Annotated in this window: 51 protein-coding genes, 5 pseudogenes and 1 riboswitch (2 of these 57 cut by a window edge); of the genes and pseudogenes, 19 read left to right on the top strand and 37 right to left on the bottom strand. The window is 71.4% G+C overall.

Features of this window, described 5'->3' with window-relative positions; translation table 11 throughout:
• Positions 1-739, bottom strand: partial view of a hypothetical protein gene (locus F9278_RS02725; protein WP_152173651.1) — the 5' portion only. 122 nt of this gene lie to the left of the window's left edge; 739 of the gene's 861 nt are visible here — the first part of the coding sequence; its start codon is at positions 737-739; the stop codon falls past the left edge of the window.
• Positions 740-1605: 866 nt separating this feature from the next.
• On the opposite strand from F9278_RS02725, the gene F9278_RS46790 reads away from it, so the two are divergent.
• Positions 1606-2253 (top strand): glycoside hydrolase family 3 protein, encoded by a 648-nt coding sequence (locus F9278_RS46790; RefSeq protein ID WP_226966605.1) that lies wholly within the window; start codon positions 1606-1608, stop codon positions 2251-2253.
• Positions 2254-2306: 53 nt separating this feature from the next.
• The gene (locus F9278_RS46785) at positions 2307-2660 is read left to right on the top strand and encodes a fibronectin type III-like domain-contianing protein (RefSeq protein ID WP_226966604.1); all 354 of its coding nucleotides are present in this window, start codon (positions 2307-2309) and stop codon (positions 2658-2660) included.
• Positions 2661-2747: 87 nt separating this feature from the next.
• On the opposite strand, the gene F9278_RS02715 is transcribed toward F9278_RS46785, so the two are convergent.
• The 5 genes from F9278_RS02715 to F9278_RS02695 form a co-directional block, all read right to left on the bottom strand.
• Positions 2748-4934: an RICIN domain-containing protein gene (locus F9278_RS02715; protein WP_264300158.1), complete on the bottom strand. Its 2187-nt coding sequence runs from the start codon at positions 4932-4934 to the stop codon at positions 2748-2750.
• Between the two features lie 138 nt (positions 4935-5072).
• Entirely contained in the window at positions 5073-6113 is a 1041-nt protein-coding gene (locus F9278_RS02710; RefSeq protein WP_152166818.1) for a LacI family DNA-binding transcriptional regulator, read from the bottom strand.
• A gap of 296 nt (positions 6114-6409) precedes the next feature.
• Positions 6410-8143: an alpha/beta fold hydrolase gene (locus F9278_RS02705; RefSeq protein WP_152166817.1), complete on the bottom strand. Its 1734-nt coding sequence runs from the start codon at positions 8141-8143 to the stop codon at positions 6410-6412.
• Between the two features lie 5 nt (positions 8144-8148).
• Positions 8149-8577, bottom strand: coding sequence for a hypothetical protein (locus F9278_RS02700; RefSeq protein WP_152166816.1), 429 nt, complete (start codon positions 8575-8577; stop codon positions 8149-8151).
• Positions 8578-8811: 234 nt separating this feature from the next.
• Positions 8812-11658 (bottom strand): Tat pathway signal protein, encoded by a 2847-nt coding sequence (locus tag F9278_RS02695; protein WP_152166815.1) that lies wholly within the window; start codon positions 11656-11658, stop codon positions 8812-8814.
• A 738-nt stretch (positions 11659-12396) separates the two neighbouring features.
• On the opposite strand from F9278_RS02695, the gene F9278_RS02690 reads away from it, so the two are divergent.
• Positions 12397-13548, top strand: a complete 1152-nt coding sequence (locus F9278_RS02690) for an alginate lyase family protein (RefSeq protein WP_152166814.1) — start codon at positions 12397-12399, stop codon at positions 13546-13548.
• Positions 13549-13584: 36 nt separating this feature from the next.
• Here F9278_RS02690 and F9278_RS02685 read toward each other — a convergent pair whose 3' ends face one another.
• The 6 genes from F9278_RS02685 to F9278_RS02660 form a co-directional block, all read right to left on the bottom strand.
• The gene (locus tag F9278_RS02685) at positions 13585-14805 is read right to left on the bottom strand and encodes a metallophosphoesterase (protein ID WP_152166813.1); all 1221 of its coding nucleotides are present in this window, start codon (positions 14803-14805) and stop codon (positions 13585-13587) included.
• 160 nt (positions 14806-14965) lie between these two features.
• Complete coding sequence (locus F9278_RS02680) at positions 14966-15286, bottom strand: DUF6191 domain-containing protein (RefSeq protein WP_152166812.1); 321 nt, start codon at positions 15284-15286, stop codon at positions 14966-14968.
• A 34-nt stretch (positions 15287-15320) separates the two neighbouring features.
• Positions 15321-15935, bottom strand: coding sequence for a GTP-binding protein (locus F9278_RS02675; RefSeq protein WP_152166811.1), 615 nt, complete (start codon positions 15933-15935; stop codon positions 15321-15323).
• Positions 15883-16335 carry a DUF742 domain-containing protein gene (locus tag F9278_RS02670; RefSeq protein ID WP_152166810.1) on the bottom strand — a complete coding sequence of 151 codons (453 nt, stop codon included), beginning with the start codon at positions 16333-16335 and terminating at the stop codon, positions 15883-15885. The genes F9278_RS02675 and F9278_RS02670 overlap by 53 nt, the downstream gene beginning before the upstream one ends.
• Positions 16336-16362: 27 nt before the next feature.
• On the bottom strand, positions 16363-16839 hold the full coding sequence (locus F9278_RS02665; RefSeq protein WP_152166809.1) for a roadblock/LC7 domain-containing protein: 477 nt from the start codon (positions 16837-16839) through the stop codon (positions 16363-16365).
• Positions 16820-19285 carry a sensor histidine kinase gene (locus F9278_RS02660; protein ID WP_404818848.1) on the bottom strand — a complete coding sequence of 822 codons (2466 nt, stop codon included), beginning with the start codon at positions 19283-19285 and terminating at the stop codon, positions 16820-16822. The genes F9278_RS02665 and F9278_RS02660 overlap by 20 nt, the downstream gene beginning before the upstream one ends.
• Before the next feature lie 300 nt (positions 19286-19585).
• Between F9278_RS02660 and F9278_RS02655 the strand changes: the two genes are divergently transcribed.
• Positions 19586-20728 (top strand): substrate-binding domain-containing protein, encoded by a 1143-nt coding sequence (locus tag F9278_RS02655; protein ID WP_152166807.1) that lies wholly within the window; start codon positions 19586-19588, stop codon positions 20726-20728.
• A 44-nt stretch (positions 20729-20772) separates the two neighbouring features.
• On the opposite strand, the pseudogene F9278_RS02650 reads toward F9278_RS02655, so the two are convergent.
• Positions 20773-20937: pseudogene (locus tag F9278_RS02650) on the bottom strand (epimerase); the annotation flags it as partial.
• A gap of 59 nt (positions 20938-20996) precedes the next feature.
• On the opposite strand from F9278_RS02650, the gene F9278_RS02645 reads away from it, so the two are divergent.
• The gene (locus tag F9278_RS02645) at positions 20997-21392 is read left to right on the top strand and encodes a GNAT family N-acetyltransferase (RefSeq protein ID WP_152166806.1); all 396 of its coding nucleotides are present in this window, start codon (positions 20997-20999) and stop codon (positions 21390-21392) included.
• Positions 21393-21467: 75 nt separating this feature from the next.
• Here F9278_RS02645 and F9278_RS02640 read toward each other — a convergent pair whose 3' ends face one another.
• From F9278_RS02640 to F9278_RS02600, 10 genes are all read right to left on the bottom strand, one after another.
• Entirely contained in the window at positions 21468-22313 is an 846-nt protein-coding gene (locus tag F9278_RS02640; protein ID WP_152166805.1) for a class I SAM-dependent methyltransferase, read from the bottom strand.
• Positions 22310-22501: a hypothetical protein gene (locus F9278_RS02635; RefSeq protein ID WP_152166804.1), complete on the bottom strand. Its 192-nt coding sequence runs from the start codon at positions 22499-22501 to the stop codon at positions 22310-22312. Before F9278_RS02635 ends, F9278_RS02640 begins: the two co-directional genes overlap by 4 nt.
• Before the next feature lie 33 nt (positions 22502-22534).
• Positions 22535-24370 carry an ABC transporter ATP-binding protein gene (locus F9278_RS02630; protein WP_152166803.1) on the bottom strand — a complete coding sequence of 612 codons (1836 nt, stop codon included), beginning with the start codon at positions 24368-24370 and terminating at the stop codon, positions 22535-22537.
• Positions 24367-24492, bottom strand: coding sequence for a hypothetical protein (locus F9278_RS48075; RefSeq protein ID WP_264300157.1), 126 nt, complete (start codon positions 24490-24492; stop codon positions 24367-24369). Before F9278_RS48075 ends, F9278_RS02630 begins: the two co-directional genes overlap by 4 nt.
• Positions 24493-24494: 2 nt before the next feature.
• Positions 24495-25160, bottom strand: a complete 666-nt coding sequence (locus F9278_RS02625) for a hypothetical protein (RefSeq protein WP_226966603.1) — start codon at positions 25158-25160, stop codon at positions 24495-24497.
• Positions 25157-27067 (bottom strand): alpha/beta fold hydrolase, encoded by a 1911-nt coding sequence (locus tag F9278_RS02620; RefSeq protein WP_226966602.1) that lies wholly within the window; start codon positions 27065-27067, stop codon positions 25157-25159. The genes F9278_RS02625 and F9278_RS02620 overlap by 4 nt, the downstream gene beginning before the upstream one ends.
• Positions 27068-27268: 201 nt before the next feature.
• Positions 27269-27556: a hypothetical protein gene (locus F9278_RS02615; RefSeq protein ID WP_226966601.1), complete on the bottom strand. Its 288-nt coding sequence runs from the start codon at positions 27554-27556 to the stop codon at positions 27269-27271.
• A gap of 187 nt (positions 27557-27743) precedes the next feature.
• Complete coding sequence (locus tag F9278_RS02610) at positions 27744-29159, bottom strand: phytoene desaturase family protein (RefSeq protein WP_152166801.1); 1416 nt, start codon at positions 29157-29159, stop codon at positions 27744-27746.
• 220 nt (positions 29160-29379) lie between these two features.
• The gene (locus F9278_RS02605; protein ID WP_226966600.1) at positions 29380-30726 is read right to left on the bottom strand and encodes a sensor histidine kinase; all 1347 of its coding nucleotides are present in this window, start codon (positions 30724-30726) and stop codon (positions 29380-29382) included.
• 151 nt (positions 30727-30877) lie between these two features.
• Positions 30878-31567 carry a response regulator gene (locus tag F9278_RS02600; RefSeq protein ID WP_152166800.1) on the bottom strand — a complete coding sequence of 230 codons (690 nt, stop codon included), beginning with the start codon at positions 31565-31567 and terminating at the stop codon, positions 30878-30880.
• A gap of 252 nt (positions 31568-31819) precedes the next feature.
• Between F9278_RS02600 and F9278_RS02595 the strand changes: the two genes are divergently transcribed.
• Positions 31820-32119: a response regulator transcription factor gene (locus F9278_RS02595; protein WP_152166799.1), complete on the top strand. Its 300-nt coding sequence runs from the start codon at positions 31820-31822 to the stop codon at positions 32117-32119.
• Between the two features lie 97 nt (positions 32120-32216).
• On the opposite strand, the gene F9278_RS02590 is transcribed toward F9278_RS02595, so the two are convergent.
• Entirely contained in the window at positions 32217-33578 is a 1362-nt protein-coding gene (locus F9278_RS02590) for an outer membrane protein assembly factor BamB family protein (protein WP_152166798.1), read from the bottom strand.
• Positions 33575-34135: a SigE family RNA polymerase sigma factor gene (locus F9278_RS02585; RefSeq protein ID WP_152166797.1), complete on the bottom strand. Its 561-nt coding sequence runs from the start codon at positions 34133-34135 to the stop codon at positions 33575-33577. The genes F9278_RS02590 and F9278_RS02585 overlap by 4 nt, the downstream gene beginning before the upstream one ends.
• Positions 34136-34279: 144 nt before the next feature.
• Here F9278_RS02585 and F9278_RS02580 point away from each other — a divergent pair.
• The 3 pseudogenes from F9278_RS02580 to F9278_RS02570 all read left to right on the top strand — a co-directional run.
• A pseudogene (locus F9278_RS02580) lies at positions 34280-34834 on the top strand (winged helix-turn-helix transcriptional regulator); the annotation flags it as partial.
• Positions 34819-35565, top strand: a pseudogene (locus tag F9278_RS02575) (RNA-guided endonuclease InsQ/TnpB family protein); the annotation flags it as partial. The pseudogenes F9278_RS02580 and F9278_RS02575, both read left to right, overlap by 16 nt.
• A 31-nt stretch (positions 35566-35596) precedes the next feature.
• A pseudogene (locus F9278_RS02570) lies at positions 35597-36346 on the top strand (SGNH/GDSL hydrolase family protein); the annotation flags it as partial.
• Between the two features lie 26 nt (positions 36347-36372).
• Here F9278_RS02570 and F9278_RS02565 read toward each other — a convergent pair.
• The 3 genes from F9278_RS02565 to F9278_RS02555 are packed head-to-tail and all read right to left on the bottom strand — an operon-like array spanning position 36373 to position 38414.
• Positions 36373-36552: a zinc-binding dehydrogenase gene (locus tag F9278_RS02565; RefSeq protein ID WP_152173648.1), complete on the bottom strand. Its 180-nt coding sequence runs from the start codon at positions 36550-36552 to the stop codon at positions 36373-36375.
• A 12-nt stretch (positions 36553-36564) separates the two neighbouring features.
• Positions 36565-37686, bottom strand: coding sequence for a sensor histidine kinase (locus F9278_RS02560; RefSeq protein ID WP_152166795.1), 1122 nt, complete (start codon positions 37684-37686; stop codon positions 36565-36567).
• Positions 37683-38414: a response regulator gene (locus F9278_RS02555; RefSeq protein WP_226966599.1), complete on the bottom strand. Its 732-nt coding sequence runs from the start codon at positions 38412-38414 to the stop codon at positions 37683-37685. The genes F9278_RS02560 and F9278_RS02555 overlap by 4 nt, the downstream gene beginning before the upstream one ends.
• Before the next feature lie 192 nt (positions 38415-38606).
• Here F9278_RS02555 and F9278_RS02550 point away from each other — a divergent pair, with 192 nt between their 5' ends.
• Both F9278_RS02550 and F9278_RS02545 read left to right on the top strand, forming a co-directional pair.
• Complete coding sequence (locus F9278_RS02550) at positions 38607-39914, top strand: DUF418 domain-containing protein (protein WP_152166794.1); 1308 nt, start codon at positions 38607-38609, stop codon at positions 39912-39914.
• A 135-nt stretch (positions 39915-40049) separates the two neighbouring features.
• On the top strand, positions 40050-41366 hold the full coding sequence (locus F9278_RS02545; RefSeq protein ID WP_152166793.1) for a phytase: 1317 nt from the start codon (positions 40050-40052) through the stop codon (positions 41364-41366).
• 39 nt (positions 41367-41405) lie between these two features.
• On the opposite strand, the gene F9278_RS02540 is transcribed toward F9278_RS02545, so the two are convergent.
• The 4 genes from F9278_RS02540 to F9278_RS02525 all read right to left on the bottom strand — a co-directional run bounded on the left by F9278_RS02540 (position 41406) and on the right by F9278_RS02525 (position 46065).
• Positions 41406-42110 carry a FadR/GntR family transcriptional regulator gene (locus F9278_RS02540; RefSeq protein ID WP_152166792.1) on the bottom strand — a complete coding sequence of 235 codons (705 nt, stop codon included), beginning with the start codon at positions 42108-42110 and terminating at the stop codon, positions 41406-41408.
• 52 nt (positions 42111-42162) lie between these two features.
• Positions 42163-43203: an ABC transporter permease gene (locus F9278_RS02535; RefSeq protein ID WP_152166791.1), complete on the bottom strand. Its 1041-nt coding sequence runs from the start codon at positions 43201-43203 to the stop codon at positions 42163-42165.
• A gap of 2 nt (positions 43204-43205) precedes the next feature.
• Positions 43206-44858: a sugar ABC transporter ATP-binding protein gene (locus F9278_RS02530; protein ID WP_226966598.1), complete on the bottom strand. Its 1653-nt coding sequence runs from the start codon at positions 44856-44858 to the stop codon at positions 43206-43208.
• A gap of 157 nt (positions 44859-45015) precedes the next feature.
• On the bottom strand, positions 45016-46065 hold the full coding sequence (locus tag F9278_RS02525; protein ID WP_152166790.1) for a sugar ABC transporter substrate-binding protein: 1050 nt from the start codon (positions 46063-46065) through the stop codon (positions 45016-45018).
• A gap of 379 nt (positions 46066-46444) precedes the next feature.
• On the opposite strand from F9278_RS02525, the gene F9278_RS02520 reads away from it, so the two are divergent.
• The 6 genes from F9278_RS02520 to F9278_RS02495 are packed head-to-tail and all read left to right on the top strand — an operon-like array spanning position 46445 to position 51653.
• Entirely contained in the window at positions 46445-47314 is an 870-nt protein-coding gene (locus tag F9278_RS02520) for a fumarylacetoacetate hydrolase family protein (protein WP_152166789.1), read from the top strand.
• Between the two features lie 23 nt (positions 47315-47337).
• Entirely contained in the window at positions 47338-48675 is a 1338-nt protein-coding gene (locus tag F9278_RS02515) for an L-fuconate dehydratase (protein ID WP_152166788.1), read from the top strand.
• Positions 48672-49463, top strand: coding sequence for an SDR family NAD(P)-dependent oxidoreductase (locus F9278_RS02510; RefSeq protein WP_404818847.1), 792 nt, complete (start codon positions 48672-48674; stop codon positions 49461-49463). Before F9278_RS02515 ends, F9278_RS02510 begins: the two co-directional genes overlap by 4 nt.
• Positions 49460-50479 carry an aldo/keto reductase gene (locus F9278_RS02505; RefSeq protein WP_152166787.1) on the top strand — a complete coding sequence of 340 codons (1020 nt, stop codon included), beginning with the start codon at positions 49460-49462 and terminating at the stop codon, positions 50477-50479. Before F9278_RS02510 ends, F9278_RS02505 begins: the two co-directional genes overlap by 4 nt.
• Positions 50476-50787 carry an L-rhamnose mutarotase gene (locus F9278_RS02500; protein ID WP_152166786.1) on the top strand — a complete coding sequence of 104 codons (312 nt, stop codon included), beginning with the start codon at positions 50476-50478 and terminating at the stop codon, positions 50785-50787. The genes F9278_RS02505 and F9278_RS02500 overlap by 4 nt, the downstream gene beginning before the upstream one ends.
• Positions 50784-51653, top strand: a complete 870-nt coding sequence (locus F9278_RS02495) for an amidohydrolase family protein (RefSeq protein WP_152166785.1) — start codon at positions 50784-50786, stop codon at positions 51651-51653. The genes F9278_RS02500 and F9278_RS02495 overlap by 4 nt, the downstream gene beginning before the upstream one ends.
• Here F9278_RS02495 and F9278_RS02490 read toward each other — a convergent pair.
• Genes F9278_RS02490 through F9278_RS02475 form a run of 4 tightly spaced genes read right to left on the bottom strand, consistent with a single transcriptional unit; the run spans position 51635 to position 54415 of the window.
• Positions 51635-52477, bottom strand: a complete 843-nt coding sequence (locus F9278_RS02490) for an energy-coupling factor ABC transporter ATP-binding protein (RefSeq protein WP_152166784.1) — start codon at positions 52475-52477, stop codon at positions 51635-51637. The genes F9278_RS02495 and F9278_RS02490 overlap by 19 nt on opposite strands.
• A gap of 1 nt (position 52478) precedes the next feature.
• A complete protein-coding gene (gene cbiQ, locus F9278_RS02485) occupies positions 52479-53234 on the bottom strand; it encodes a cobalt ECF transporter T component CbiQ (protein WP_152166783.1) in 756 nt (251 codons plus the stop codon).
• 6 nt (positions 53235-53240) lie between these two features.
• Complete coding sequence (locus F9278_RS02480; RefSeq protein WP_152173646.1) at positions 53241-53696, bottom strand: energy-coupling factor ABC transporter substrate-binding protein; 456 nt, start codon at positions 53694-53696, stop codon at positions 53241-53243.
• A gap of 11 nt (positions 53697-53707) precedes the next feature.
• On the bottom strand, positions 53708-54415 hold the full coding sequence (locus F9278_RS02475) for an energy-coupling factor ABC transporter permease (protein ID WP_152166782.1): 708 nt from the start codon (positions 54413-54415) through the stop codon (positions 53708-53710).
• 30 nt (positions 54416-54445) lie between these two features.
• Positions 54446-54628: riboswitch (cobalamin riboswitch) on the bottom strand.
• 155 nt (positions 54629-54783) lie between these two features.
• On the opposite strand from F9278_RS02475, the pseudogene F9278_RS02470 reads away from it, so the two are divergent.
• A pseudogene (locus tag F9278_RS02470) lies at positions 54784-55333 on the top strand (ATP-binding cassette domain-containing protein); the annotation flags it as partial.
• A 208-nt stretch (positions 55334-55541) separates the two neighbouring features.
• Entirely contained in the window at positions 55542-56588 is a 1047-nt protein-coding gene (locus F9278_RS02465; RefSeq protein ID WP_152173645.1) for a Nickel transporter NicT, read from the top strand.
• Here F9278_RS02465 and F9278_RS02460 read toward each other — a convergent pair.
• Positions 56521-56766 carry the end of a LysR family transcriptional regulator gene (locus tag F9278_RS02460; protein ID WP_152166781.1) on the bottom strand. It continues 720 nt past the right edge of the window, so only the last 246 of its 966 coding nucleotides appear in the window; its start codon lies beyond the right edge, outside the window — the gene reads right to left on this strand; it ends in the stop codon at positions 56521-56523. The genes F9278_RS02465 and F9278_RS02460 overlap by 68 nt on opposite strands.

Below are 56766 nucleotides of genomic sequence, written 5' to 3'. Positions count from 1 at the left end.
CGCTGGTCTTGACCGTCTTGAGGGTGGTGTAGGTGCTGCTGCCCCTCTTGCGGAACTGCAACTGCACCGGCCGGCTCCCGTATCCCGCGTTCTTGCCCGTGGTCCAGTTGGCGCGGCTCAGCTTGCCGGAGACCGTGATGGCCTTGCCCTTCCTCACCGGCTCCGGGGAGGCGTTGGTGGTCAGCTTGGCGGCACGCTTGATCTTGCTCCTGGCGACGTCGTCGTCGATGCTGATGTTCAGGTAGAGGTCGTAGGCGCCCAGGAGGAGTTTCCAGGTCCCCGCGGTGCCGTTGCCGTCCTTGAAGTCGACCGCGGGGTCGATGGTGAAGACCGCCTCGCAGCGGTAGCGGTAGCCGCCCGGGACCGTTGTCTCCGTGCAGTCGGGGTCGTCGTCCGTCCCCAGGGCACCGGTGATGGTGTCCGTGCTCGAAATGTCGGTGCCCTGCCACAGGAATGCCTGGGTGAGGGCCAGTCCTTCCTCGTCGAAGGCGGTGAACGTGACGGGAACGGCCTTCTTGCCCGTCACACCGAGCACGATGTCCTTGCCCTTGTTGACGATCCCGTCCTTGAAGGTGGTGTCGCCCAGCGCGTCCGCCGGCCGGACGCCCTTCCCGGCGAAGGCTCTGAGATCGGACGCCGCCACCGTCGGGTGCTCCGCTCCCTGGGCGGCGCCCGGAAGAGCGAGCGCCGAGAGTACGAGGACGCCGGAAAGGACGCTGGCCGTGGTGTACATGTGCATACGCATGTGATGTCCCCAGGGTGAGGTCGGGCGGCCTTGCCGAACTGGTCTCGTGGCAGGGCCCGTTCAAGTCGTGCAGAGGTCAGGAGGTCGATGCGCGCCCCGATGCCCATAAGGGACTCAGGGCGGGCGACAGTTCGTGGTCGGCGGCCCGCTGCGACCGCAAGTCCACAGTGGTACGACCCCAGAAGTCCTCTCCGCCGCCGACCCCGACCTCCTTGGAAGTGCCGTGCTCGTCGGCGGCTTGCCCACGGAGATAGATTCGAACACAGGTGTAAGAGGCGCATCGGTAGGAGTACGTATTCCATGTGCGTACGTGCCGCTGCCGTCTGTGCGCCGCGACCCCGCCGTCGCTTCGGCGCGCGGTCGCAGGGCAGGTGATCGGTCTTCAGCCGGATCAATCGCTGGGACACACCTCGTCCACGGAAGGTCCTGCTGTCTCAGACCTACTCATGTTCGATGTCGCTGCTCGCTGCGGGACCGGAATCAGGGTGAGCGGTCGGCGCGGGTGGAGCAGGCGCCACGCCTCGGGGGCATCAGCGGCGATCCGGCTCGCGCTGACCACGCAGACATGCTGGTCCGGCAGCAGGGTCAGCGCGCGGCGTCTCCCCAACTGGAAGCCGAGCGCGCCCACGACGGGACCGATCAGCCAGGTGAGGGTCAGCCACTGCCGCCCAAGAACTCGCCGGCCCGCCGCGGCTTCGGCCCTTGCGGACCCAGGTCCGCACCGTCCCGGCCGCGCAGATCCCCAGCTCCGCTGCGACCGCTTTCAGCGCGGGCCACTCGGTCGGCTTGCGTGACCCCGAAAGCATTTCGTAACCGAGGTATTTCCCGTCCTCGGCCCCTGCGCGGACGACGTACGCACCATGTTCGGCTGCTACAGCTTCCCCAACCATGTCCTGGCCAAGCGCGACGACCTCGGCAACGGCGTCGAGGCGGCCTCCCTGCGCACCGCACTGGCCGAGGAACTCCCCTCCGTTCACTGGGAGTTCGTACAAGGCTGCCCGATCCGGGACGAGGATCGCTCGGAACTCCCCGCCGCCGTGACGGCAGCCGTCGACGCGGACCTCACCGTCCTGGTCGTCGGCGACAAGGCCGGCATGTTCGGCATCGGCACCTCCGGCGAGGGTTGCGATGTGGAGGATCTGCGGCTGCCGGGTGTTCAGGAGGAACTGGCCGAGGCGGTGCTGGCGACCGGGAAACCCGTCGTGCTGATCGTCAACAGCGGACGGCCCTACGCCGTCGGGCGGTTCGCGTCCGCCGCCGCGGCCATGGTCCAGGTCTTCCTGCCGGGGGAGGAAGGCGGCCGGGCGGTGGCCCGGCTCCTGTCCGGCCGCGCCAACTTCAGCGGCAAGCTGCCCGTGCAGATCCCCCTCTCCCCGGGCGGTCAGCCGTACACCTACCTTCACCCGCCCTCGGCGACCGGCAGAGTTTCCTTTCGAACCTCGACCCCACGCCCGCGTTCCCGTTCGGGCACGGGCTGTCGTACACCACGTTCGAGACCGACCTGCTGACCCTTGACCGCCAACAGGTCCCTACGGACGGCGAGTTCACGGTCGACGTACGGGTGCGCAACACGGGGGCGGTCGCGGGCGCCGAGACTGTCCAGCTGTACGCCATCGACCCGGTCGCCCAGGTAACTCGGCCGGTACGCTCCCTGCTGGGTTTCGCCAAGGTAGCCCTCGCCCCCGGCCGACAGGCGACGGTCCGCTTTCACGTCCACACCGACCGCCTGGCCTTCGCCGGCCTGGACGGCCGAAGGATCGTCGAGGCCGGGGAGATCCAGCTCCACGCCGGCTCTTCGAGCCTCGACACACCGGTGCGGGCAGTCGTCCGGCTCGTCGGTGCGGAGCGTGACGCGACGGTGCTTCGGCACCATGCCGTGCCCGTAACGGTCGAGCGCAACTGGCCGTGCCCGTAACGGTCGAGCGCAACTGAGGGGGCCGGTACCTCCGTATGGATCGGAGGTACCGGCTTCTTCACACCCGCAGAGTGGCGTGGCCTGAACCTAGCTTCGGGTCCAGGTCTGGTTGGTGCTGCCCAGGCCGGTCCACAGCTGGACCTTCGACCCGTTGGCCGTGCCCGCGCCGTTCACGTCGAGGACCAGGCCGTTGGAGCGGTTGACGATGGTGCCGTCGACCCGGAAGGCCCACTGCTGGCTGGTCTTCCCGTTGCAGGCCCACAGGATGACCTTGGTGCCCGTGGTGGTGCCGTCGGCGTTGGCGGCCAGGCACTTGCCGGATACTCGGAGCTCACCGGCCGTGGTCCGGGTGATGGTCTGGTTGGCGTTGCCCGAGCAGTCGTAGACCTGGACCTGGACGCCCGTCTGGCCGTTGGGGACATCGAGGCAGCGGCCGGAGTTGGTGCCCTTCAGGGTGAAGGTCGAGGCCGTGGGGAGCGGGTCCGCGACCGGCAGCCACTCCTGCGAGCCGTCGGAGGCCGACGCGGCCAGGGTGACGGAGCCGCCCGCGGTGGCCCCGGTCATGTACAGGCTGGTGTTACGGGCCGAGCGGAGTCGGTAGTAGCCGTCGGTGGTGGAGACGAGGGTCCACTTCTTGTCGGTGGCATCGTCGTCGACCCACTGTGCCAGCTTCTGCCCGGCCGTCGCGCTGCCGGTCCAGATGGCTGCCGCACGGCCGCCGGCCTTGTTGAGCAGTGTCGTGTCGCTGCCCTTGGCGGTCATGTGCCAGCGCTGGGTGGCGGCGGCGGAGTCGGCGCTCAGTACGAGGTCGGGGGTGTCGCCGGTGAGGTTGGCGTCCTGCGTCTTGCCGGACGCGGTGGACAGGACCTGGCCGGTCAGCCGGTTGACGAGGCTGTAGTAGGTGCCGTCGGAGCGGCCGAGGTCGACTTCGGCGTACTTCACGGGGCCGACGCTGCCGCCGCTCCAGGAGGCCTGGAGGATCAGGACGCGTCCCGTGCCGTCGACGTACTGGAGGTTGCGGCTGTAACCGGAGGCGATGGTCGTCTGGTACTGCTTCCAGGTGCCGGTGCTCAGACCGGACTCGTTCACCCAGACGCTGCCGCTGCCGGACGCGTTGTAGGCGATCCGGCCGTCGGGCATGGGCAGGAGGACCGGGCTGCCCCCGGTGGACAGCTTGTTGCCGCCCGAGGGCACGGGCAGCGCGGTGATCGCGGCGTCCGTGGCCGAGAAGAACTTCAGCGGGTCGTCGGAGATCCGGTAGCGGACGTTGGTGCCGCCGCCCCAGTACTCGTACGTCAGCAGCCACTTGCCGTCGGTCGTGGGCGCGATGGTCGTCATGCCGGGCCGGCCGCCGCCGATCTCCGTCTTGCCGCCGCCCATGCTCACCGTGGAGCCGGGGACGTCGACGACCGGGCTGCTCCAGGCCGAGGCGCTGGTGCCGTCCCAGGTCCGGTGCAGGAGGACCTGGCCGCCGGAGTCGGTCGCCGTGTCGTTGTCCGGGTCGAGGGTCGGGGCGCCCGTGGTGGTGTCGTAGCCGGTGTAGTCCTTCTCGTCGGAGTAGTAGGCGATGAGCTTGCCGTTGTGGGCGAGGAGGTGCGGTTCCCAGATGGGGTCGACCTGGGCGTTGGTGTTGGCCGCCGAGACCCGGCCGACGGCTCCGGCGCTGCCGCCCTGCCAGCCGCCGGCCTCGATGATGTTCTTGAAGCTCCAGGTCGCGCCGTCGTCCGTGCTCGCGTAGAGGGCGAGCGCCACGTCCTTGCGGTCGCCGTCACCGGACGGCGTCCAGCTGGAGTTCGCGGCCTTCTGCTCCTGGTAGTAGGCGTCGTCGCCCGAGACGATGCTCGCCAGCAGCAGCGTGCCGGCACTCAGGGAGCCGACGGCCTGCGGGAGGACGTAGAGATACGGGTTGGTCCAGTTGCTGGTGTACTTCGCGTACGCGGAGTCGCCGGAGAGATACGCGGGGGCCTGGATGTCGGCCAGTTTCGCCCACGTCGTACCGTCGTCGTCGCTCTTGTGGAGAGGCATCGTCTGCCCCACCGGGGCGGTCTGGCTGTTCTCGAACGCCGCGACGATCCGCCCGCTCGGCAGCTGGGCCGACTTGGGGTAGAGGACGCAGGGGTTCTTGTTGCACGCGGCGGTGTTGTTCGCCGTATACAGGTTCGCGGGACTCGGCTGATACGCCGACGCGGTTGTCGCGGAGGCAATGGCGAATGCCGCACCTATCGCGAAGGCTGTCGCCGAGGCGAAAACTCTTCCAGCCCAGGTTCTTGTCAACGCTGTTCCTTTCACAAGGGGGAGCGCGCATCCTTTTTCCATGAGAGGGAGAATCGGGGTGCGAGCAGGGTGCCAGTATTCGCAAGGGATATCGCACTGTCACCGTCGTGTTTCGAAAGGGTTTCGCGGAAAATCGGTTCACGCGGTATTGACGCGGCGGCGAACGGACGTGGAGGTCCGCACGACCAGCTCCGTGGCGAGTTCGATGCGCGAGGACGCGGGCGGTCGGCCCTCCGAGAGATCCATGAGCACCCGGGTCGCCTCCCGTCCCAGTTCCTCGAACGGCTGACGCACCGCGCTCAGCGGCGGGCAGGCCATGGCCGCCACCAGCGTGTCGTCGAACGACATCACCGACAGGTCCTCCGGCACGGCCAGCCCCTGCTGCCGGGCCGCCTCCAGTACGCCGAGCGCCTGCGCGTCGCTGGCCGCGAAGACGGCCGTGGGCGGGTCGTCGGCCCGCAGGATCTGCAGGCACGCGGCGAGCGCCTCGGTGTAGTCGAAGTCGGTGGAGCGCACGATGGCCGGGTCGTAGCCGATTCCGGCCTCGCCCAGCGCCGCCCGATAGCCGTGCAGGCGTGCCGCCCCGGCCAGGGAGTGCGAGCGGCCCGCGACCATCCCGATCCGCGTGTGCCCGAGGCCCAGCAGGTGCTGAACCGCCTCCCGGGCCCCGCTCCAGTTCGTCACGCCGATGCTCGGGATGTCCTCCGACGGCGCGCTGAGCGGGTCGATCAGCACCACGGGCAGCCGCTGCTCGACGATCCGCCTCTGGTCCTCCTCGGCCAGCATCGAGATCACGATCACGATGCCCGCCGCGCCGAGCGCCACGCACTTTTCCAACCACCCCGAGATGGACCGCCTGCCGGTCGTCCCCGTGACCACGTCGATGCCCAGTTCGCCCGCCGCGTCGACGATGCCGCGAACCACTTCCAGCGTGTACGGGCCGGACAGGTCGCGGAAGACGACGATGATCTGCCGGGGCGCGGCAGGGTCCTGATCCCACGGGCGGACATACCCGTGCCGCGCCAGCAGTTCCTCGACCCGGTCCCTTGTCGAGGCGCCCACGTCACGGCGCCGGTGCACCACCTTGGAAACGGTGCTCAGCGAGACCCCCGCCTCGGCGGCGATGCTCGTGAGCAGACCGTGCTGCGCCTCCTGCCGATTCTTGCCTCGACCTGTCACCCGAGTCCGTTCTGTGCGCCGAACACCGGCGCGCCGGACCGCACCGCGCACCTGGCCAGAAACATCGCCGCAAAGTAACGGGGCCGCGAGCGCGAAGGCAAGAAGGGCGGGGCGCACGGATATGTGGGGTGATGCCCGATGTCGGCCCCCTGGCGTGGCCTGAGTGCCGCTGCGTACGTCCGTGGATCCCGATCGCGAAAATATTTCGTGACGGACGGGCTTGCGGTGCTTGTCCTGCCCGTCCAGTTCGGCGAACCAGTGGGGCAACGGCGCGCCGGCGCTCATGTGGCGCGTCGTCAGCCCGTCTTCGTGACGATGTCCGCGACCTGGTCCGGCATCGACAGGAACGGTGAGTGGGAGGCGTCCAGTTCCGCCACGGAGGTCGGGTTGTCCGGGAAGGCGGCGTCGGCCTCCGCGATGAATCCGCGCTGCACCGGCGGGCGTATCGCCATGTCCCGCGCGCAGGTGACATAGGTGCGCGGGATCGATCCCCAGCCGTCGCGGGTCAGGGCGGTGGCGCCCAGCGCGATACCGACCGGCGCGTCGGGTGACAGCAGACCGAGGGCGGCGTCGGCGACGACCGGATCGACATCCCCGAAGAAGGCCTGGCGCAGCTGTTGCCGGTAGGCGGCGTCCTCCGACGCGAGGTCGAAGCGCAGCGCGCCGACGACCGCGGGGTCGGCACGCAACGACGGGCCCACGAGATCGCCTTCGTTGTCGGCCGACTGGATGTACGCCAGCGCCGGGACGTCCGAGGCCGGCATGAACGCCGTCAGGTACACCATGTGCTCGATCAGCTCGGGCGCGTGCTGGGCCGCACGTGTCAGTACCGTGCCGCCCATGCTGTGTGCCACCACGGTGACCGGACCGCCGCGCCCGACCTGCCTGACCTGCGAGACGAGGAGTCCGGCCGCCCGGTCCAGGTCGACATCCGCGACCGGGGAGACCTCCGTGGCGACCGCGTCAGGGGCGAACGGGCGCCGGGACAGACACGCGGGCCGACGGGCGTACAGCCCGTGACCCGCCATGTCCACCGCTGCCGCCCGCCGACCGCCCGCCGTCACCTTGGCGACGACCTCGCTCCAGCACCAGGAACCGTGCCGGTAACCGTGCAGGAAGAGCAGTGGTGTCGAGGCCATGGCCACTCCTTCGTCTCGGCCGACGCGGAGCCGGGATGCCGTGCGCCACCGCCTGCGCGCCCTCCTTGAGCGACAGCGCGCCGGACACACAGGCCGCCGCGATCTCGCCCACACCCTCGCCGACCACCGCCGACGGACGTACGCCGTACTCCTCCACACCCCGGCGAGCGCCACCAGCACCGCCCATCGCACGGTCGGTTCGGACCCCGGGAAGGCACCGCCGCGCAGCGCGTGGTCGCCGACCTTGGCCAGCGCCCGCCGGCAGTGGGCCAGCCGCCGGGAGAACGCCGGTGAGGTGAGCACGAGCCGGGCCGCCCAGTCGATGTCCCGTGCGAGGCCGTGGTCGGAGAGCACCAGCACGGTACGGCTGTCGGAGGTGACCCGGCCGTGGAACAGGCCGGGCGCCGGGCGGCCCTCCGCCAGGGCCGTCAGGCCCGCCACCAGTTCGGTCGGATCGGCGCCGATGGCCACCGCCCGGTGCTCGAACACCGACCGGCCACGGGCCAGCGCCGCACCCACCTCCGCACGCGTCAGCTCCGGACGTTCCCGCACATGGGCCGCCAGCCGCGCGGCCTGGGCCCGCAGGGCGTCGACGCTCCGCCCGGACAGCACCCATGACACCCCGGTGGGCCATGTCCGGGTCTGGTCCGCCTCAGCGGGCGGCCCGGAGTCGGCGCCCGCCTCCGGCTCCTCCGGCTCCTCCGGCTCCTCCAGGATCAGATGCGCGTTGGTGCCGCTGACACCGAACGACGAGACGCCCGCCCGGCGCGGGCGTCCCGCGTCCGGCCACCCCCGGGTCTCGGTCGGCAGTTCGACCGCGCCCGCCGACCAGTCCACGTGCGGGCTCGGCGCGCCCACGTGCAGGGTGCGCGGCAGCACCCCGTGCTCCATCGCCTTCACCCCCCCCGCCCCCAGCCGAGATCACCCCCGACGAGCACCGCCAGCCCGTCCGAGCCGCCTACTACCCCGTCCCCGTCCCTGTCCCCGGGCTCGGCCGCCGCCGCCACGAGAAACACACCCACATCGGCGCCGCACAGCGCACCGGGAACGATCCCGGCGTCCTCCAGCGCGCCCCACACCAGCTGAAGCGCACCGAGCCGCTCCCGGGAAGCCCCGTGCACGGCATCCCCGAAGAACGCCGCGACCCCGTCGGGCACCCGTCCGACCGTCTCGCGAGCCGCCAGACCGACGATCACGATCGCCGTTTCCCCGCTGCTCGTGCCGGTGTTGCCGTCGTGGCCGGCTTCGTGGCCGTGGCCGTGGCCGTGGCCGTGGCCGTGGTCGGGTTCGGGTTCGGAATCGGGCCAAGGCAGTCTGCTGGTCACGCCGTAGTCCGCCTTCTCGTCACGGTGTCGTCGTGCGCGGGGACCGGACGGTTCCGTCCGCAGCCGTCACCGGCTCTCGAACGGTCCGCGACCCCGTGCCTGATCGACGACACCCTGACGGCGACCGCTCGACCAGACCCTGAGACTGGCTCGATACCACCGAACCCGTCCCGAGGACGAGCGGCGGCGGGCAGCGCGCCCGCCCTATGGCAGACGCGCCGAGCGCGCCCCCGCTCAGCGCCGCTTGCGCAGCACCACCGTGCGGCCGGGCTTGACCCGTATCTTCTCCCCGGTGCCCACCCGGGCGCCGGTGACGAGGTCACGGGAGGGGCCGAAGTCCTCGGTGGTGAGGGTGTAGGTGCGGTCGGTGGTGGTGTTCATGGCGATCAGATACGGGCCGTACGCGCAGCGGTGGAAGGAGGCGCGTCCGGCGAAGGGGCTCTCCTCGCCCACCGGGATCGCCGGCACGTCGGCGGGTGCCTTGGCCAAGGGCAGTACCTGGCCGGCGAAGGCCTGGTGGACGGTGTCGCCGGGCGGCGGGAAGCCGCCGTCGGGGATGGCGAGATCGCCGACCGCGAACTCGAAGTTGACCCAGTCGGGCTCGGTGAACGAGCGGCCGTCGGGGTCGAAGTCGACGTCCTGCCAGATCGTCGCGGAGCGTTCGACGCCCTCGGCCGTGATCAGGTGCACGCGGGCGAGGCGGTTGACGCCCCAGCGGGCCCGCCAGTACAGGGAGGCGTAGAGGATCTCGTCGCCGTGCTTGACCGCGACCAGGCCGTTCTCCTCGTCGGAGAAGACGAGGTCCGGCGCGCCGGGCGTCATGGGCAGGCGCGTGGCGGTCGCCGGGGCCTCGCTGATGTACGCGTAGTCGTCGGCGGTGGACAGGAGGTTGAGGTTGGTGCGGGCGGAGGCGCCGAGGTCGTACGTCTTCTTCAGGACCTCGAAGACCTGTCCCTCGTCGAGGGACTGCCGGGCGTAGGCGGTCAGTTCGGGGTCCTTGAGCAGGGCGGCGAGGCGCAGCGGATGGCCGTCCCACTTGTCGCCCTCGTCGTAGGCGATCTTCCCGGGGTACTCGGCGTCCCGCCAGCCGGTCACGGCCTCGATGCGCATGGTGCGGTAGCCGTCGGCGTCCAGCGCGGGATGGTGGAAGACGGCGCGGGCCTTGGTCATCTTCACCAGGTGGGCGTGGAGTTCGTCGTCCTGCACCCCGCCGATGCCGGTCACCGCGTCGTGGACGAGGGACAGCCAGTCCTGGAGCTCGCCGTAGTTGCCGGCGTAGCCGAGTTCCTTGGAGACGCCCTTCTCGGTGACCTGGTGGTACGAGCCGCCGAGCGGCTTGGTCGGGGTGCCGTCCTCGGCCTCCGGGCCCAGCCAGGGGGTGAGGCCCACGGACTGGTAGAGGTAGCCGCGGGCCTTCTTCTCGCCCCAGGCCTTGTCCGAGCCGAGCCAGGTCAGGCCCCGGTCGGCGAGATAGAGGCCGATGGCGCAGATGATGGCCTGGTTGGTGTACTGCGGGAAGTGCTGCCGCCAGTACTCGCGGCTGTCGAGGAGCATCCTCGTCCAGGCGTCCCGGCGGATCACCGGGGCGTACGAGGACCCGGACGGCGGGGCGAGGGTCAGGTCGTCGAACCAGACCGTGCCCGCGCCTTCGAGCCGGAGGTGAATCTCTGTCCGGGTCGCCGAGGCGGGCGTGGCGAGCCGGGCGGTCACCTGCTCCCAGTCGTGGGTGCCTCCGGAGGCGTAGAACTTGTTGTCCCCGCCGACGATCTTGCCGTTCGCGTCGAAGAACAGCACGTCCAGATACGCCTTGTTCGTGCCCACGCCATCGGTCCTGACCCACGTGCCGTACGTGTAAGTCCCTTGATCCACAGGGATCTTGGACGAGGTCACCCAGCCGACCGTGCCGGCCGACGGGACGGTCACCTTGGCCGAGGCGGTGCCGGTGCGGTGGACGGAGGTGTCGCGGGAGGTGGTGCCACTGCCGGCCCAGGTCGCGGACCGCCAGCCCGAAGTGCCGTACTCGAAGCCGGGGTTGGAGATCGCACCGGGCGAGCCGATGACCGGCTCGTCGAGCAGCGGCTCCAACTCGTCGGCGAGCGCCAGCAGAACCAGACCCGCCCGGCCGAGCCCCATCCACTGCTGGCTGGAGTCGGTCATGACCTTCGCGTCGGACAGGTACTTCCAGTAGATGGCGTCCAGGCTGCTGGTGATCTGCCCCGGCACCGCGCCGTTGCGGTACGCGCCGGTGCTGGGCATCGCGTAGGCGCGGGCCAGGAACTCCAGGTACCACAGGTCGAGTTGCGGCGAGGTACGGGACGCCTCGGCGGCGGCCTGCGCGACGACCCGGGCGGTGATGGTGTCCACGATCTCGCTGCCGGGCGAGGTGCGCGTGCGCGGTTCCGGGAGCGTGCCGGTGACATCGTCGTCGGCGGGGGCGAAGTACGGCTCGTCGTGGGTGTAGAGGCGGTAGATCGTGCGGCTGGGGCCGGTCATGTCCTTGTAGTAGTCGGCCGCCGACTGCGCGTAGCCCGCGATCCGGCCCATCGAACGGACCTCCAGGCTCACCTTGCGCTTGCCCGCGGTGAGTTCGGCGGGCAGGGCGAGCGTGTGGAAGTAGAAGCGCTCGGGTGTGCGCGGGTCCTCGGCGGCGATGTCGAGCGGGTCCACGGCGCCGAGGTGGTAGTGGCCCACCTGCTCGCCCTCCGCGAAGAGCTGGAGCCGTCCGAGGTCCTCGCCGTGCTCCGAGCCCCACAGCTTGATGGTCACGTACGTCGGACCCTTGGGGCGGCAGGCCAGGTCCGCCTTGAGGGTGCCACCCCAGAAACCGGCCGCCTGCGGCGGGTTGAGCACCCGGGCCGCCTCACCGAGACCACCGGTGACGACCTCCGAGAGTGTCGTCGCGAGACCGTGGGCGCGCTCGGAGGCCCGGTCGCCGAGGACGAGCGTGTCGAGCGCGGACGAGGACGCGTCCGTCCTGCCTCCGGCGGCGTGGGCGGGGGCCCCGGCCTGCCACAGCCAGCCCGTTGCGGCGGCACCGGCGGCCATTTTGAGCAGGGATCTCCGCTGGACGGGTTCGGACATGGTGGTACTTCCTTTCGGCTGTGCGGGGTGCCGCGGGCTCGACCCGTGGCGGCGTGCGGTGCCTTCACCGGAGGACCCGACCGTCCTGACGAGGCCGGGCCCCGGCCGGGCCGGCCCGACCTGTCGTACGGCTTGCGCGAGGGGTTTCGTCCTAGGTCAGGGCGACATCGGGGTGGGCGGCACGAGAAAGGCAGGGGAGTAGACAGGGGAGTAAACGTATTCCACGCTAGGCGCACGACCCATGGCCGGTCAATGTCCTTGTGTGGCGCGAGGCTCCGGTGTGGTCGGCATCCTCGGTGTCACCCGAGCCGACGGGTGGGTTGATTGGGCAGTTCTGGGCTTAGGCCCTGTCGTCACATTCCCGTCTGCCTCGCGACGCCATGCACGCTCCCCCACTCTCGGCTTCGCTCGACCGGGAGGGATCCCACCGCCGCACCGGGCCCTGACCCGAGTACATCCAGTACGCGGGACAGGGCCCGGCACGCCGAGAGCACGCTCCCCCACTCTCGGCTTCGCTCGACCGGGAGGTATTCCCACGACGCCGCGAGGCCGCCCTGCGGGCGACGACGGGAATGTGACGACAGGGCCTGGTGAGGCGATCTGGAGTCGATGCCGTCGAGATGGCGTGGCTCAAAGTCTTGCGGGGCGTCGTCGCATGCCTCTACGGTCCACAGCAAACGGTTACCACCCGCCGAGTGCTGTCTCTTCCAGCTCGACGCCGAGTGAAAGAGGACCCGTATGACCGAGCCCCTGACCCCCGGGCCCTCGGCCGCTCCCGGCCGCCGCCGGTTCCTGCGGATCACCGCCGTCGGCGCCGCCGCCGCGGCGGCCGGGCTGCCCCTCGCGCACGAGGCCGCGGCCCTCACCTCCTTCGTGCACCCCGGTGTGCTGCACAAGGTCTCCGACGTCGAACGGATGAAGACCCGGATCGCGGCCGGCACCGAGCCCTGGCTGGGCGGCTGGAACGTCTTCCGGACCGACCAGTACTCGCAGTCGACGTACACGATGAAGGGCCCGTTCGCGACCGTCGACCGCGGCACCACCGAGGCGCACAACTGGGAACTCTGGAACGACTGCAACGCGGCCTACCAGAACGCCCTGATGTGGAATCTGACCGGCACCACCGCACACGCCACCAAGGCGCTGCAGATCATCAAGGCCTGGTCCTCCACCCTCACCTCCATCACCGGCAAGGATGCCCAACTCGCCGCCTCCATCTACGGCTTCAAGTTCGCGGCGGCTGCCGAGCTGATGCGCTACACCGCACCCTCCGGCGCCTGGACGGCGGCCGAGATCACCCGGACCGAGAACCTGATCAGGAATGTGTTCGTGCCGCTGGTCAACACCTTCGGCGACGCCGGCTGGGGCACCAACTGCGTCAAGGCGATGCTCGCGTTCGGTGTGTTCTGCAACGACGGCGCGATCTACGACGCCGGTGTCGACGCCTTCTACAACCACGGCTGCTGCAAGGTCGGCCGGGTGCTCACGGACACCGGCCAGTGCGTCGACAGCGGTCGCGACCAGGCCCACACCCAGCTCATCCTGGGCAGTCTCGCCGAGGCCTGCGAGATCGCCTGGATCCAGGGCCAGGACCTCTACTCCGCCTCCTCCGACCGGCTGCTCGCCGGCTTCGAGTACACCGCGAAGTACAACACCGGCAACACCGTGCCGTTCACCACCTTCGGCTCCTGCCTGGCCACGTACACCTCCCTCTCCACCGTGGAGCGGGGTGTACTGCGCCCGATCTACGAGATGGCGCACAACCACTACGTGAAGCGGCGCTCCCTCCCCACCCCCTGGACCTACACCGCCATCCAGCGGATCCGCCCCGAGGGCGCCGCCTTCCAGTGCGACCACGTCGGCTTCGGCACCCTGCTGTTCACCCTCTGACCTCTGACCTCTGACCGACACCGACCGGGCACGGAGCTACGCGGACGGGGACCGGTGCGGGGAGCGGAGCACCAGCAGGGTGATCTCGCTGGGGGCGAAGACGCGGAACGGCGGGCCCCAGAAGCCGGTGCCACGGCTGGTGTAGAGGAGGGTGCGGGAGCCGTGGTGGGAGAGGCCGGCCAGGGCGGGCTGATCGATACGGACGAGGTGGTGGAAGGGCCAGATCTGGCCGCCGTGGGTGTGGCCGGAGAGCTGGAGGTCGATGCCCGCGGCTGCCGCCCGGTCGATGAACTTGGGCTGGTGCGCCAGGAGCAGCACGGGCAGATCGGGGTCGGCGCCGTTGAGGGCTCCGGCGAGGTGGGCGCGGTGGCCCGGCAGGCCGGAGGACTCGGCGGTGACGTCGTCCACGCCGGCGACCACGAGGGTGTCGCCTCCGCGTTCGAGCAGCAGATGCCGGTTGCGCAGCGGCTCCCAGCCCAGCTCGTCCATCAGGTCGACCCAGCCCTGGGCCTCGCTGTAGTACTCGTGGTTGCCGGTGACGTACACACGGGCCCTTTCGGCCCGCACGGTACCCAGGGGGACGGCCTGGGCGCGGCGGCGTTCGGCGGTGCCGTCCGCGATGTCGCCGGTGTGGCAGACGAGGTCGGCTTCCAGGGTGTTCACCGTCTCGCACACCCGCTCCGACCAGCGGGCGCGGTCGAGCGGGCCGTAGTGGGTGTCGGTGATGAGGACGACGCGGGTGCCGTCCAACCCGGCACCCAGCCGGGGGAGTGGCACGTCCAGGCGGCGCACGCGTGGCACGCGGCGGGCCTCGGCGTATCCCCAGGCGAGCAGCACGGCGGTCAGGCCGAGGACGGCCCAGGCGACGATCCGGGCCCGGTCCTGGCCCTCGCCGACGCCGGCCACGGTCAGGGCGAGCCGCAGGAGGACGCCGAACAGCACGGACCAGGTGAACAGCACCCAGCTCGTGCCCAGCAGGGTGTCACCGACGATCGCCGCCCCGTCCTGCTGACGGCGGCCGTGGCCGCGCGCCATCGCGAGCGGCATGCCGGCGAGGCCGAGGGCGAACAGGGCGGTGCCGACAAGGGTGACGGACAGCGGCCAGTGCTGGCCGGTGTACAGGAGCACCCAGCAGGGCACGGTCCACAGCAGTACGGGGGCGATCAGGGGGAGGTAGCGCATCAGGCGCTGAAGTCGGCTCCGCCGCGGAGCGTGCGTTTCGTTGTCGGCGGGTCGGGTGTCGCTGGTGTCGGTCACGCTTCCCCTTCTCTGACCGGGCTGCCGTCCCGCGCACTGTATCCGGTCGCCCTCGGCCCGACCGGACCGGTGGTGAGGCCTTGGCTGCGCTGGGGCAACGGACCGCTCCGCGTCGCACGCGCCCGGGTGTGAACGCGACGGAGAAGACGACGCGCGCGTCCTATCGGCCGGCCTCGGGCATCCGGACGACCGCGACCCCGCCTGCCAGGTCCACCGTGGTCCGGTGCGGCGGCGCCCCGTCCTCCTCGTCGTCCCGCATCACCAGCGACGACTGCCGTTCCTTGAGTTCGGACTGCTTTCCTGGTGAGAAGCTCGCGTGCAGCTGCTCGAAGCCGGTGGCCGATATCTGTCCCTGCCGGACACTGTTCCGCCAGGGCAGCGGCCCGGCCCGCCCCGCACGGAGAAGCACCTGATCCACGAAGGCCACGGCGGTCAGCACGACGACCAGTCCGGGCAAGGTCATGAAGACGGCGAATTCCATGCGCCCAGTATCCGGACCGGAGGCGGTGGCGGCGTCAGGTCGTGGCCGCCGATTCCGCGCGGGAGAGGGCGACGTCGAGGACGACCAGGAGGGCGTCGCGTACGGAGCCCGTCCGGCGGGCGTCGAAGACGGTCAGGGGGACGTGTTCGGCGATGTCCAGGGCCCAGCGGACCTCGTCGAGGTCGTGCTCGACCGAACCGTCGAAGGCGTTGACGGCGACGGCGAAGGGGACGCGCTTGTGCTCGAAGTAGTCGACGGCGGCATAGCAGTCGTCGAGCCGGCGGGTGTCCACGATGACCAGGGCCCCGAGCGCGCCCTCGACGACGTCGTCCCACATGAAGCCGAAGCGGTCCTGGCCGGGAGTACCGAAGAGGTACAGCTTCAGGGTCGGGTCGAGGGTGATGCAGCCGAAGTCCATGGCGACGGTCGTGGTGATCTTGTCGGGTGTGTGGGTGAGGTCGTCGACACCGGCCGCGACCTCGGTGATGGCGGCCTCCGTGGTGAGCGGCCGTATCTCGGAGATCGACCCCACGGTGGTGGTCTTGCCGACCCCGAAGCCACCGGCGATGACCAACTTGACCGGCAGCGGCGGCTGTTCAGCCGCTGTCACGGAGTGTGCCCCGTGAGTCGGGGACGGCGCGGAGACCATGGATAACCCTTCGGAGTACGGAGATGTCCTGCGCGGTCCGGGCGTTGGGGACGTGGACCGCCAAGTGCCCGGCGGCACACAGGTCCTCGGCGAGCACCCGGACGACGTTGAGGTGCAGTCGCAGGTGCGCGGCCAGTTCCGCCACCGACTGCGGGCGCCGGCAGGCGGCGACGATGTCGTGGTGTTCGAAGGTGAGCGTGCCGAGGACGGAGAGTCCGGTCGAGGTCGCCACGATCTGGGTCTCGATCGGGATCGGTGCCGCCCTGCCCGCCCCCGAGACCCGCCCGGCGGTCAGCAGGAACGGCCGCACCGCGGGGGCACGGCCGACCGGTTCCGGCGAACCGCCACCACCCGCCGTCTCCTGTGCTGCCTCGTGTGCTTCTCGTCCACCGTCGGCCATGACTACCTCCTGCCTCGCGGGGATGGGTCAGCCGGCCGGTGTGGCGCCGACGGTGTTCTTCAGCTCCATCACCAGTTGCGGGGTGAGCGCGGCTCCGGCGCGGTTGGCGAAGAGGGTCATCTCGTAGGCGATGTTGCCGAGTTTCGCCTCCTTGGAGGCGACCACCCCGAGCACGGCGCCGTTGCCGATGGCCGACACCAGTACATGGCCGCCCTCCAGGTCGATGATGACCTTGTTGAGGCCGCCCAGGCTGTAGTTGCCGGAGACACCGGCGGCGAGACTCGTGATGCCGGACACGATCGCGGCGAGCCGCTCGGAGTCGGCCCTGTCGCGTAGTTGGGAGACGGCGATCAGCAGCCCGTCGGACGACACCGCGATGGCGTCGACGACTCCGGCGGTGTCCGTGGCGAAGCGGTCGAGCAGCCAGGTGAAGTCGGCTGCCGCGGTTCGCAGATCGGTGGGCTTCGCCTGCTCGGGGGTGCTGTCACCTGTCGACGTGGTCACTGCCCGTCTCCTTCTGGCCCTCTGGCCTTCTGGGGTTCTCTGGTGGTGCGGTGGTGCCGGTTCCGTCCGGGGGAGCGGCGCTGTCCTGCTCCGCCCTGCGGACGGCGGCCTCGAACTCGTCGAGTTCGGTGCGGACGGCGTCGGCGTCGAGGGGCCCGCGTGCGGGTGGGACGCTCCGGTCGGACGACTGCGTGGTGGTGGTCACGGTGAGCGTCGCGCCCCGGACCCGCCGTCGCAGGGGCCGGGAGGCGGCCGTAGGAGCAGTCACCTCGGGGGATGCCTTCGTCCCCGCGCCGAGGCGCGGCGGAACACGTCGGGGCAGCTCACCGTGGGGTGACACGACGATCGGCCGCCGCTCGGGAACGGACCCGACGGCCGGTGCCGGTGCCTGTGCCTGCGCGGGTGCGGGTACGACGGCCGTCGGTTCGGGGTGCGTCGTGGGCGTGGTGGCGGACGATTCGATGTCCACGGGGCTCATCGCCAGCAGAAGCACGGCGGGGATCCAGACGGTACTCGTCACGCCACCGCCGGGCGTACGGCTCAGGGTCACGCGAAGTCCGAGGTGGCGGGCGAGACTGCCGACCACGAAGAGACCGAGCACCTTCGTCGGCACCAGGTCGAGCCGTTCCCGGTGGACGAGGCGGGCGTTCTCCTCGGCGAGGCGTTCGGCGCTCATGCCGAGGCCGTGGTCGATGACCTCGATCAGGGCCCCGCCGTCCTTGGTGACATCGGTGCCGGGCCGTACGACCACCTCGACGGGGGTGTCCGACGGGGAGAACGAGACCGCGTTCTCCAGCAGTTCGGCGAGCAGCAGCGTCAGATCGCCGATGATGTCGGGCCCCACGGTGATGTCCGTCTCGGACCGCAGGAACACCCGCTGGTACCCCTCGATCCGGCCGAGGCCCGAGCGTATGACGTCGGCGAGGGCGGTCGGCCGGGCCTCGACGTCCGTCTCCCGGATTCCGGCGAGCAGCATCAGGCTGTCGGCGTTGCGCTGGAGGCGTACGGCGATGTGGTCGATGCGGTAGAGCCGGTCGAGGAGGTCGGGGTCGGTCTCCTCGCGTTCCACCGCGTCGATCAGGGAGAGCTGGCGGGTGGTCAGATTGCTGACCCGGCGCCCGACGTTGCCGAACATCTCGGCGATGTTGCGCCGGCTCAGCATCTGTCGCTCCAGCAGTGCGGCGGCGGTGACCTGCACATGGTTGAACGCCTCGGCCAGCGTGCCGATGTCGTCGCGGACCGGCACCGGGATGGCCTGCGGCCGGAACGGGGTGGTGTCGGCGGACTCCTCGTCCGCGACCCGGGCGAGTTCCTGGTCCGCGGCCTCGACCACCTGCTGGGCCGCGCCGGTCAGGGCGATGAGGGGGCGGACGACCGAGCGGCGGACCAGGACACAGAACACCAGCCACGCGGCGAAGCCGAGCAGGGCCGCGCCGAGCATCAGCCATGCCTTGCTCAGGGCGTTCGCGGACAGGGTGTCGGCCTGGGCGGCGGTCTGTCCGATCAGTGTCCGGGTGATGCCGAGTCGGGTGTCGGCCTGCCGCTCACCGGCGGCGATCTTCTCGCGCAACTCCCGTGCATTCTGCGACTGCAGGGAGCCCGGATCGACCTGGAGTTCCGCGAACTGCGAGGTGATGTCGTTCTGTTCGGCGCCGCGCTCGATGCCGTCCATGGTCAGGACCTGCTCGGGCGTGGCGATACGACCGAAGCGGTCCGCCTGGTAGGTGTAGAGCTCGTGGGCGCCGGCCGCGCGGGTGTACTCGGTGAGGGCGTTCGCGTCCCGGGTCTGCGCGGAGAACACGGCGCTCTCGAAAGCCGCGTGGGCCGCGTCCGCGCGCAGGACCGTGTCCAGCAGATTGGTGACCGAGGACTGCGAGGTCGCGGCGAAGCGGTCCAGTCCGATGCCGTCGATGAGATAGCCGACGGCGGCGGCGTAGGCGGGGTCGATGTTGGCGGCGGGGACGTAGTCGCGGCCGAGCTTCTCGCGCAGGGAGTCGAGGCCGGCGATGTACTCCAGCGCCTGTGTCTCCTCGGCCGGCAGGCTCGACCCGAACGCGGACCGCACGGCGGCCACCCGCTCGTCGGTGGCCCGCTGCGCCTCCCGGTAGGCGGTGGTCGACGGCCGGCCCGCGCCGGGGCGGCCCGCCTCGTACTGCACGGACAGCAGGAGTGCCAGCCGGTGTTCGGCCTGTACGTCGTTGATGAGTGTCGCGACCTGCTCACTGTCACGCACGAGTTCGGCGATCCGGTCGGCGTCGCGGGTCTGCCGCATCTGCCCCATGACACCGAGGCCGAGCAGGACACCGACGACCGCGATGGGCGCGACGACGAGCACATTGAGTTTCCGCCGGAACGGCCACCGGGCGAGAACGGAGACCGCCCGCCGACGGAACGGAGGAGTCCGGTCCTGGTGTCCGGGCGGCGGCTCCCCTGTGTTCGTGGGCACGCTGTCCTCCTTCGATGTGCGGATGGGTGGTGCCCGTGGGGGAGGACATGTGGCTTCAACGACGGGATCACGTCATGTGTCTGGATCCGGTCGGTCGGAGACTATCGTCTGAGTGATCGCTTTGAGCCTGTGTGTAATCAAGAATTGATTACGAATTGTTCGCGCGCGCCTACTGAGCGGTAGGGCCGCCCGTGCGGAGGCCCGTCGAGGCCCCTGCTACATTCCCACCGCGACAACCCGCCGGGTCGTCTCCTCCCCCCACGCAACCCGTAGCCCCTTGTGTCCAGTTGAGGAGACCTCGTGCATCCCACTCGCAAAGCGACCGCGGTAGCCGTCACCTTCCTGTTCGTAGCCACGGCCGCCGTCGGCTGTGACGGCGGTACGGACGCCGACGCGTCCGGCGTCGGTGCGCGGGAGCCGGGTTGCCCCGCCGTCCTCGCCGAGGCGAAGCGGGCCGTCAAGGAGGCCGAGGACATCAACGCGCCCTGGGGCGGGCCCACCACCGGACCCGAGGCCGTCCCCGGCGGGACGATCGCCTATGTCGCCCAGACCATGACCAACCCCGGTGTCTCCGGTGTCGCCAGGGGAGTTCAGGAAGCGGCCGAGGTCATCGGCTGGGACGTCCGCACCATCGACGGGCAGGGCACGCCCGCCGGTATCCGGGCCGCCTTCACCGAGGCCCTCGCGCTCAAGCCCTCCGGCATCGTCATCGGCGGCTTCGACCCCGAGTCCGTGACCGAACAGGTCGAGCGGGCCAATGGCGCGGGCATCCCGCTGATCGGCTGGCACGCCACCGCCGCGCCCGGCCCCAGCACCGATCCGAAGCTCTTCACCAACGTCACCACCAAGGTCGAGGAGGTCGCGGAGATCAGCGCCGACTGGATCATCGCCCGCTCGGGCGGCCGGGCCGGCGTGGTGCTGTTCACCGACGCCTCCATACCGTTCGCGAAGCGGAAGTCCGACCTGATCGAGAAGCGGCTCGCCGCCTGCTCCGACATCGAGTTGCTCAGCTACGAGGACATCCCCATCCCGGAGGCCAACAGCCGCACCGTCGACAAGGTGTCCTCCCTCGACTCCCGCTTCGGCGACAGATGGACCTACTCCGCCGCCATCAACGACCTCTACTTCGACCACGCGGCACCCGCGCTGCGCGCCGCCGGTCACCAGGGCGCGGGCGCCCCGTTCAACATCGGTGCCGGTGACGGCGATCCGTCGGCCTTCGAGCGGATCAACGGCAAGCAGTTCCAGTCCGCGACCGTGCCCGAGCCCCTGTCCGAACAGGGCTGGCAGATCATCGACGAGTTCAACCGCGCCTTCGCGGGCAAGCCCGCCAGCGAGTACGTCGCCCCCGTCCACATCACCACCGCGGCCAACAGCGGCGGCGCCCTCTCCTGGGACTCGGAGGGCTACCGCCAGGCCTACCGCAAGATCTGGGACAAGTAGACAAACAGACAAGTGGCCGAGCGGGGGCCGTCCCAGCCTCCGGGCGGCACCCCGGCCTCCGAACCGCCGATCACCCCGGTCGCCTCGTCGTGCGCCGTGTCGAAGCGGTGGGCGTAGACCGTCGTCGTACTCATCTGGAGCCAGACGCGCGGGGGGCGTACGGCGGCGGCGACCGCCTCGCCGACCACCCGTGCCGAATCCACCCGGGCCCCGTCCCAACCCTAGTTTTGAACATGTTCAATTGAGGTGTGGAGCCTACTGTCGGGGAGTGACCATCGCATACGAGTGGCGGGGCGACTTCGCCGACGCCGACCTCAACGCCCTGCACGCCGAGGGCTTCGGACACCCGGTCGGCCGGACCCCGTGGCGGGAACGGCTGGAGCGGCACAGCCTCGGCTGGGTCTGCGCACGGGAGGACGAGGCGTTGATCGGCTTCGTCAACATCGCCTGGGACGGCGGGGCGCACGCCTTCGTGCTGGACACGGTGGTGGCACGGCACCGCCGGACCCGAGGGGTCGGTGCCGCGTTGATCGCGAGCGCGGTCGAGGGGGCCCGTGCAGCCGGATGCGCGTGGCTGCACGTCGACTTCGAGGAGCGGCTGCGGCCGTTCTACTTCGACGCCTGTGGGTTCAAGGAGACCGCGGCCGGGCTGATCGCCCTGTGACCACCGGACGTGATACGGCCGGGGACCGGTGAGGGGGCCGGGGAGATGTCCCGGCCCCCTTCCTGTGCCGGGCGGTCAAGGCTTGACGTAGGTGCAGATGGCCAGCGGGGAGTCCGGGGAGTAGGGGGCCGCGTCGGCGGGCCAGTCGCCGAAGCGGCTCTCGGGGACGAGGCCGGCGGCACGGGCGTACGCGTCGAACTCCTCCGGGGCGGTCAGCCGGGAGACCTCGGTGCCGACCCTGGTGGTGCCGTCGGACTCGTACCAGACGTGCGAGAGATGCCACAGCGACCCCTCGGGCAGCAGCAGGGAATGGCTCTGCAGACCGGTGCCTGGCTCCGGGTACGGCGTGAAGTACGTGGTGCGGGCCCGCCCTTCGTGCAGGGCGAGGATCGCCGGCTTGTTGTGGGTCTCCACGACGAACCTGCCGCCGGGGGACAGCAGATCGGCGGCGCACCGCACGGCCCGCCGCTGCTCCTGCGGGGTCAGCAGCATCGACAGGGTGGCGCAGATCGCGTACACGAGCCCCACCGTGCGGTCGGCGGTGTAGGCGCGGATGTCGCCGTGCACGGGCTCCACGGGGGTGTCGGCGGTGCGGTCGCGGCGCAGCAGGCCCAGCATCTCCGGGGAGCAGTCGACGCCGGTGATCGGGCCGACGCGGCGGGACAGCGGGAGCGCGATCCGCCCGTTGCCGACACCGAACTCGACGGTGCCCGAGGCCGGATCGGGGTGGAGGGAGACCAGCCGTTCGACCTCGGCGGTCACGGACGCGTCGTCGGGGAAGAGCCGGTGGTACCAGTCGTCGAACTGCCGGCCGTAGCCGATGTCGTCGATGATGCCGCCCGTGGTCGGACCGGTGCCCGTCGTGGGGCCGGTGGACGGTGTCGGGCCGGTGCGGGTCGTCGGTTCGGTCGGGGTGCTCATGGGTGCTGCCTCCGTTTCTTGGGCGGGGTGGGCCTCGGATGGGTGCTCCGTCTGGCCTGGGCACAGGCGCCGAGCAGCACCACCAGGGCGACGCCGATGACGGCGGGGGTACTGACGGCCCGGGTGGTGATCAGGAAGCCGACGATGCCGAGGGCCACCACGAACGGGATCAGCAGGAAATCGTTCATCACACTCTCCTGTCGGTAACTCCGGTACTCGGGTCAGGACGCCACGTCGCTGAGCGACTGGAGCCGGGCGAGGCGGCGGTAGAGGTCGCTGTGCCGGTGCAGTTCGTCGTGGGTGCCGATCGCGTGCACCTCGCCCCGGTCGAGGACGACGATCCGCCGGGCCTCGGTGACGGTGGACAGCCGGTGGGCGATGGCGATGACCGCGCAGAAGTCGGAGATCATGGTGATGCTGTCGCGCAGCGCGTTCTCCGACTCGCTGTCGAGGTTGGCGGTGGCCTCGTCCAGCAGCAGGAACCGGGGTGCCTGCAGCAACGTCCGGGCGATGGCGAGGCGTTGGCGCTGACCACCCGACAGACCGGCGCCCCGGTCGCCGAGTTCGGTGTCGAGGCCGTGCGGCAGCGCGGCGATCACCTCGGTCAGGTTGGCCATGCGCAGCGCCTCGGCGATGTCCTTGTCACCGGCGTCCGGGGCGCTGTAGGTGAGGTTCTCCCGGACGGTGCCGCGCAGCAGGGTGTGGTCCTGGTCGACGTAGCCGACGACGGACCGGAGCTGGTTCAGCGGCATGTCCGTGATGTTCGTGCCGTCGATGCGGATCGCCCCGGACACCGGGTCGAAGAGCCGCTCGATCAGCTGGAAGACGGTGCTCTTGCCGGCGCCGGACGGCCCGACCACGGCGGTCAGCCCGGTGGCGGGGACCTTGAAGGAGACATCGTCGAGGACGACCTTCTCGGTCCCGGGGTAGGCGAACGTCACCTTGTCGAAGACGAGACCGCTGTCGTACGCGCCCCGGGAGACACGCGTGCCGCGCCTGCGCTCGGCCGGGGGCTCCGTCGCCCGGTCGCCCTCCACCTCGATCCGGCCCAGCTCGGCGAGGCGGTCGATCGACGCCCGGCCGACCTGGAACTGCGCGATCGACGTGAACAGCGTCAGCAGCGGGGCCACCAGATAGAACAGATAGAGGATGAACGCCGTCAGGTCGGCGGCGCTCATCTGGCCCGTCGCGCTGCGTGCCGCGCCCAGGGCGATGACGACGGTGAGCGCGAGCTGGGTGCCGATGCTCATCGTCGGGTCGAGCAGCGACGACAGCACCGTCACCTTGATCCCGGACTTGCGGGCCTGTTTGGCGATGTCCGCGATGCCCTCCGCCTCCCGGGTCTCGGCCCGGGACGCCTTCACGGTCGGCATCGCGCCGAGCACCCGCATCAGCGCGGACCCGAAGTTCCCGGTGTCGGTCTGGTTGGTGATCGACACCTTCCGCACCCCGCGCGCCAGCCACAGCGAGATGACACTGGTGACACCGAGACAGCCCAGGGTGGCCAGCAGCAGCACCTCGTCCACCCAGGCCATCAACGCGATACCGCCGACGACCAGGAACCCGTTCTGGATGATGCTGTCGATGGCGTGCGTCATCGTGGTGCGGGCGAGAAGCGTGTCGCTGACCATCCGGGCGAACACATCGCCCTGCTTCCAGCCGCTGTACGCCCGGAACCGGGAACGTAGCAGCCGGGAGGCGAGGTTGCTGCGGATGTCGTAGACGATGTTCTCCCCGGCCAGCCCGATGACGTACGAGTGGAGGGCGCCGAGGACGGCGTCGGCGAGGAACAGGACCGCGGCGATCAGGATGGGCTCGGTCACCGGCTGCCGCTGCTCGACGGTGGCGACCAGCGCGCCGATGACCGCGGGCTGCGCCAGGGAGGCCGCGGCGCCCAACAGGCCCAGCAGGATGCCGAGTCCGATGAGCCCGCGATGCCGGCCGAGCGCCCGCCAGGGCTTGGCCCCCTTGCCCCACAGCAGATGCAGATGGAGCTGCGGGACCGCCCGGTGGACGGCCCGCGGCCTGGTCGGGGGCCGCGTGCCGACGGGGCTCACTCGGAGTCACTCCCGTCATGCTTGCGCGCGCGGACGACCTGGACGTACAGCAGGGCCGCCCTGATCAGGCCGAGTCCCATCAGCGCGAGGCCGCTGAGGAGGAAGGGGTTGTCGAAACTCATCGTCAGGCCCTCGCTTCGGCACGGGCGGAGGTGGACGCGGGGGACGGGCCGGTGGCGTCGGCCACGTCGGCCGGGACGGCCGGGGTGAGCGGTGTGCCGGGCGCGTGCGGGTCGAGCGGCACGAAGGGCGAGACGAACATCAGTCGGGGGCCCTGACGGGTGTCGTAGCCGGTGCCGGAGGCCAGGGCGAACTGGAAGCCCCTGACATCGCCGACCGGTGTGTCCTCGGCCGCGATACGGGTGCGTACGTGCTCGGTGATCAGACGGTAGCCGGGGGTGTGGGCGGCGGAGGCGAAGCCCTGGTCGAGGCGCGGCAGGATCTCCTGGCACGCGTCGAAGACGGACTTGTCGGCGCGGCGGGTCGGGAACCAGATCAGGTGGAGCGGCTTGCGGTCCACGATGCCGCTGGCATCGCGCCAGGTGGAGGCGGAGCCGTCGCCGGAGACCGTGCGGTACAGGAAGTGGTAGTCGAACATGGCGGGATGCGGTGCGAAGAACCGCCAGTTCGGCAGGAGCGAGAAGTGGTCCCGGGACCGGACCCGGCTGAAGTCGTGGTGGGGGTGCTGGCCGGCGAGGGTGAGCAGCAGCACCGCCGCTCCGGCGATCCGCCAGGCGGCACCCTCTCCGGTGAGCGCGTTCCTCAGCCGCAGACGTGGCAGGGAGCTCATCGGGCGGCCTCCTTCCGGGCGACGGGACGGCCGGGACGAGAGGCGGAGGAGGCCGTGGCGGTGGTGGACGTGGAGGAGGAGGTGGAGGTGGTGGCGGTGGTGGAGCGGCGGTCCTGGCCGTCGAAGAACGCGATGATCCGGTCCGTCACCTGGTTCGCGTAGCGGCTGGTGATCAGCATCGTCTCGTGGGTGGCACCCTCGATGACCACGCTCTCGGTGCGCGCGCCGACGTGCGCCTCGGCCAACTCCCCGTGCAGCAGCAGCTGTTCGGGGTTGCGGTCCACGGTCCGCTGGGCGGAGACCACCAGCGCGGGCACCCCCTCGACGCGGGCGAGGGCGCCGGTGAAGGACGTGAAGTCGGCCCGGATCGCCTTCCATTCGCGGCGCGCGGCTTCCCACATACGGGCGTCCGCGTACTGCGCGAAGACCTTCTTCCGGTAGGCGTACGGCAGTTCGTTGATCCACACCGGACGGGTGAGGAGGATGCCGGTGCCCAGCCGCAGCGCCCGGCCGACGCTCGCGAAGTTGCCGGCCAGCCCCTTCTCGCTCGCGCCCAGCCCGCTGCTGAACTGGCCGGGGTGGGAGGAGTCGAGGTAGACGATGCCCTGGACCCGGTCGCCCAGGTGGCGGGCGGCGCGGCGGGCCAGCTCGCCGCCGATGGAGTGGCCGACGAGGATCACCTTGCGGCCCGGGGCGACGGCCCCGTTCACCAGGTCGACGAGGTCCCGCACGGACTCCGACAGCCGGAATCCGGTGGTGGCCCGGCGGCGGCTGCCGGCGTATCCGGCGCGGGCGTAGGTGACCACCCCGTACCGGGTCTCGTGGCACAGGCGCTCCGCGATCCACGCGTAGTGCTCGCTGGTCGACAGCAGTCCACCGGCGAGCACGACCACCGGCTGGTCGGGGGCGCCCGGCGAGTACTCCTCGTACTGGAGCAGGTTCTTGCTCCGGGTGGTCAGCGTCCGGGAGGTGTGCCAGCCCTCGGTGGTGCGCAGGCGTCGTCGAACGACGGTGGCGGCGGCAGCGGCGGTGCCGCCCGCGAGCGCGACGACCGCGGCGGTCAGCGCACGGTCGTCACGGCCGGCGACGGTCGGGTGGGAGCGGGGGGTGGCCGTGTAGGCGACCAGCGGGTGGAACGCGGGGAAGGCGGTCACGAACCTGCTGAGACCCATGAAGTAGCCGTTGGCCACATGGAAGGCGGCGGCACTGGTGATCATGGAGCGGGTGAGCTTGCCGCCGCGGGCGTAGACGAGCGGGAACAGGCACTCCAGGGCCAGCACACCGTGGGTCAGCGCCTTGGCGGTCCTCGGGTGCTCGCAGGTCCACCGGTGCAGGCCCTCGTGCCCGTACGTACGGGTGCGCATCACGCCGCCGAGCGCGGACGCGTCCCGCCAGGGCTTGCCGAAGAGCTTGACCCAGCCGGACACCGCGTAGGCCATGCCGGCCTGGAGCGAGGCGTACCACAGCAGCGCGTCCTTGGCCGCGGGCGAGGGGGCCAGCCGGGCCGCGCCGGTGGCCAGCTGGACCAGCGTGGCCACCTGGTCGGAGCCGTCGCCGCCGTAGTGGTGACGCGGTGACAGCAGCGCGGACGACGCGCCGAGGAAGACGTTGCCGGCGCCGCGCCAGCGGGAGTCGCCGGGCAGCAGCATGGCGAGGGACACGGCGGAGCGGGCGAGGTGCAGGGCGGTCGTGGTACGCACGCCGCTGACACCGTCGACCAGACGGCGCGTCACGGGGCCGGCTCCGGCCAGGTACTGCCGGGCGACCTCCCAGTCGTTCATGCCGCCCTTCTCGATGTCCTTGCGCTGGGTCAGGTACTCCAGGGAGGACTGCAGGCTGGACACGGCGGCCAGCCGCTCGGACATGCCGATGGCACGATCCCGGGCGACCGGAGCCGGTCCGAACACCGCCGAGGTGATCCTTCCCGGAACGACCGCCGGAATTATTCCGCTGAATTTCACGGGCCCCTCTTTCGTGGTAGCCTCTGGTTGCGATTTTTTGCCTCAGGGCACACTGCCGGGCCAGAACACACCTCTGGCCCGGCAGTTTTCATGCGCGTACTCGATCGATTCGGGTCAGCCGCGGGGAGCGTGGCCGTCCGGCTCCGATCAGACGGTGCCGCCGACCGCCGCGGCCTGGGCGTTCGCGGCGTTCGCCACGGCGTTGTTGGCGTCCACCGCGGCGTTGTTGGCCTCGACCGCGCTGGCCGCGCCGACCACCTGGCCGACACCGCCGGCGACCTGCGCCAGGTCGCCCAGGGCGGCGAGCGCGTTGAGGGCGTTGGCGCCGTTCACCCGGCCGATGCGCGGGGTACCGAGGGTCGGACGGGCGGACGCGAGGATGACACCCTCCACGGGGAGGTCCATCCGGTCCATCGCCTTCGCAATGCTGCTCATTCGCTTTTCCCTTTCGTTCCGAGGGCTTCGGGGAACCTTTTTCCGTGCCCTTCGAGAAAGAACACTACGGGCACCCGCGGTGGCTTCACATCCAGAAAATTACCGAATTCCAGAGGGGGATTCTCAGGGTGCGGGCGACACGGAAAAAGGCCCGGACCATGCGGTCCGGGCCTTTCGTGAAAGGTGATTACCGGCGAAGCCCGCGCAATGCCGACGCCGCCGCGTTCGCACCGCACATTCCGTGCGCGCCGGCTCCGGGTGGTGTGGCCGCCGAGCAGATGTACATACCGGGTACGCCCGTGCTGTAGGGGTCGAGCGCGGCACGCGGGCGCATCACGAGCTGGAAGGCGGTGTTCGCCCCGGCGACGATGTCACCGCCGACGTAGTTCGGGTTGTACTCCTCGAACCCTGAGGGCGGGCGGACGGCCCGGTCCAGGATTCGTTCACGGAATCCGGGGGCGAACCGTTCGATCTGGGCGACGACCGCCGCCGTGGCGTCGCCGTCGTAGCCGTGCGGGACGTGCGCGTACGTCCAGACCGGGTGGATGTCGCCCTTGGAGCGCCCGGGATCGGCCAGGTACTGCTGCCCGACGAGGACGAACGGCCGCTCGGGCATGCGCCCTTCGTGGATCGCCCGTTCGCCGGCGGCGACCTCCGCGTAGTTCCCGCCGAGGTGCACGGTGCCCGCCCGGCGGGCCGCCTCGTTGCTCCAGGGCACCCCGTCCTGGACGGCGAAGTCGACCTTGAACGCGCCGGGTCCGTGCCGGTAGCGGCGATAGGCGCGGGCCACCCGCCGCGGCAGCCGGTCGCCCAGGACGTCGGCGACCGCGCGCGGGGCGAGGTCGAACATGACCACGTCCGCCGGCGGCAGATCGGCGAGCGAGCGCACCCGCACCCCGGTCTCGATCCGGCCGCCGAACTCGGTGAGTCGGGCCGCGAGCGCGTCGGCGATCGCCCGGGAGCCGCCCGCCGCCACCGGCCAGCCGTGCCGGTGACCGGCGGCGATGATCGTCAGCCCGACCGCGGCGCTCGCCGGCCGGTCGAACGGGCGGAACGCGTGCGCGGCCACCCCGGCGAAGAGGGCGCGGGCGCTCTCGGTCCGCCATCGCCGGGCCACCACGGCGGCGGGCAGCAGGGCCCGCGGGCCGAACGCCGCCAGCCGCAGCGGATGGCGCGGCACATGCGCGAGCGGCCTCATCAGATCCTCGGCCAGCGCGTCGTAGCCCTCCGCGAGCGGCCCGAACACCCGCCGCCAACCGCGGCCGTCGCGCTCACCGAGGCCTTCGGCGGTCTCCCGCACCGACCGGTGCAGGACCCCGGCCTCCCCCGAGTCCAGCGGATGGACGCAGTCGATGTCCGGCAGCCGCCAGACGAGTCCGTGGCGGCCGAGGTCGAGGCTCCGCAGGAACGGCGAGCCGACGGCCATGGGATGGGTCGCGGAGCAGTGGTCGTGCAGCAGACCCGGGGTCAGTTCACTGGTGCGGGTGCCGCCGCCGATGGTGTCGGCGGCCTCCAGCACGGTGACGTCCAGGCCCTCCCGGGCGAGGAACACGGCGGCGGCGAGACCGTTCGGACCGCTGCCCACCACTACCGCCGTACTCATAGGGCTCCTGGGTCTCCTGGGAGGCGTACGGGAGAACGGGAAAGCGGTGGAACGGGCCCCGGAAAGGGCCCGGTCCGGGCCGATTCACCACTCTGCGGGACGAGAGAAGGCCGCCCCGGCGCCTTTGCGACTCCGACGTTAGAGGGTGGGCCGTCCCGGCGCGATTCGCAGAATTGCCTAATTCCCGCCCCGCACCGTCCCGACCCGCGCCCGGTCCCCGCTATCCCGCGTCCCAACTCATGTCCGGTTCGGGCTCCGTGTGCGTGTTCGGCTTCGCGTGGCGGCCGGACGGCCGACGCGGCGACGGCACCGATCCGGACGCATCCTCGGCGCTTTCCGGCACGGCCTCCGTGAGGACCGGGAAATGGGCGATGAGCCACCAGCCGCCGTCGTCGGCGGGACCCGCCGTCAGGGAGCCGCCGACCGCCTCCGCCCGCTCGCGCAGCCCGATCAGGCCGTAGCCGCCGCGTCCGCCGGTGGGCCGCGAGACACTCCGCGCGGACCCGGCGTTGTACACGTCGACCCGGAGCAGATCGTCACGGGTGCGATGGACGCGCACGGTCGCCTGACTGCCCGGCGCGTGCCGCCGTACGTTGGTCAGCGCCTCCTGCACCACACGATGCGCCGCGGAGCCCACCTCGGGCAGCAGACCGCTGCGCCGGGCGGCTCCGGTGATCTCCAGCTGCGCGGTCGAACCGTCCCCCTGGCCGCTGAACGCCGAGACCAGTTTGGTGAGTTCGGCGTACGGCTCCTCCGGGCGCTCGATGACGGTCTGCTCGCCGTCCTCGCGCAGCACCCGGATCAGCCGGCGCATGGAGTCCATGGTCCGCTGCCCGGCCTCCGCGATATTGGTGAGGATGGGGCCGACCTGCTGGGGCGCGCTCTCGTGGATCACCCCGGCGGCATGCGCCTGCGCGATGATGCCCGTCACATGGTGGGCGACGAAGTCATGCAGTTCCCGGGCGAGTTGGATCCGCTCGGCGAGCCGTACGGCGGCGATCGTACGACGGCGCCGGGCGTCCAGCGTGCGCAGATAGCAGCCCGTGCCGACGGCCCCGCCGACCGCGAACGTCAGCAGGAACGGGTAGGTGAGGGTGATTCCCGTGCCCCCGGTGCGCAGGGGCTCGTCGATGACGCTGGCCCCCATCGAGGCGGCCAGGGCGAGGGCGACACGGGGCCGGTCCACATTGCGGCAGGTGCGGGCGAGCAGGACCAGCATGCACGCCGTCTCCAGCAGCCCCCATTCGGGCATGGCCCACCCCATCAGGGAGGTGCCCAGCGTCACCGTCGTCGAGAGGACCGCGCACAGGCCGGTACGCCAGGTGATGCTCAGCCGGGCGTCGGGCACCAGCACCAGCGCCAGGGCGACCGGGCCCGTCACCAGCGGCAGCCAGTCCAGGGGGCCCCGCTGCTGCGACACGATGATGCCCACGTCGAGCAGCCACAGCACGCCCAGCGCCGGGTACAGGGTCTGGTGGCTCAGCCGCCGCACGGGTGACCGGGGTCGGCCGTGGTGGTGTGGCTGGGTCGCTCGTGCCGAGAGTGCCGCGAGTGACGAAGTGGTCATGGAAGTGCAGGTTAGGCATGGACATGCCTCGCTTGCAGGCGGTGCGTCGTTCTGTGGGCAGTGACACAGATCGACCATGAGATGTTCATGCAGTCACCACCGACGCGCGACCCGCACGATTCCGTTCGACCTGCGGTACGCACGACGGCGTTCAACGCGCCGTGCGCACGGTCCCGTTGGCCCAGGCCCACGCGGCGACCTCGACGCGGTTGCGTACGCCGAGCTTGTGGTGGATGTGGCCCAGATGAGTCTTCACGGTGGACAGGGACAGACACAGCTCGTCGCTGATCTCCTGGTTGGTGCGGCCCACCGCGACCAGCCGGGCGACATCCAACTCCCTTGTGCTGAGCGAGGATTCGGGCACGCCGGTGCCGTCCGCCGGTACCGACGACCGCTCCTCCAGCTGCTTGAGCAGCCGGACCGTCACCCCGGGCGAGACCAGCGCGTCACCGCGCGCCGCCGCCCGCACCGCCTCGATCAGCAGCGCGGGCGCGGCGTCCTTCAGCAGGAAGCCGCAAGCGCCGTTGCGCAGCGCGATGTTGAGGTAGTCGTCCTGGTCGAAGCTGGTGACCACGACGACCTGGGTCGGGTGCGTGGCCCCCGGTCCGGCCAGCAGCCGGGTCACCTCCAGCCCGTCCAGCTTCGGCATCCGGACGTCCACCAGACACACGTCCGGCCGCAGCGTGCGCGCCAACTCCACGCACGCGAGCCCGTCGGCGGCCTCCCCGACCACCTCGATGCCCTCCTGGGCGTCGAGGATGAGTCGGAAACCGGCCCGGACCAGATCCTGATCGTCGGCAATCATCACGCGCGTGGGGGTGCGGCTCACGCGGCCGAGCATGCCATGGATCATCCGGCCGGTCCGGCGGACCGCGGAAGCCGGCGGCCGAACCGCCCTGCCGAAACGGACGGTTGGCGCTTTCCCGGCGAAAGATCCGCGGCGGGCGGATGGACCGAGGCCGATCGGCCGATGACTACCGCCGGGTATCGGTCGAACGGTCGATGGCCGGGGCCCGGGTGTCACGAAAGAGTCACAGCGCAGCACACGGACGACACACGGGTCACCGACCCCCTCCGAACAAGGCAGGCACCCATGACAGTGGACAGCTCCGGCCGACTCAGCGCCCGGGAACTGGAGATCCTCCTTCTGGCAGCCCACGGTCTGTCGGACGCGGACATGTCGCGGCGGCTGTCGATCTCACCCCGCACGGTGGCCTCCCACATGCGCAGCCTCCGGGAGAAGCTGTGCGCGAGGAACCGTACGCATCTGATCGTGACCGCCCTGCGTGCCGGGGTCCTCGCGCTGCGGGCGGATCGGGCCGACCGCTTGGAGGAAACGTTCCGTTTGACGGGGCGGAGCGGGGTCCGGGCGCAGCCCGTCGGTGTCGCGTAGCGCGCGAGCGCGTGAGCGAGTGCCCCGGGCCGGGTTCGGTCCGGGGCACTCGCGCGGTGGTGCCGATCCGTGACGCCTTCGGCCGGTCGGCGATCCGTCAGTCGGCGATCCGTGGCAGCACGGAGACGAGCCTGCCGCCCTCTCCGGCGATCAACGCATCGCCGTAGAGCAGGAGTTGGGGCCGACCCCCGTACCCGCCCGACCCGGACGCGCCCAGGTCGACGTGACCGCGCCAGACCCGCTCGCCCGTGCCCAGAGCGAGACCGGACAGGTCCCCGGCCGGATTGAGGAAGTACACGACCCCCTGCTCCTCCGACACCACGGGAGTGGCGATGCCGTCGACGCTGTCCTGGTCGGGCATCTCGAAGCCCACCGGACTGCTCCACAGGGTCTTCGCCGTGGTCAGTGAGTGGGCGGTGACCTCGCCCGTCCAGTCCACGGTGATCAGCAGATCACCGATGACGTCCGAGTTGGCCACCGGTCCGTCGATCCGGTACGGGTGCGAGATCCGTTCACCGGTGCCGTCGAGGAGGGTCAGCAGCAGGTCCCCGGAGGTCGGGCTGTCCGCGTCCGCCGACGCCATCAGGACCAGCCGGTCTTCCAGGGTCCCGGCGATCTGGTGCCGGCCGGGGAGGGTCGTGACCTTCTCGGCACTGCCGGTGACGGGGTCGAGACGGAAGACGTCGGTGTCGCCGGACTTCTTGGTCTCCGGCGTGCACAGAAGGTAGGGCACCCCGCTCAGCACCGCCCGGTCGCACCAGATGCCCTTGCCCCAGGTGTGGCGCCACTTCTCCGCACCGGTCAGCGGATCGAGGGCCGTCATCGTGCGATCCGTCGGGGTGTTGGCCAGGATCGCGCCGTCGATGAGCAGGGCGGACTGGTCGTCGCGGTTGTCGTGCGCCATCTCCACCGACCACAGCCTCTTGCCGGTGTCGGTGTTCACCGCCATCAGGTCGGTACCGCCCGCGTAGTCCCCGTTCGGCTGCTTGTCGGCGGTGTGGTTGCGGTAGCCGTAGAGCACGCCGTCGCGCACGGCGAACGGGTGGTCGGGCCCGTTGCCCTCGCCGTTGACCTCGACCGTCCACAGCCGCTCGCCGGTGTTGGCGTCGAACTTCGCGGCGTCGTACTCGGACCCGGCGCAGTACAGCGCGGAACCGTCCACCAGACAGCCCCGCTCGGCGGCCCCGTCCCCGTCGCTCCGCCACGGCTGCCAGCCCTCCGGCGACACCGCGGGCCGCACCGGCCGGTCCTGGTCCACCGCACCGCCGCCCCCGAGCCCGAACACCGTCCCGACGCCGATCGCGGCGACCGCCATGGCCGCCCCCGCGGCCTGCGCGAAACGGCGTCGGCCGCGCCGTCGCACCACCCGCTCCGCCAGGTCCCCCGGCGCCCGCACCCGGTCCAGGGCGACCGCGTGCAGCGTCTCCCGGACCTTCTCCTCCACCCGCTCCGATGTCATCCCCGGACCCCCTTCACCGTGTAACTCAGCGGCTGCCCCTGCTCCTTGGGCCCCTCCGGCCCGTCCGGCCCCAACTCCGGTACGAGCGCCCTGAGCTTGGCCAGCGACCGGTACGCCGTACTGCGGACCGTGCCGACCGGGCAACCCAGCAGCGCCGCGACCTCGGCCTCCGGCAGATCCTCGAAGTAGCGCAGCACGACCACGGCCCGCTGCCGCTTCGTCAGACGGCCGAGCGCCGCCCACAGCGCGATCCGCAGCTCGGTGTCCGACTCGGCGCCCGTCTCCGTGCCGGTGTCGGGCAGGACGGGCACGGTCGTCTCGGCGCGATGCCGGCGCAGCCGCCACCGGCTGACCTGCTGGCGGTACAGGACCTGACGGACGTACGCCTCGGGCTGCTCGATCTGTGCCCAGCGCCCGTAGGCCTTCATCAGCGCGATCTGCAGCAGGTCCTCCGCGGCATGCCGGTCCCCGCCGGTGAGCAGTACCGCGAGTCGCAGCAGCGCGGTGGAGCGCATCGCTACGAACTCCCGGAACTCGTCGTGAATCGACGCCTTCATCAACCCTCCCCTTCTTGACAATCATCACGACGCGATGGCACGGGCGTGGCTATCCCTCGGTGCGCGAGATTCCTCGAACAGCGGCTCACCCGATCCTGCTTCTTTTATTCACCACAGAAAATAAGTGGTCGTACGTTCCCGGACATGCGTCCACCCCCCTTCTCGGAGGCGTTCCCGACCCGTACGCCGGCCGTCGCCCAGATCTTCACCATCGTGCTCTCCCACGGCCCGGTCACCCGGGCGGAGATCGCGCGGCGGGCCGGCCTGTCGCCGGCGGCGGTGACCAAGGCGGTACGGCCGTTGATCGAGACGGGCCATCTGCTGGAGGACGGGAGCGGGGCGGGGGACGGGAGCGGGGCGGGGGACGGGAGCGGGGAGCCGAGGCCGGTGCTCGGGCGGCCCGCCAATCCCGTGCGGGTCCACGGCGGTCGGGCGCTGTTCATCGGGGTCAAGGTGACGGGCGACGAGGTCATCGCCGTACTCACCGATCTGTGCTGCCGGATCAGGATCGCCCGGCACGCCCCGCTCGACGACCGGCGCCCCGCTGCCGTACTCGCCGCCCTGAGCGACCTCGTACTCGAACTGCGCGCCGAGGCCGAGGAGTCGGGTGTCGCGGTGCGGGGCGTGGGGATCGCCGTCTCCGGTGATGTGGACCGCGCCGAGGGCATGGTGCGGTACTCCCCGTTCCTGGACTGTCGGTGAAACGCGAAGGCCGTAAGCGGTTCGCCGTGCTCAGCGTCGAGCAGGACCAGCCCGAACCGCTGCCCGCGACCGGCAGCATGGCCGGCATCGACCTGGGCATCGCGAACTTCCTCGCCGACTCGAACGGCGCTTTCGTGCCCAACCCGCGCCACGGGCGGAAGGCCGCCGTGAAACTCGAAGCCGCGCGGCAGGCCCTGTCCCGGTTCCCTCGCCGCAAGGCCACCGGCCGTACCGGTAATCACCAGCGCGCGGTGGACAAGGCCGCCCAGCTCCACGCCAAGGTACGGCGTCAGCGCCTCGACCACGCGCACAGAACCGCCCTCGGCCTGGTCCGCGCACACGACGTCATCGCGCACGAAGACCTCATTATCCGCAACATGAGCAAGGCCCCCGCACCGAAGCCCGACCCCGATCAGCCGGGCGCGTTCCTGCCCAACGGGGCCGCCGCGCAGGCCGGGCTCAACGCATCGATCAACGACGCCGGTTGGGGGGTGTTCCTGACGATCCTGCACGCCAAGGCTGAGAGCGCCGGACGGGAAGTGATCGCCGTGGACCCCCGCAACACCTCCCGCACCTGCCCCGAATGCGGGCACACCGCCAAGGAGAACCGGCCCACCCAGGAAGAGTTTCACTGCGTCGCCTGTGGCCACACCGCCCACGCCGACACCGTGGCAGCCACCAACGTTCTACGGGCCGGGCTGGTCCGTCGCAACGCCGACCCGGCATAGCGAGAAGCCCCCGGCTCCAGCCGGGGGAGGAGTCACGCAGACTTCCTACGCCACCACCGGCGACCACACGGCGGAGGAGAGCGCCGAGAACTGGACCGGGACCACCGGGTCCTGGTTCTACCTGGACGCCGTCACCGTACGCACGGCGTCGGACGTCGGCGCGGTCGTCGCCCTGGGCGACTCCATCACCGACGGCCGGCAGTCCACCGCCGACAGGAACCGCCGCTGGCCCGACTGTCTGGCCCGCCGTCTGCGGGCCGACCCCGGCACGGACATCGAGGGCGTGGCCAACGAGGGGATCTCCGGCAACAAGGTCCTCGCCGACGGGGCCGGACAGAGCGCCCTCCACCGCCTCGACCGGGACGTGCTCTCCCACCCCGGTGTCCGCACGGTCCTCCTCTTCGAGGGCGTCAACGACATCAAGGCCCACACCGGTGTCACGGCCGAGGACCTGATCGACGGCTACCGCCGGATCATCGACCGCGCCCACGCCGAGGGTGTGTGCGTGGTCGGGGCCACGATCGGGCCCTTCAAGGGCTGGTACGAGGGGGACGCGGCGGCCGAGGCCGTACGACGGGAGGTCAACGCGTTCATCCGCGACGGCGGCGAGTTCGACGCCGTGGCGGACTTCGACCGGATCCTGCGCAGCCCCTACGACCACGAGCACATCCTGCCGTTCTTCGACAACGGCGACCATCTGCACCCCAACGACACCGGGATGGGGGCCATGGCCGACGCGGTGGACATCGCCGGCCTCTCCTGCGACCGCGACACCGGCTGAACCCGACGGCCGCGTCCGGCGGGCGGTCAGATCGTGACGACCAGCTTGCCCCGGGGATGCCCCGACTCCAGGTGCCGGACGGCGGCGGCAGCCTCCTCCAAGGGGTAGACGCGGTCGATGACCGGAGTGAGCGCGCCGCGGGCGGACGGGCGGGCGCGCGGGCCGGCGTACTCAGGATGGTCCCGGTGGTCCGTGCCGCTGACCAGCCCCGGGGCGGCTCATTGTGGGCCGTCGACCGGCAGCTCCAGCCGCAGTTCGTAACCCCCGTCCCGCAGATGCCTGGACGTGACGGTTCCGCCGAGGAGTTCGGCGCGCTGACGCAGACCGATCAGGCCGTGGTGCGCGCCCGGGAGGGAGAGGGCCGGGCGGCTCGGCGCCGTGTTGGTGACGGTCGCGCGGAGGGTGCCGTCGCGCTGCCGGACGCGGACGGTGGCCGTGGCGCCGGGAGCGTGCTTGCGGATGTTGGTGAGGGCCTCCTGCACCGTCCGGTACACGGCACGCTGGACGGGCGGCGGGAGGTCGGCGGGCAGGTCCGTGCGCAGGTCGGTCTCGATGCCGCTGCCGGTGACCAGTCGTTCGAGGTCGGCCAGCGAGGGCTGCGGGGTCAGCTCGGTGGGGCGGCTGCCGGAGGCGCGCAGTATGCCGACCATGTGCCGCAGCTCGTCCAGCGTCTGCACGCTCAGCAGCCGGATCGTGGCCGCCGCCTCCTTCACGTCCGGATCCCGGCTGCCGACCTGGAGGGCCCCGGCACGCACGGCGATCAGACTGACCTGGTGGGAGACGGCGTCGTGCATCTCCCGGGCCAGCTGGGCGCGTTCCTTCGCCAGGACGCCCTGCGCGAGCAGCAGCCGCTCGTGCTCCTTCGCCTCCGAGACCTCCACCAGCCGCAACGACAGCTCCCGGCGGGCCTGGACGAGCTGCCCGAGAAAGAGGGGCGCGGTCGCCTGCGCCACGCTGTAGGACAGCGGGATCAGGCCCTGGCGGTCGTCGAGATCGGTGAACTCCGGTGACGGCCACGACCACCAGGTGAGATCGCAGACGGCGAACGCCAGCGCGCACACGGCCAGCGGCACCCGGTGGTGGGTGCGCGAGGCGAGCGTGTACAGAGCCACCAGCGTGGCGAACACCGCGTCCGTGAACAGGGCGGTCGGCAGAGTGAGAAGGAAGGCTGCCAGGGGGAGACGGCGACGCGTCAGGAGCGCGCAGGCCGCGAGCAGGGCGGCGGCCAGTTCCCCGGGGTGGTGGGTGCCCACGTCGTGGATCCACACGTCCAGCAGCGAGGCCGCCACGAGCAGGGCGTCCCTCGCCGGCCCGTGCGGGGTGCGGGTCGGAGGCCTCATCGGCCCTCCCGTCCGCCGCCGAGGGAGCGCCCGCCGCCGGGCGAGTGCCCGTCGTCGAGGAAGTGTCCTTCGTCGAGCGGGCGCGACGGCCTGAGCAGGCCCGCCCGTTCGGCCAGCAGCGCCGCCTGCACCCGGCTGCCCACCTCCAACTTGGTGAGGAGCGCGCTCACATGGTCCTTCACCGTCCCCGTGCTCAGATGCATCCGGTCGGCGATGTCGGTGTTGGACAGCCCCTCCGTGATGAGGACCAGCACGTCCCGTTCCCGTTCGGTCAGCCGGTCCACGAGTCGTACGGCGGCCTCCCGGGGCCCGTTGTCCAGATACCCGTCGACCACGGTCCGGGTCACCCCGGACGACAGGACGACCCCGCCCGCCGCCAAAGTGCGTACGAGATAGGGAAGTTGCTCCGGATCGGTGTCCTTGAGGAGGAACCCGGCGGCTCCCGAGCGCAGGGCGGCGGCCACATACTCGTCCATGTCGAAGGTGGTGAGCATGGCCACCACGGGAGGCCGGGGGAGTCTCCTGAGTTCGGCGAGGACGGTCAGCCCGTCCACGTCCGGCATCCGGATGTCCAACAGGACGACCTCGGGGCGCAGTTCGCGCACGGCCCGGACGGCCCGGCCGCCGGGGACCGCCGCCACCACGTCGATGTCGTCGGCGGAGTTGAGGATGTGCTCGAAGCCCGTACGGATCAGGGCCTCGTCGTCGACCACCAGTACCCGGATCACCTGTGCCCCGCCCGTCGTCGGACCACCACTGGCCTTCTCCTGGAACCGCTACGACGTCCGAAGTCGCCGCCGGGTTCCCCTTTCTCCCGGTTTCCGGTCACCTGGCGGGGACGACTCCGGCCGACCGGCGGGGACCTCACCGGTCACCCGCCGGATGGCGATGCGCCCCCCGCGCCCCCGACGCTGAAGGCCATGACACCAGACACGTCGTCGGACCTGTCGGCCAAGCCGTCCACCCGCACCCCCGCGGCCTCTTCCCCCGCGGCCTCTTCCCCTGCGGCCTCTTCCTCCACGGCCTCTTCCCCCGCCGCCCCTTCCCTCGCCGCCCCGGGCCCCGAGGGCCCCGCCGCCGGGCGGCTGGTCGGCATCGATCTCGCCCGGGGGCTCGCGGTCTTCGGAATGTACGCCGCCCATGTCGGCCCCGACCCGGCGGACGGCGGGCCGCTCGGCTTCGCCATGGAGCTGGCGCGGGGCCGCTCCTCCGCGCTGTTCGCGCTGCTCGCCGGCTTCACCCTCGTCCTGATCACCGGCCGCCCGCAGCCCCGCACCGGGCGCGCCGGACGCCAGGCGGTGACCCGGATGGTCATCCGCTCCCTCGTCCTGATCGCCCTCGGCTTCGCCCTGACCGCGCTCGACACCGACGTGGACGTGATCCTCGCCTTCTACGGGCTGACCTTCCTCGCCGTGCTCCCGCTGTACCGGCTGCGGGCCCGGACACTCGCGCTCCTCGCCGCCGCGACCGCGCTCACCATGCCCCAACTTCTCCACGGGGTACGGCTGTCGATCGAGAACGGCGACTGGGCGGACGCCCTCGTCGCCGCCGACCCGCTGGCCCGGGTCAGCGACACGGACGGCTTTGTGGAACTGCTGTTCACCGGCGAATACCCCGTGCTCACCTGGGCGTCGTTCATGCTGGCGGGGATGGCGGTGGCCCGCCTCGACCTCACCCGGAGCGTGATCCGCACCCGACTCGCCCTGACCGGAGGCGCGTTGGCCGTCCTCGGCTACGGCGGCTCCTGGCTGGCCCTGCGTCTCGTCCCGGACGCGCGGGCGACCGTGGCAGCCGCCACCGACGGCGACGGGGCGGCCTCGGCCTGGTGGTCCGACACGGTCGGGTATCTCGTCGACGACACCCCGGCGGCCTGGCTCCTGGTGGGCGCGCCGCACAGCCAGACGACCTTCTCCGTCCTCGGCAACACCGGGGTCGCGCTGCTGGTCGTGATCGGCTGTGTGACGGCCGTGGACCGGCTGCCGCGCCTCGCCCGTCCCGCCACCCCCGTGCGCGCCGTCGGCATGACGGCCCTGACCGCGTATGTGCTGCACATCCTCGCCGTCCGGGAGTTCGGCATGGAGGACGAGACCGGTCCGGCCCTCGTCGGCCTCTTCCTCCATCTCCTGGTCGCGATGGTGCTCGCCACCGCCTGGACCCACCGCTTCCGCCGTGGCCCCCTGGAGCATCTGCTGCACGTCTGCACCCGTCCGGCGCGCCTCATCAGGTGACGACCGGGCGAACTTCAGCCAATTCACGGCCACTTCACCACGACCGCGTGGACAGCTCCCGTCCGTCTGCGCGCAAGCTTCACTCCGCACCATCTGCATGTCCCCGACAATCGACTACCCCTCAAGGGAGCGCGTGTGAGAACGCCCCGCACTGCTCGAAGAGTCGCCCTTCTCGCCTCGGGCACCGCGCTGACCACTTTTCTGGCGGCCTCCCCGGCGGGAGCGGGTACGTCCGCCCTCCCGACGGTGACCGCGAAGAGCGAGTCGGCCCCGCTGTACGACGACGAGGCGGGCGGCGACTCCGACGCCGACGACCCGGCGATCTGGCGCAACCCCGCCGACCCCGGCCGCAGTCTCGTCGTCGCCACCGCCAAGGAGGGCGGGCTGCGCGTCTACGACCTGGACGCCCGCCCGGTGCAGTCGGTGGCCCCGCCGAAGCCGCCGACCGAGGACGACGCCCCCGGCCGCTACAACAACGTCGACCTCGTCACCGGTCTGCGCACCTCGGCGGGCCGCGCCGACGTGGCGGTGGTCAGCGACCGGGGCAACGACCGGCTGCGGATCTACCGCATCGACCCCACCCGCGGGAACGGCCCGCTCACCGACATCACCGACCCGGCCGCCGCCCCCGTCTTCTCCGCAGACCAGGCCGAGATCAACGACCAGCGCACCGCGTACGGCCTCGCCACCTGGACGGACAGGGCCACCGGCCGCGCCTACGCCCTGGTCAGCCGGCGCGAGCGCACCCGTCTCGCCCTGCTCGAACTCCTCCCGGCCGCCCACGGCAAGGTCGGCTACCGCACGATCCGCACCCTCGACCTGCCGTCCTCCTTCCGGCTGCCCGACGGCAGCACCTGGAGCCCCTGCGGCGAACCCGGTGAACTCCCGCAGGTCGAGGGCATGGTCGTCGACCCCGCCACCGGCACCCTCTACGCCGGACAGGAGGACATCGGCATCTGGCGGCTGCGCGCCGACCTCACCGGCAAGCCGGTCCTGGTCGACCGGACCAAGGAGTACGGCGTCCCCGGCACCTACGACGAGGAGACCGAGGAGTGCGCGCCGGGCGCCGACCCCGGCTACGGCGGGAAGCGGCTCTCGGCCGACGTCGAGGGCCTGACGATCTATCAGGAGCGGGACGGGGACGGCTACTTGCTGGCCTCCAGCCAGGGCGACAACACCTTCGCCCTGTACGACCGCGAGGTCGGCGAGGGCAACGAGTACGAGGGCGGCTTCCGTATCGGCGCCGCCTCGCCGACCCTCGACAGCGTGGAGGAGTGCGACGGCGCCGCAGTCCTCAACGCCCCCCTGGGCCGCCGCTATCCGCGCGGTCTGCTCGTCGTCCAGGACGGCCACGAGACGCCCGAGGTCCCGGACGGCGAGGGCGGCACCCGCACGGGCACCGGCTTCAAGTTCGTCGATCTCGGCGAGCTGGTGGACACCACCGACATGTGAGCGCGGTCCGCCCACCGAGAAGGTCGCCCCTCCGCGCGGTCAGCGCTCGGCCGCGCAGAGGGGATCCTCCTCGACGAGCCCGTTCGCCATCCACTGCTCCACGGCGGCGACATGGACCGTCGCCGCCGACACCGCCAGCGCGGCGTCCCGGGCACGCAGGGCGCGCAGGATCCCCTCGTGCTCGCGGTGCGCGTGCTCCACGGCCCGCTCGGTGCGGGTGCCCCGGACGATCCGGGCCCGCTGGGTGCGGGTGGACAGCACCCGCAGCAGCATCGACAGCACCGGGTTGCCGACCGCCTCCACGATCCGCAGATGGAAGGCGATGTCGTGGCCGACGAACTCCTCCACCGTGGCGGCGGCCCGCGACCGGGCCAGGATCGCGCCCAGCTCGTCCAGTTCACCGGCGGTCAGCAGGGCCGCCGCCGCGCCGGTCGCCTGGGGTTCGAGCAGCCGCCGTACCTGGAGCAGTTGCAGGGCCGTCCGCCCCTGGGAGACGTCCGAGGCGAAGGAGAGCGACTCCAGCAGCAGATGCGGCTCCAGACTGGAGACGTAGGTGCCGTCGCCCTGCCGGGTGACCAGGATGCGCATCGCGGTCAGCGCCCGTACCGCCTCCCGCAGCGAACTGCGGGACAGCCCTCGCTGGGCGGCGAGGTTCTCCTCCTTGGGAAGGCGGTACCCCGGAGCCAGCTCACCGGCCACGATCATCGCCTTGATCTTGTCCATCGCCTCGTCCGTCAGCGCCACGAGGTGCCTCCCTGTGCCCACCGGGGTCCTTCGGCCGCCCGCCCCACCGGGACTACTCCTGCTTCTCGCCCGAGGCGAAGCGGGAGATGACCAGGGCGACGATGATGATCGCGCCGTTGAGGAACTGGTTCCACAGCGGTGGCACACCCGCCAACGTCATCACGTTCACGACGAGTTGGAGCGTCAGCACACCGGTGAGCGCGCCGAACACCGAGCCCTTGCCGCCGTTGAGGCTCACCCCGCCGATGACGGTCGCGGCGAACACCTGGAAGATCCAGCCGCTGCCCTGGGTGGCGGAGATGGACCCGTAGTGCCCGCTGTAGAGGATGCCGGCGAACGCGGCCAGCACACTGCCGAGGATCAGCACCGCCCACACGATCCGGTCCACCCGGACACCGGCCGTGCGGGCCGCCTCCGCGTTGCCGCCGATCGCGTACAGCGCCCGCCCGTGCCGCAGATAGGCCAGCGCGCCGCCGCCGAGGGCGAACAGCACCACACAGATCCAGATCGCGGCCGGCACCCCCAGCCACGACGCCTTGCCCAGGTAGGTGAAGGAGGACGGCAGTTCCACGATGGACTGGCCCTCGGAGAGCGCCACTTGGAGGCCGCGCAGCATGGTCAGCATGCCGAGGGTGACGATGAAGCCGTTGAGCCGCAGCTTCAGGATCAGGAACCCGTTGACGGCCCCGATCACCACGCCCACCAGCAGACACAGCGGTACGGCCGTCCACTCGGGCAGCAGCCCGAGGCCGGTGAACCGGGCGCCGCTGGTCGGCAGCACCAGCCAGACCGCGATGACGGGCGCCACGCCGATCGTGGACTCCAGGGACAGGTCCATCCGGCCGCAGATCAGGATCAGCGCGGTGGCCAGCACCAGCAGGCTCAGCTCGGTGGACTGCTGGGCCACCCCGATGAGGTTGTCGGCGGTGAGGAAGGCCGGCGAGACGATGAACCCGATCAGGCCCAGGACGAGGATCGCCGGGACCAGGGACAGTTCACGGAAGCGACCGAGGCCGAGCCCGCGGCGGGTGTCCCCGGGGGTCTCCCGCGCCACGTTCGTGGCGGGGTCGGTGACATCAGTGGTGGCGGACATGACTACCTTCCGTGCTCTTCGGTGGTGTCGGGGAGGGGGCGGGCGCCGCCGGGGCCGCCCCCGGGGGCGGCGGTGCCGGCTGCCGTGTCGGCGGCTCCGGCGTGGCCGGCCACGCCCTCCATCGCCGCGACCACCTGTTCGTCCTTCCAGCCCCGGTCGAACTCGGCGACCACCCGCCCGTGGAACATCACCACGAGCCGGTCGCACACCTTCAGATCGTCCAGTTCGTCGGAGACGATCAGCGCGGCCTTGCCGCCGTCGGCGATCTGCCGGATCCGGCGCAGCAGGAACCCCTTGGACCTGACGTCCACCCCGTTGGTGGGGCGGATGGCCACCAGCACATGGGGATCGGTGGCCAGGGCACGGGCGACGACGACCTTCTGCTGATTGCCGCCCGACAGCGCCGACACGGGAGTGGAGCCGCCCGGGGTCTTGATGTCGAGGTCCCGGATCATGCGCTGGGCGAAGACCCTGGTCCGGGAGGGCAGCACGGTGCCGTACGGGCCGAGCTGGTCGGTGACGGTGAGCGTCGCGTTCTCCGCCACACTGCGGTTGTTGACCAGGCCCTGGAGGTGCCGGTCCTCCGGGACGAGCCCGACCCCGACCGCGAGCGCCGACGGCACACTGCCGCCGCGCACCCGCCGCCCCCGGACCGCGATCGTGCCCTGCTCGACCCGGTGCAGCCCGGCGACCGTCTCGCCCACCCGCACATTGCCGCTGGCCGCCGCCCCGGCGAGGCCCACCACCTCGCCCGCGCGCACCGACAGCGAGAGGTCCTCGCAGGCGCCGGGCAGCGTGAGGTGGTCGACCGTCAGGAGTGCGGGGGCCTCGGACCGTACCGGGGGCCGGTTCTCCACCGTCTCCGCCGCCGTGACGGTACTCTCCCCGGTCATCGCCTCCACCAGCGCCCGATGGCCGAGCTCGGCGACGGGCACGGTCAGGATGTGGGCCGCGTCGCGGTAGACGGTGACGGTGGTGCAGAGGTCGTACACCTCTTGCAGATGGTGCGAGATGAAGAGGAAGGCGACACCCTGCCGTTGCAGGTCGCGGAGCTTGTCGAAGAGCCGGTTGATGCCCCGGGCGTCGAGCTTCGCGGTCGGCTCGTCGAGGATGATGAAACGCGCGCCGAACGACAGCGCCCGCGCGATCTCCACGAACTGCCGCTGCTCCACGGTGAGTTCCCTCGCCCGCACGTCGGCCTTCACCTCCACGCCGTACCCGGCGAGCAACTCCTCGGCCCGCGCGCGCAGTTGCTTCCAGCGGATGGGGCGCAGCGCGCCGTCGCTCTGCCGGTTCAGGAACAGGTTCTCGGCGACGGTCAGGTCCGGGATGATCGTGGACTTCTGGTAGACGCAGGCGACCCGGGACCGCCAGGCGTCGATGTCCCCGACGGCGGGCGCCGCCTCGCCGGAGAAGCGCAGGGTGCCGGTGTCGGCGTGCCGCAGTCCGGTCAGGATGGACACCAGTGTCGACTTGCCGGCGCCGTTGCGGCCGACCAGCGCGTGCGACTCGCCCGGCGCGATGGTGATCCGGGCGTCGCGCAGCGCGACGGTGGCGCCGAACCTCTTGCTGATGCAGGTGGCCTCGGCCACCGGCGCGTGACTCCCGGCGGGGTGCCCGCCGCCGTTCGCCGCGGCGGTCGCGGTGTCCGCCATGGTGGATACCGTCCTTCGTGGGGTGGTGACGAGGGGGTGCGGGCGGGAGCGGGAGTACGGGCGGAGGGACGGGCCGCGTCCCTCCGCCCGGTCGTCGGCCCTTGCGTAGACCCTGACGCCGGCCCTTGCGCGGGCCCTGACATCGGTCCGGGCGCGGTCAGCCGACGTTGTTGCCCCACAGGGTCTTGTCGTCCACGTTGTCCTTGGTCACCAGCGGCGCCGGGAGCTGGTCCTCCAGGCCGCCCGGGATCTCGATGATCGTGGAGCCATGGTCGGTCTTGCCGGCCTTGAACGTCCTGCCCTCCGCCGCCGCCTCGGCGTAGTACAGCGCGTACTTGGCGTACAGGTCGGCCGGCTGGGAGACCGTGGCGTCGATCTGGCCCTTGCGGATGGCCTCGAACTCCTGCGGGATGCCGTCGTTGGAGATGATCGAGATATGGCCCTTCTCCCCGGCGGGCTTCAGCAGGCCCTTCTGCTCCAGCAGGGCCAGGGTCGGCTGCAGGAAGACGCCGCCGGCCTGCATGTAGATGCCGTTCAGGTCGGGGTGCTGGGCGAGCAGGCTCTGCAGCTTGGCGGAGGCCACATCGCCCTTCCAGTCGGTGGGCAGCTCGAACACCTTGATGTCCGGGAACTTCGTCTTCATGCACTCCGCGAACGCCTCGGAGCGGTCCCGCCCGTTGATCGAGTCCAGCGCGCCCTGCAGTTCGGCGACCTTGCCCTTGCCGCCGAGCTGCTCACCGAGGAACTCGCAGGCCTCGGTGCCGTAGGCCCGGTTGTCGGCGCGTACGACCATGTAGACGTCGCCCTTGTCGGGCCGGGTGTCGACGCTGACCACGGGGATCTTCTTCGACGCGAGCGTGTCGAGGGTGGAGGCGATCGCCCCGGTGTCCTGCGGGGCCATGACGACCGCCTTGGCGCCCGTGTTCTGGAAGACCTGCACGTTGGCGACGAGCTTGGTGATGTCGTTCTGCGAGTTGCTGAGCGGGAGCGCGTTGATGTCCTCGGACTTGATGTCCTTCTTCAGGTACTCGGCGTAGGAGTTCCAGAAGTCCGAGTCGGAGCGCGGCAGATCGATCCCGATGGCGGGCTTGTCACCGCCCGAGCCGGCCGACCCGGAGGAGCTGTCACGGTTGCACGCGGTAAGGAGGGTGAGGGCCGCGAGGGCGCAGGCCGCTGCGGCGGTGGAGCGGGTGCGAGCGAGCTTCATGGCCGGGGTTCTCCTTAGCCAGGACAGGGAGGCCGCCCTCCGGTACAGGCATGCGCGGAGCGTCGGAGGGGAGGGATAGAAGGTCAACCGGTGAACGGGCAGGGGAGTGCGAACGGCCACTACCTCGGTGTGACGGTGGTGCGATTCCTCCGATGTATCTCGGACGTCGAGGACGTTACGACGGCATTGCCGGGGCTGACAAGAGGTCGCTCACCATGAATTCGCCGCCCCGCGCAGAGCCTGGCGTCGATCAAATACATCCGAGGAATACGTTGTCAGGGCGCCGAACTGCCCTTAAAGTCACGGTGCGCCATTCCTCCGATGAATGACCGTCGGCCGTTCGATGGCCGTACGACCCCATGGCAAGGGAGCTGCCCCAGTGAAACTGCTACGCGTCGGCGCCCCGGGAGAGGAGCGGCCCGCCGTCCGTACCGAGGACGGCCGGCTGCTGGATCTGTCCTCCGTGGCCTCCGACATCGACGGCGCCTTCCTCGCCTCCGGGGGCGTGGACCGGGCCCGCGCGGCGGTCGAGGCGGGCGGACTGCCCGAGTTGGACACCGGGGACACCGGGGACACCGGGGACCTACGCGTCGGTGCCCCCGTCGCCCGCCCCGGCAAGGTCGTCTGCGTCGGCCTGAACTACCGCGACCACGCCGCCGAGACCGGCGCCGCGATCCCGCCCCGTCCGGTCGTCTTCATGAAGGACCCGGGCACGGTCGTCGGCCCCTACGACGAGGTGCTGATCCCGCGCGGCTCGGTCAGGACCGACTGGGAGGTCGAGCTGGGCGTCGTCATCGGACGGCGGGCCCGCTACCTGGAGGGACCGGAGGAGGCGGCGGAGGTGATCGCCGGCTATGTGATCAGCCACGACGTCTCCGAACGCGAGTTCCAGCTGGAGTACTCCTCGCAGTGGGATCTCGGCAAGTCCTGTGAGACCTTCAACCCGATGGGCCCCTGGCTGGTCACCGCCGACGAGGCCGGCGACCCCCAGAACCTCGGCCTGCGGCTCGATGTCAACGGCGTCAAGCGCCAGCACGGCCACACCCGCGACATGATCTTCCCGGTCCACGAGATCGTCGCGTACCTCAGCCGGTACATGGTCCTGGAGCCCGGCGACGTGATCAACACCGGTACGCCCGCCGGAGTCGCCCTCGGCCTGCCCGGCACCCCCTACCTCCGCCCCGGTGACACCGTCGAGCTAGAGATCGACGGGCTCGGGAGCCAGCGCCAGACCTTCGGCCAAGCGTGAAAGGCACCCCCTTGAGCACCCCCGTGACTGCACCCCCCGCCCGGATCACCGCGGTCGACACCTACGACATCCGGTTCCCCACCTCGCGGGAGCTGGACGGGTCGGACGCCATGAACCCGGACCCCGACTACTCCGCCGCCTATGTCGTGCTGCGCACCGACGCCGGCGACGGGCACGAGGGCCATGGCTTCACCTTCACCATCGGCCGCGGCAACGACGTCCAGGTCGCCGCCATCGGCGCCCTGCGGCCCCACCTCGTCGGCCGCTCGGTCGAGGAGCTGTGCGCCGACCCCGGCTCGGTCAACCGCGACCTGATCGGCGACAGCCAGCTGCGCTGGCTCGGCCCCGAGAAGGGCGTGATGCACATGGCCATCGGCGCCGTCGTCAACGCCGTCTGGGACCTGGCCGCCAAACGCGCCGGACAGCCACTGTGGCGGCTGCTCGCCCACGCCGAACCCGAGTGGCTGGTCTCCCAGGTCGACTTCCGCTACATCGCCGACGCCCTCACCCCCGACGAGGCCCTGGACCTGCTCCGCCGGGGCCGTACGGGACGCGCCGAGCGCGAGGCCGCCCTGCTGGAACGCGGCTACCCCGGCTACACCACCTCCCCGGGCTGGCTCGGCTACTCCGACGAGAAGCTCACCCGGCTGGCCAAGCAGGCCGTCGCCGACGGCTTCACCCAGATCAAGCTGAAGGTCGGCGCCGACCTCGCCGACGACCTGCGCCGGATGCGCACCGCCCGCGCCGCCGTCGGCGACGGCGTCCGGATCGCCATCGACGCCAACCAGCGCTGGAACATCGGCGAGGCCGTCGAATGGACCCGGGCCCTCGCCGACTTCGACCCGTACTGGATCGAGGAACCCACCAGCCCCGACGACATCCTCGGCCACGCCGCCGTCCGCCGGGGCGTCGCCCCGGTGAAGGTCGCCACCGGCGAACACGTCCAGAACCGCATCGTCTTCAAACAGCTCCTCCAGGCCGAGGCCCTCGATGTCCTGCAGATCGACGCGGCCCGTGTCGGCGGCGTCAACGAGAACCTGGCGATCCTGCTGCTCGCCGCGAAGTTCGACGTCCCCGTCTGCCCGCACGCCGGCGGCGTCGGCCTGTGCGAACTGGTCCAGCATCTGTCGATGTTCGACTACCTGGCACTCTCCGGCACCACCGACGACCGCGTCATCGAGTACGTCGACCACCTCCACGAGCACTTCACCGACCCCGTGGTGATGCGCGAGGGCCACTACGCCGCCCCGCTGACCCCCGGTTTCTCCGCGACCATGCACCCCGCGTCGCTCGCCGAATACCGTTACCCGGACGGCGCCTTCTGGGCCGCCGACCTCGCCGGACGGGAGGAAGTCGCATGACGGAACGCATGACGGAACGCATGACGGATCACCTGGCGGAACTGACAGGTCTCCGCGCGATCGTCACCGGAGGCGCGTCCGGTATCGGGCTCGCCACCGCACGGCTGCTGGCCGCCCGGGGCGCCGCCGTGGCCGTCCTCGACATCGACCCCTCCGGCGCCTCGGCCCCCCTGCTCGGCCTCAAGGCCGATGTCTCCGACGACGCCTCCGTACGGGCCGCCGTCACGGAGGCCGCCCGGCGGCTCGGCGGCCTGGACATCCTCGTCAACAACGCGGGCATCGGCGCCCAGGGCACCGTCGAGGACAACCCCGACCTCCAGTGGCAGCGCGTCCTCGACGTCAACGTCCTCGGCATGGTCCGCACCAGCCGGGCCGCTCTGCCCCATCTGCGCGGCTCCTCCCATGCCGCGATCGTCAACACCTGCTCCATCGCCGCCACCGCCGGTCTGCCGCAGCGCGCCCTGTACTCCGCCAGCAAGGGCGCCGTCCTCTCCCTGACCCTCGCCATGGCCGCCGACCACGTCCGCGAGGGCATCCGCGTCAACTGCGTCAACCCCGGCACCGCCGACACCCCCTGGGTCGGCCGGCTCCTCGACGCCGCCGACGACCCCGAGGCCGAACGCGCCGCCCTCAACGCCCGCCAGCCCATGGGCCGCCTGGTCACCGCCGACGAGGTCGCCGCCGCCATCGTCTACCTGGCGAGCCCCGCCGCCGCCTCCGTCACCGGCACCGCCCTCGCTGTCGACGGCGGGATGCAGGGCCTCCGGCTCCGCCCGGCCGGCTCATGAGGGGCACGACCCTCGGCCGCACCGCCGTCCGCGTCACCGAACTGGCGTACGGCGCCGCCGGCATCGGCAACCTCTTCCGCCCGGTGCCCGACGAGGAGGCCGCCGCCGCGATCGACGCCGCCTGGGACGCCGGGATCCGCACCTTCGACACGGCACCCCACTACGGCCTCGGCCTCTCCGAACGCCGCCTCGGGGCCGCCCTGCGCGACCGCCCCCGGGACACGTACACCGTCTCCACCAAGGTCGGGCGCCTCCTGGTGCCCCACGACGACGCCGACGGCCAGGGCGGTGAGACGGCCGACGACCTCGCCGACGGCTTCGCCGTCCCCGCCACCCACCGCCGCGTCTGGGACTTCAGCGCCGACGGCGTCCGCCGCTCCCTCGAAGCCAGCCTGGACCGCCTCGGCCTCGACCGGGTGGACATCGTCCTCCTCCACGACCCCGACGACCACGCCGAACAGGCCCTCGACGAGGCCTATCCGGCCCTCGAACGGCTGCGCGGCGAAGGTGTCGTCGGAGCGATCGGCGTCGGTATGAACCAGTGCCCCGTACCCACCCGTTTCCTGCGCGAGACCGACATCGACGTGGTGCTGCTGGCCGGCCGCTACACCCTCCTCGAACAGGAGGGCCTGGCCGAACTGCTTCCCGAGGCCGAGGCCCGAGGGCGGAGCGTGCTGATCGGCGGTGTCTTCAACTCCGGGCTGCTGACCGACCCCAGGCCCGGCGCCACCTACGACTACGCCCCCGCGCCGGGCCCCGTGCTCGACCGCGCCCTGCGGCTGAAGGCCGTCACCGAACGCCACGGGGTACCACTGCGCGGCGCGGCCCTGGCCTTCCCCTTCGCGCACCCGGCGGTGGCGTCCGTGCTGACCGGCGCGCGCTCCGCCGAGGAGGTGCGCGACGCGGTCGACCTGCTCGGCCGCCCCCTCCCGGCCGCCCTCTGGGACGAACTGCGCGCGGAGGGGCTGCTGGCCCCGGACACCCCCGTGCCTCTCGAAGAGAAGGAGCCGTCGTGAGGGTCGCCCTGCACACCAAGGTCCGCGCCGACCGAATCGAGGAGTACGAGGCGGCCCACCGCGAGGTCCCCGAGGAACTGACCGCCGCCATCCGTGCCGCCGGGGTGAGCGAGTGGACGATCTGGCGCGGTGGCACCGACCTCTTCCATCTGCTGGAGGTCGAGGACTACCCGGCGATGATCGCCGAGCTGGAGGGGCTGCCGGTCAACATCGCCTGGCAGGCCCGGATGGCCGACCTCCTCGACGTCGTCCACGACTACTCGGCGGAGGGCTCCGACGCCGGCCTGCCCGCGGTGTGGACCCTGTGACCGGCGCGTATGCGGGCCCGGGGATCGTCGACGCCCACCACCACGTCTGGGACCTCTCCGTCCGCGACCAGGACTGGATCACCGGACCCGAACTCGCCCCACTGCGCCGCGACTTCACCCTCCGTGACCTGGAACCGGAGGCGCGCGCCGCCGGTGTCACCGCCACGGTCCTGGTGCAGACGATCACCGTGCCCGAGGAGACCCCCGAGTTCCTGGCGCTGGCCGCCGACAGCGATCTGGTCGCCGGGGTCGTCGGCTGGACCGACCTCACCTCGCCCGCCGTCGCCGAGACCCTCGCCGAACTCCGCGAAGGCCCCGGTGGCGAGCGTCTGGTGGGCATCCGCCACCAGGTGCAGGGCGAACCCGACCCCCGCTGGCTGGTCCGACCGGACGTCCTGCGCGGTCTGTCCGCCGTCGCCGACGCGGGACTCGCCTACGACCTCCTGGTCAAACCCCACCAGCTGCCCGCCGCCGTGGAAGCGGCGGCCCACCTCCCCCAACTCACCTTCTTCCTTGACCACTTGGCGAAGCCACCCATCGCCTCCGGCCAACAGGAGCCATGGGCGGGGGAGCTGCGGCGGCTGGCCGCGCTCCCCAACACCGTCTGCAAGCTCTCCGGCCTGGTCACGGAAGCGGACTGGAAGTCCTGGTCCGTCGCCGACCTCGTCCCGTACGCGGACACCGTGCTGGACGCCTTCGGCCCCGACCGGCTGATGTTCGGCTCCGACTGGCCCGTCTGTCGACTCGCGGCGGACTATGCCCAAGTCCTCGACGCGGCCCGCTCGTTGACGTCCGGGCTGAGCGTGGCGGAACAGCGGGAGGTCTTCGAGGGCACCGCCGTCCGCGCCTACGGCCTGCGGATCTGAGCGGTGGCCGCCAGCTCCTCCGGTGTACGCGGACCGGTCTCCTCGTCGCTCAACAGACCTTGTTTCCGCAGGAGTTGGGCGACGGCGATGCCCCAGGGCAGCCGCAGCCCGGCCTGTTGGAGGAGATCGGTGCGGGCGAGCATCGCGGCCACCGGGCCCGTGCGCGCGCCGGACGGGGTGAGCAGCGCCGCGTCGTCGGCCCAGCGCAGGGCGAGGTCGACGTCATGGGTGGCCATCACCACGGTGGTGCCGGACCGCCGCAGCTCGTCCAGGGTGGCGAGGAGCCGTTCCTGTCCGTCGGGGTCGAGTCCTGCGGTCGGCTCGTCGAGGACCAGCACCCGGGGCCGCATCGCGACCGCGCCGGCGATGGCGGTGCGCTTGCGCTGGCCGTAGGAGAGCAGATGGGTGGGCCGGTCGGCGAGCGCCGCGATACCGAGCGCGCCGAGCGCCTCGTCCACCCGGGCCCGTACCTGCGTGTCGGACAGCCCGAGGTTCAGCGGCCCGAACGACACGTCCTGCGCCACGGACGCCGCGAACAGCTGGTCGTCCGGGTCCTGCACGACCAGCTGCACCGTCGTCCGCAGCCGGGTCAGCCCCTTGCGGTCGTACGTCACCGCCCGCCCCTCGACCGTCAACTCGCCGGTCCGGGGCCGCAGTCCACCGCTGAGCAGCCGCATCAGCGTGGTCTTGCCGCTGCCGTTGCGGCCCAGCAGGGCGAGCGCGCGCCCCTCGGCCACCTCGAAGTCGAGATCACCGAGCACGGGCGGCCCGTCCTCGTAGGCGAAGGACGCGCCCCGCAGGGCGACCAGCACGGGCTCGCTCATGTCAGCGGCCTTTCCATGACGAGTCCAGTACGAGGGTGAGGGCGGCGACGGCCGCGAGCAGGGCGACGCTGGCCGCGGTGAACCGGGCGGAGACCCTGGCCTCGGGCACCAGGACGCGCAGGGTGCCGTCGTACCCGCGCCCGGCGAGCCCGGTCTGCAGCCGGGCCGCCCGGTCGAAGGCCCGGACGAACGCGGTGGCGCCGAGCCCCGCGAGCGAACGCCAGGTCGCGGCCCGGGTGGTGTGCCCCAGCCGGGCCGCCTGCGCCTCCCGGATCCGGCGCACGGAGTCCAGCAGGAGGAAGCTCATGCGGTACGTGACCAGAGCCACGTCCACGACCGGCGCGGGCACCCCGGCCTTCACCAGACGCGGCAGCAGGTCCGACATGGGGGTGGTGAACGCGAACAGCAGGACGCCGAGGGAGGCGGCCGAGGTGCGCAGCAGCAGCTCCCCGGCGCGGACCGGGCCGCCGTCGGCCAGGGTCACGAACCCGTCGGGCCCGCCGACCTGGACGAGCAGCGGCAGCGCGCCGGTCACACAGAAACCCAGCGGCACCCGGTAGGCCCGCCACAGCCGACGGCCGGGCACACCGGCCGGGCCGAGCAGCACCACGAGTGCGGTCAGCAGGACCAGGGCCGCGCCGGGCCAGGGCGGCAGGGAGATCGCCAGCACGGTGAGGCCGAGCCCGAGCACGGCCTTGTCCACGGGATGGCGGCGGCGCCAGCGACTGCTGTGCGCCGCCGCGTCGATCGGCAGCACGCGGGGTCAGACCCGCCCGGCGGGGGACTCCCCGGCACCACCGGACGAGCTGTCGTCACCGGAGGCGACCTTCGAGGCAGGCGCGGCCGTCGCGCCCACCGGGTCCGCCGCAGCCTCCCCGGCGGCTCCCGTGCCCCCGGTCCCGTCCGGCCGGGCCAGTGCCCGCGCCTCGCCCTGGCGGCGGCCCCGGTGGATGCCGAAGTAGTACGCGAGGACACCCGCGCCCAGCGCCGCCTGGAGGGCGAACAGCGCCGACTCGATCTCACCGGACGGCGGCTCGTACAGCGGGGAGAACCAGGGCTCGTAGTCCGGCTGGATCTCCGTGATCGCCGTCTCCGCCTCGGCGTCGGCGCCCGCGAAGGGCTCCTCCTTGTGGTCGCCGAGGCCGAGGGCCAGCGGCAGCACGGCGAGCGCGGCCACGACGAGCAGCAGCAGGACGTTGATCTTCGTGTTCTTGGTCATCGTGTTCCTGCTCATCGGGCCACCGCCTCGATCTCGGTCTCGGAGCGGTCGCGTTTGCCGGTCAGGAGCACGCCGAGCCGGGTCAGTTCACCCTTGCTCGACTGCACCAGCAGACGCATGACCAGCACCGTGAGCAGGCCCTCGCTCACGGCGAGCGGGATCTGGGTGACGGCGAAGATGGAGCCGAACTTGCCGAGCGCGCCCAGGAAACCGCTGCTCGGGTCGGGGAACGCGAGCGCCAGCTGCACGCTGGTGACGCAGTAGGTGACCAGGTCGGCGACGAACGCGCCGAAGAACACCGTGACCATCAGCGGCACGTCGAACCGCCGCAGCAGCCGGTAGATGCCATAGCCCGCCCAGGGCCCGACGATCGCCATCGAGAAGACGTTGGCGCCGAGCGTGGTGAGACCGCCGTGCGCGAGCAGCAGCGCCTGGAAGAGCAGGGTGATGGTGCCCAGGACCGCCATGATCGGTGGCCGGAAAAGGATGGCGCCCAGACCGGTGCCGGTGGGGTGGGAGCAACTCCCGGTGACCGACGGCAGCTTCAGGGCGGACAGGACGAAGGTGAAGGCACCCGAGGCACCGAGCAGCAGTGTGCTCTCGGGGTGCTCCTTGACCTCACGGGTGAGTGCCCTGACTCCGTGGACGACGAATGGCGCGGACGCGACGCCCCAGGCGATCGCGTGCGCCGGAGGAAGGAAACCCTCGGCTATGTGCATGGCTCAGCAGACCCTCTCCAGCACCTCGTGGATGGTTGACGCGCCTTGGCCGGTCTCCTGGCTTACGGGTCCCACCGCCCATGCTCCGCCTTCCCGGGTCCGAAGACCCAGTGGCTGCCCGTGAGGGCCGGAGCCGGACTTCCCGATCACAGTGGCGAGGGCCGCACCGGCATGACACCGGATTTCCCGTTCACCAAGGCGTGGTGACAGTAGTGCCCACATAAGGGCGCTGACAAGCGGAGACGAGGGGCGCGAGGGCGCCGTGGAACAGCTCACAGCACGGCGCACGCCCCACCCCTCCCACGCCTTGCGCGAGCCTGGGCACGCCGACGGCGGATGGCCGGAACCGATCGCACACCTGGCCGCCCTTGGCCCCGGGGCCCGGCCTGCGCTTCAATGCCGCCACCGCCACCGCCACCGCCACCGCCACCGCCACCGCCACCGCCACCGCCACCGCCACCGCCACCGCCACCGCCGGCCCGGCCGCGGTCACCCGGCACCGCCCCGACTCCGGCACCCTGGCCCTCGACGGCGAGCCCGTACGGCACTGGCGGCATCGTGCCCCGCGCCGGCAACGCACCGCGTTCGGCGTCGTCTTCCGGCAGCCCGGACTGTCGGCGGACCCCCGGCTGCGGCTCACCGACCTGATCGCCGAACCCCTCAGGGCCACCGGCCGCCGGGCGGAGGCACCGGCCCGGGTCGCCGAACTGGCGTCCACGGTCGGCCTCCCCCCCCGACCTGCTGACCCGCCGCCCCCACGAGGTCAGCGACGGCCAGCTCCAACGGGCCTGCCTCGCCCGCGCCCTGGTGCCGCGCCCCCGCTGGCTGATCCGCGACGAGATGACCGCCATGCTCGACGCGTCCACGACCGCGCACTGCTCGGGCGCTGGTGCGACCGCACGGTCCACCGGGGGAGCCTCGCCTGACCGAAACGTGGCACGAGCTTTACTGCGACCTTCTTGCAGCTGCGCATGCACTGCACAAGGCTGTGGGGGCTGGACCGGACGCACACCGCACGACGAGTCACGACGAGTGAGGCACCCACCCCATGGCTCCTGTCACCGACACCGCCGCCTCGGCCCCCACCGCCAGGAGCGGTCCCTCCTGGCGTCGGATCCGCGCCTCGCTGACCCGAAAGGAGTGGGCGAGCCTCGGCGGGATGGCCGGATTCATCCTGGCGCTGCATGTCATCGGCTGGTTCACGCTCGTGGTGATCGTCGCCCCCGAGCACTACGGCGTCGGCGGCAAGACCTTCGGCATCGGCATGGGCGTCACCGCCTACACCCTGGGCATGCGGCACGCCTTCGACGCCGACCACATCGCCGCCATCGACAACACCACCCGCAAACTGATGGGTGAGGGGCAGCGCCCGCTGTCGGTCGGTTTCTGGTTCTCCCTCGGCCACTCGTCGATCGTCTTCGCCCTCACCTTCCTCCTCACCCTCGGCGTCAAGGCGCTCGCCGGACCGGTCCGAGACGACGACTCCACCCTGCACGACATCACCGGCTGGCTCGGCACCACCGTCTCCGGGACCTTCCTGTACGTGATCGCGATCATCAACCTGGTGGTCATGGTGGGGATCTGGAAGGTGTTCCGCGAGATGCGCTCGGGCACCTTCGACGAGGCCGCCCTGGAGGAGCGGCTGAACAGCCGCGGCCTCATGAACCGGCTCCTGGGACGGCTGATGAGGTCGATCACCGAGCCCTGGCAGATGTTCCCGCTGGGCCTGCTGTTCGGCCTCGGCTTCGACACGGCGACCGAGGTGGCGCTGCTGGTCCTGGCCGGTTCGGGCGCCGCCTCCGGGCTGCCCTGGTACGCGATCCTGTGCCTGCCGATCCTGTTCGCCACCGGGATGTCGCTGCTGGACACGATCGACGGCTCGTTCATGAACTTCGCCTACGGCTGGGCGTTCTCCGAGCCGGTCCGCAAGGTCTACTACAACCTGACCATCACCGGCCTGTCGGTGGCCGTCGCCCTCCTCATCGGCACGGTCGAACTGCTCGGTCTCGTCGCCGAGAAGGCCCATCTCCACGGCACGTTCTGGGACTGGGTCGCCGGCCTCGACCTCAATGTCATCGGCTATGTCGTCGTCGGCCTGTTCGTCGTCACCTGGGCCGTCGCCCTGCTGGTGTGGCGGTTCGGACGGATCGAGGAGAAGTGGACGACGGGCTGAGACCGACCCCCTCATCGAGCGCGGCCAGCAGACGGGGGACCAGCGGATCCGGGTCGTCCTTCCGCCAGGCGACGGCGACCCGGGTGCGCGGGGTGCCGGGCCCGATCCCGCGGAAGGCGACGCCCTTGAGACGGATACGGCGGATGCTCTCCGGGGCCAGCGACACGCCCAGCCCGGT

This window comes from Streptomyces phaeolivaceus (assembly GCF_009184865.1).
Lineage (GTDB): Bacteria > Actinomycetota > Actinomycetes > Streptomycetales > Streptomycetaceae > Streptomyces > Streptomyces phaeolivaceus.
This window is presented reverse-complemented; position numbering and strand designations above follow the sequence as displayed.

Excerpts from the sequence above, each read along its gene's own strand:
- F9278_RS02675 (WP_152166811.1), bottom strand. The coding sequence starts at position 15,935 with ATGGTCTCCGCGCCGTCCCCGACTCACGGGGCACACTCCGTGACAGCG.
- F9278_RS48075 (WP_264300157.1), bottom strand. The coding sequence starts at position 24,492 with ATGAGTTTCGACAACCCCTTCCTCCTCAGCGGCCTCGCGCTGATGGGA.
- F9278_RS02640 (WP_152166805.1), bottom strand. The coding sequence starts at position 22,313 with ATGAGCACCCCGACCGAACCGACGACCCGCACCGGCCCGACACCGTCC.
- F9278_RS02525 (WP_152166790.1), bottom strand. The coding sequence starts at position 46,065 with ATGAAGCTCGCTCGCACCCGCTCCACCGCCGCAGCGGCCTGCGCCCTC.
- F9278_RS02475 (WP_152166782.1), bottom strand. The coding sequence starts at position 54,415 with ATGCACATAGCCGAGGGTTTCCTTCCTCCGGCGCACGCGATCGCCTGG.
- F9278_RS02625 (WP_226966603.1), bottom strand. The coding sequence starts at position 25,160 with ATGAGCTCCCTGCCACGTCTGCGGCTGAGGAACGCGCTCACCGGAGAG.
- F9278_RS02530 (WP_226966598.1), bottom strand. The coding sequence starts at position 44,858 with ATGGCGGACACCGCGACCGCCGCGGCGAACGGCGGCGGGCACCCCGCC.
- F9278_RS02705 (WP_152166817.1), bottom strand. The coding sequence starts at position 8,143 with ATGGAGCACGGGGTGCTGCCGCGCACCCTGCACGTGGGCGCGCCGAGC.
- F9278_RS02560 (WP_152166795.1), bottom strand. The coding sequence starts at position 37,686 with ATGAGGCCTCCGACCCGCACCCCGCACGGGCCGGCGAGGGACGCCCTG.
- F9278_RS02615 (WP_226966601.1), bottom strand. The coding sequence starts at position 27,556 with ATGAGCAGCATTGCGAAGGCGATGGACCGGATGGACCTCCCCGTGGAG.
- F9278_RS02510 (WP_404818847.1), top strand. The coding sequence starts at position 48,672 with ATGACGGAACGCATGACGGAACGCATGACGGATCACCTGGCGGAACTG.
- F9278_RS46790 (WP_226966605.1), top strand. The coding sequence starts at position 1,606 with ATGTTCGGCTGCTACAGCTTCCCCAACCATGTCCTGGCCAAGCGCGAC.
- F9278_RS02605 (WP_226966600.1), bottom strand. The coding sequence starts at position 30,726 with ATGACCACTTCGTCACTCGCGGCACTCTCGGCACGAGCGACCCAGCCA.
- F9278_RS02550 (WP_152166794.1), top strand. The coding sequence starts at position 38,607 with ATGACACCAGACACGTCGTCGGACCTGTCGGCCAAGCCGTCCACCCGC.
- F9278_RS02610 (WP_152166801.1), bottom strand. The coding sequence starts at position 29,159 with ATGAGTACGGCGGTAGTGGTGGGCAGCGGTCCGAACGGTCTCGCCGCC.
- F9278_RS02690 (WP_152166814.1), top strand. The coding sequence starts at position 12,397 with ATGACCGAGCCCCTGACCCCCGGGCCCTCGGCCGCTCCCGGCCGCCGC.
- F9278_RS02480 (WP_152173646.1), bottom strand. The coding sequence starts at position 53,696 with ATGACCAAGAACACGAAGATCAACGTCCTGCTGCTGCTCGTCGTGGCC.
- F9278_RS02490 (WP_152166784.1), bottom strand. The coding sequence starts at position 52,477 with ATGAGCGAGCCCGTGCTGGTCGCCCTGCGGGGCGCGTCCTTCGCCTAC.
- F9278_RS02590 (WP_152166798.1), bottom strand. The coding sequence starts at position 33,578 with ATGACATCGGAGCGGGTGGAGGAGAAGGTCCGGGAGACGCTGCACGCG.
- F9278_RS02635 (WP_152166804.1), bottom strand. The coding sequence starts at position 22,501 with ATGAACGATTTCCTGCTGATCCCGTTCGTGGTGGCCCTCGGCATCGTC.
- F9278_RS02670 (WP_152166810.1), bottom strand. The coding sequence starts at position 16,335 with ATGGCCGACGGTGGACGAGAAGCACACGAGGCAGCACAGGAGACGGCG.
- F9278_RS02680 (WP_152166812.1), bottom strand. The coding sequence starts at position 15,286 with ATGGAATTCGCCGTCTTCATGACCTTGCCCGGACTGGTCGTCGTGCTG.
- F9278_RS02695 (WP_152166815.1), bottom strand. The coding sequence starts at position 11,658 with ATGTCCGAACCCGTCCAGCGGAGATCCCTGCTCAAAATGGCCGCCGGT.
- F9278_RS02505 (WP_152166787.1), top strand. The coding sequence starts at position 49,460 with ATGAGGGGCACGACCCTCGGCCGCACCGCCGTCCGCGTCACCGAACTG.
- F9278_RS02535 (WP_152166791.1), bottom strand. The coding sequence starts at position 43,203 with ATGTCCGCCACCACTGATGTCACCGACCCCGCCACGAACGTGGCGCGG.
- F9278_RS02595 (WP_152166799.1), top strand. The coding sequence starts at position 31,820 with ATGACAGTGGACAGCTCCGGCCGACTCAGCGCCCGGGAACTGGAGATC.
- F9278_RS02600 (WP_152166800.1), bottom strand. The coding sequence starts at position 31,567 with ATGCTCGGCCGCGTGAGCCGCACCCCCACGCGCGTGATGATTGCCGAC.
- F9278_RS02585 (WP_152166797.1), bottom strand. The coding sequence starts at position 34,135 with ATGAAGGCGTCGATTCACGACGAGTTCCGGGAGTTCGTAGCGATGCGC.